Source organism: Aeromonas sp. A04, assembly GCF_047780465.1.
GTDB lineage: Bacteria > Pseudomonadota > Gammaproteobacteria > Enterobacterales > Aeromonadaceae > Aeromonas > Aeromonas bestiarum.
In genome coordinates this window covers 854,157-910,686 of record NZ_JBLNHP010000001.1, presented here as the reverse complement: position 1 = coordinate 910,686, position 56,530 = coordinate 854,157, and the positions used below count along the sequence as shown (strand labels likewise).

Sequence of the window (56,530 nt, the reverse complement as noted above, 5' to 3'; positions counted from 1 at the left end):
TGACTACGACCGTCACGGCATAGTCACCAAGGCGGGGCTGATGAACCCTAACCACTATCTGGCGGTGGCGATCCAGTATCTGTTCACCCATCGTACCGGCTGGCCCAAAGCGGCAGCCGTCGGCAAGACACTGGTCTCTTCCTCCATGATCGACCGGGTCGCCGGCGAGATTGGCCGGACCCTCAAAGAGGTGCCGGTCGGCTTCAAGTGGTTCGTGGATGGTCTCTACAGCGGCGAGTTCGGCTTTGGTGGCGAGGAGAGCGCCGGCGCCTCCTTCCTGCGCAAGGACGGCACCGTCTGGACCACCGACAAGGATGGTTTCATTCTGGCGCTGCTGGCCGCCGAGATCCTGGCCGTTACCGGCAAGGATCCCCAGGCCCACTACGATGTGCTGGAAGCCAAGTTCGGTCGCTCCAGCTATCGCCGCATCGATGCCCCGGCCAACAGCGCCCAGAAAGCTGTGCTCTCCAAGCTGGATCCGGCGCTGGTTGAAGCCTCTACCCTGGCCGGTGAGCCCATCATCGCCAAGCTGACCAAGGCACCGGGTAACGATGCCGCCATCGGCGGCCTCAAGGTGGTGACCGAGAACGGCTGGTTTGCGGCGCGCCCCTCCGGCACAGAGTCCATCTACAAGATCTACATGGAGAGCTTCAAGGGCGAGGCGCACCTGGATCTAATCCAGCAGGAAGCCCAGCAGATCGTCTCCGCTGCGCTGGCCAAGGCGGGTGTTTAAGCCTGCATCGAGCCGCTGAAAGCTGAATAAACAGAGGAGCCGCAATGGCTCCTCTTTTTTATTCCTCTCGGCCGAGGCGGTCTGGCACTCACGCCTGGTCGCACTGGCCAGTGCTCGCCCTGCGGGCCTGCCAGCGCTTGAAGAAGGGCCGCGCCGGCAGCTTCATCAGGAAGAGGGAGAGCAGGATCACTCCTATGCCGAGCCACTGGCGACCATCCAGGGTTTCACCCACCATCAGCACGCCGCAGGAGACTGCCACCATGGGGTTGGTGAGGGCCAGCATGCCCATCACTTCCGGGCCGTGGCGCTTGAGCCCCCACAACCAGGCCCAGTAGGCCAGCGCCGTGTTGAGCAGAATAAGCCAGATCAGCCCTGGCGCACTCGCCGAATGGGGCAGCGGCATGGGGCCGGCCAGCCACCAGGCGAGCGGGATCAGCATCAGGCCACCGAGCAGCAACTGCCAGGCGGTCAGCGCCAGCAGATCGCTCACCGGCCAGCGCTGCATCCAGCGGCTGGATTGGCCGATGAGCAGGGTGGCCAGCAGGGCGCAGGTCACGCCTACGGGATCCAGATTGGCGGAGGGGTTGAGCAGCAGCAAGACCCCGGCCAGCCCCATCAACCCCAGCAGCAGCCACTTCAGGCTGGGCCGCGTGCCATCCTGCAGCCAGGCCAGCAACATGAGCACCAGCGGCAGTGTGGCGCCGAGTGTGCCCGCCACGGCCCCCGGCAGCCGGAAGGCAGCGACGAACAGCAGGGCGAAGAAGGCGGCTATGTTGCAAAACGCCAGCAGGAATTGCTTGCCCCATGGCAGGGGCGGCAGGCGCGGGTGCAGCAACAGCAGTAGCAGCCCGGCGGGCAAGGCGCGCCACACCGCCACCCAGTAGGGGGAGTAGTCGGTCAGATAGAGGCTGACGACGGCATAGGTGCTGCCCCACAACAGGGGAGCCAGCAGGGCGATCAGCAGAGGCATGATTTATCTCTTTGTGAAGTATCTTTAAGTAAAGATAATCTAGTCCTGGATTGGTTTACTATCAAGTATCTCGATGAAAAGATAAGTGACCTGAGATGGACAGTGATCATGTAGACCTGCTGCTGGCCCAGTGGGCCCGGCAGAGACCGGATCTCGACTGCTCGCCCATGGGGGTGCTGGGTCGGGTGGCGCGGATGGCGGCGATCGCCGGACGGGAGGTGAGCGAAGAGCTCAAGGAGTGCGGCCTGCTCGGCAGCGACTTCGATATTCTGGCGACCCTGCGCCGGGCCGGCGAGCCGCTGACGCCGACCGTGCTCTATCAATCCGCCATGCTGAGCTCGGGGGCCATGACGGCCCGGCTCGACAAGCTGGCCGAGCGGGGGCTGGTAGAGCGGCAGGCGGCGCCAAGCGACAGGCGTAGTCTGCTGGTCTGCCTGACGGAGTCGGGCAAGACCTTGATCGACCGGGCGGTCGAGCTGCACGTGGCCAACGAGCGGCGTCTGCTGGCCCCCTTGACTCAGGCAGAGCAGGCCCAGCTGGCGGCCCTGCTCAAGCGCTGGTTGCTGGAAAACGAATAAAAAAACGGGCCCGCGGGCCCGTTTTTTTGGCTGCACGCCTGACTCAGTAACCGCCTCTGGCATCCTTCACCGCCAGCCCCAGTTGCCACACCGCCATGGCGTAGTGGGTGCTGTGGTTGTAGCGGGTGATGGCGTAGAAGTTGGGCAGACCGTACCAGTACTGGTAGCCGGTGCCGACATCCAGGCGCAGCAGGCTCGACTCGCTGTGATTGCCCAGAGGGCTGGTGGGGGTCAGCCCGGCGCGGCGCAGGGAGGCGACGGGGTAGCGGGTCTGGAAGCCGTGCTCATAGCCGGGCAGCTGGCCCTGACCGCGCACCGCCACCGGCTGGCCCTTCTCCCAGCCGTGGGCCTTGAAGTAGTTGGCCACGCTGCCGATGGCATCCACCGGATCCCACAGGTTGGTGTGGCCGTTGCCGTTGAAGTCCACCGCGTAGCGCTGGAAGCTGGACGGCATGAACTGGCCGTAGCCCATGGCGCCGGCGTAGGAGCCCTTGGGTTCGGTAGGATCCATCCCCTCATCCCGGGTCATCACCAGGAAGGATTCCAGCTCGCTGGTGAAGAACTCGGCCCGGCGCGGGTAGTCAAACGCCAGGGTCGCCAGTGCATCCAGGATGCGGGTCTTGCCCATCACCCGACCCCAGCGGGTCTCCACCCCTATGATGCCGACTATGATCTCCGGCGGCACCCCATACACCTGCTGGGCGCGGTTGAGCTCGCTCTCGTATTCGCGCCAGAAGCTGACGCCATTTTGCACGTTGTCCGGGGTGATGAACTTGGCGCGGTAGCGATTCCAGGCGCCGGTCGGGCCCGTGGGCTTGCTCGGCGTGGGGGCCTGGGCATCCATCAGCCGGATGATCCAGTCATAACGCTGTGCCTGGGCCAGCACACCGTGCAGCTCTGCGCCGTCAAACCCGTGCTTTTGCACCATGCGTTGCACGAACTGATCCACGTTGCTGCGATTGGCAAAATCCCCCTTGCTGACCCCCTGGCCGTAGACGGGGCGGCTAGGCGGCGTCTGGTTGATGAAGGCGCTGTTGGGCTGGGGTTTGACCACGGGTTTGGCAGCCGGCGTGCTGCTGCAGCCGTAGAGCAGGGGAAACAGGGAAAGCGTGAGCACGGAGACAAGGCGACGCATAAGGTTCTCATGAGCCTGAAAAAGAGTGCCGCCATGGTAAAACATTGTCATCCATGCGCAAGTGCTCAGTGCATCGCAGGGCCTGTTCATCACTCCCTGTGCCCTTGCTGCCGCAGGGTGTGGTAACCGCTCCAGAGCCGGGTCAGGGTGGTGATGAGGCAGAGCAGGGCAAAGCCGTAGGCGAGCGGTGCAAACGCCGCGGGCCAGAGGCACATCAGCACGAACAGGGCTATGGTCTCGCTCCCCTCGGTGAGCCCGCCCAGATAGTAGAGGGACTTGTGGTGGTAGACGGGGTTTTCGATCCCCCGCTTGCCCGCCATGATGGCGAAGGCCAGAAAGCTCGAACCTGTGCCCATGAAGGCGAACAGCAGGGTAGCGGCGGGCAGCGCATTGGCGGGGGCGGCGAGGGCAAAGCCCAGCACCACGGCGGCGTAGAAAATAAAGTCCAGCGTGATGTCGAGAAAGCCGCCGCAGTCGGTGATCCCGGTTTCCCGTGCCACGGAGCCGTCCAGCCCGTCCAGCAAGCGGTTGAGCAGTATGACGACCAGCGCCAGCGGATAGAGGCCGAACGCCAGCAGCGGCAGCGCCAGCATGCCGATGGCAAAGCCGGTGAGGCTTATCTGGTTGGCGCTGATCCCAGCCCGGCACAGGGGCCTGGCCAGCCGGGTGAGGGGGCTGCGGATCAGGGGAATAAGGTGACGATCAAACAAGGTCGGGGTCCTCGGTTGGCAGACAAAGAGAGGGTGTGAGATCGAGTATGGTACCGGGGGCATCCTCCTCGTCATGGGTCACCAGGATGGCAGGTATGCCTCTGGCCTTGAGCCGCTCGAACACCAGGGTTCTGAACGCGGCGCGCAGCGGTTTGTCGAGGCGCGAGAAGGGCTCGTCCAGCAGCAGGGCTTGCGGCTCGGCCAGCAGGGCCCGCAGCAGGCTGACCCGCGCCTTCTGGCCGCCGGAGAGCGCCCCCGGCAACTTGTCGGCCTGATCCGCCAGCGCCACCTGTGCCAGTGCGGCCAACGCGGCTGCCCGTCTGGCCGCCAATCCCTTGAGGGTGGCGGGCATGCCGAACATCAGGTTCTCGGCCACCGTCAGGTGGGCAAACAGCAGATCATCCTGAAACAGCATGCCGATGCGCCGCGCCTGGGGAGGCAGGGGGGTGAGCAGCCGCTCGTCGAGCCGTATCTCCCCCTCCAGCCGGATGGGGCCCCTGGGGGGCAAGACTCCCGCCAGCGCCGCCAGCAGCGAGCTCTTGCCGCAGCCGCTTGGCCCCATCAGGGTCAGCACCTCGCCGGGGGCCACCTGCAGGGCAGGGAGCGAGAGCAGCAAGTTTTCATCTAGGTAGAGGCGCAGGGGCGTGGTGCTCAGCATCGGCAAGTTCTCATGTTCAGCGGGCGCCCTTGAGCGCCGGGTTGAGCCTGGCCGGCAGCCAGAGCGCCAGCAGATAGATAAAGAGCGGCAGCAGCAGTTGCAGCAGGCCGTAGAGGCCCGCCAGCCGCCGGTTGAGGCCGCTGCCGATGGCCACCGCCTCTGTGGTGATGGTGACCACTCTTCCTGCCCCAAACAGCAGGGTCGGCAGATACTGGGCCAGGCTCACCGCCGCTCCCACCGCGAAGGCGAACAGCAGCGGGCGGGCCAGCAGAGGCCCCTTCACCCGCCACCAGGTGCGCCAGGGGCTGGCCCCCAGCGTCAGCGCGGCTTGCACCAGGCGCGGGTCGAACTGACGATAGGGGCCGTGCAGGCAAAGGTAAACGTAGGGGAAGACAAACAGCAGCTGGCTCCAGAGCACCCAGCCCCAGCCGATGCCATTGCCTGTCCAGCGAAGGCTTAGCCAGTCGAGCCCGAGGCGGACGCCAAACAGCAGGCTGGCCTGGGGCAGCAAGAGCGGCAGACAGATGAGCCAGAGCGGCCAGGGGCGGCGGCCCTGTTGCGCCTCCAGGCTCAGCACCACCAGGATCAGCGCCAGCAGCCCGCTCGCCAGCGCCAGCAGGGCGCTGTCAATGAGCAGCGGCATCAGGCCCGGCAGCAGATCTTGCCAATGCTGGCTGCTCCATTGGCTCGGCCACAGGTCGGGGAAGGACCAGCGCCGGGTCAGCGACCAGAGCAGCAGCGCCCCCAGCACCACCAGATTGACCGCGATCAGGGCAAATACGCTGCCGCTGGCCAGGCCGGCGGCCAGCAGACCAGGCTCGGTCCGGCGGCCATCGAGCCAGACGTGCTTGCCGATGCTCGTGTGGCCCCACTCCAGCAGCCGGAGGCAGGCGAGCAGCAGCAGGCTGAGGGCGAGCAGCAAGAGGGCCCCGCTGGCGGTGGTGCTACGCCAGACGAGATCCGGATCCTGATACCAGAGCCACAACCTGACCGCCAGCGGGGCGGGGGCATCGGGCCCCAGCAGCTGGGCCAGATCCACCACGGCCACCCCGTAGGCGGCCACCGCATAGAGGGGCAGGCGCAGGGCGGGCCACAGCGCCGGCAGCAGCAGGCGCCACCAGATCTGCGTCGCACTGAACCCCAGGCTGGCGCCGAGCCACTGCTGGCGCGCCAGCTTGGCGGGCTCCAGTGCGGCCAGCGCCATCAGCAGCAGAAAGGGGGTTTCCTTCAGGATCAGGGCGAAGATCAGCCCAAGGCCCAGCGGATCCTTGATGGTCTGCCAGTCGGGGGGAAACTCGAAACCTGTGAGCACTGGCGAGACGAGGCGCAGCAGCCAGCCGGAGGGGGCGAGCAGAAAGGCCAAGCCGATGGCGAAGGCGACGTGGGGCAGCGCCAGCAGGGGAGATAGCAGGCGCTGCAGCAGCGAGAAGGCCCGGCTCTTTGCCCCCTGCGTGCCGCTGTGCGCCAGCAGCAGGGCGGTCAGCAGCAGGCTGCCCAGGGTCGAGGCGGCGCCAATCCAGAGGCTCAGGGTTGCCGAGTGCCAGAGCCCGGGCTGGGCCAGCAGCCGTTGAAGGTGCGGGGGGGCCACCCCTTCGGCCAGCAGCAATCCCAGCCCCGCCAGCAAGGGGGCGGCCAGCAGGGCGGCGCAGCCAGCGCCAAACAAGGGGCGCCAGTTGGACTCTAGGTGACCGGCCGGGCTCATCAGTGACCGTAACGCTCGGCCCAGGCCGCTTCGAGCCTGAGCTGCCAGCTGGGGTGGGGCTCAGGCTTAGCCTTGAAGCGCAGCGCAGGCGCCTGTTTGGCCGAGACCGGCAGGGCGCTGGCTTGCAGCACGCTGGGATCGCCCCAGAAGGCGGGCTCGGCCTTGCGGGCCTGGGCCACCGGGCTCAGCAGGAAGTTGGCCACCACCTTGGCGCCGGCCCGGGCCGTGGCGTTGAAGGGGATGGCGAGAAAGTGGCTGTTGGTCAGCGCCCCCTTCTCCATTGCGACCGCCACCACATTGGGTGGCAGGGTGCCGTTTTGCACCGCGCTCTGGGCCTCCTGGGGGTTGAAGCTGATGGCCATGGCGAGCTCGCCATCATCGAGCAGCTGGCGGGTCTCGGCGGCGCTGGCGGGGAACAGCTTGCCTTTGCGCCAGAGTGCCGGATGCAGCTCATCGAGCCAGGCCCAGAGCGGTGCCGTGAGTCGGTCAAAGTCGGCGTCGGTCGCCTCCCGATAGAGGGGGGCGGGATCGGCCGTCAACTCCAGCAGGATCTGCTTGAGGAAGCTGGAACCATGAAACTGGGGCGGCTTGGGATAGGTGAAGCGACCGGGATGTTCCTTGACCCAGGCGAGCAGGGTTGCCGCCGAGGTGGGCGGGGTGGCCACCTCGTCCCCATTGACCATGAGGTTGAGCTGGCCTATGCCCCAGGGGGCTTCCAGCCCTTCGACCGGCACAGTGAAGTCCTCACTCACCGGCAGCGTCTTGTCTACCTGCGCCATATTGGGCAGATCACCGGTAAAGGGGGCACCCAGCAGCCCCTGCTCCTTGAGCGCCTTGAAGTTCTCGCCGTTGACCCAGAGCAGATCGATGGGGCCGCCCGTGTCCTTGCCCGCCTGCTTGTTGGCAAGCAGCTGGCTGACGCTCTGAGCTATGTCATCCACCTTCACCTGCACCAGCTTGACCTGATACTGGCGCTCAAGCTCCTGGCCGGCCCACACCAGATAGGCGTTGATCTCAGGGCTGCCGCCCCAGGCGTTGAAGTAGACTGTCTGCCCCTTCGCCTGGGCCAGGGTTTGCTGCCAGTGGGCATCCTTGGCTTCGTTGGCACTGGCATGGGCAAAGAGGGCGCCGCCTGCCAGCAGGGGCAGGGCGCACAACAGGGATTTGAGCAAGGGCAGTGTCGTGATCATGTGAGTTACCTTGGGCAAAGGATCAGGCGCCGCGGCGCCAGCTATGATAACGGGCCAGCAGGGCCAGCACCCGGGTGGGCTGATGGGCCCGCTTCCACTCACCGGCCAGGTACTTGTTCCCCTCCATCAGGGTGGGATAAGCGTGTATGGTGGCGAGGATCTTGCCAAGCCCCAGCCGGTGGCGCATGGCGAGCACAAATTCGGCGATCCGCTCGCCGGCGTGAGTGCCCACTATGGTGGCACCCAGGATCTGGTCCTTGCCGGGCACGGTCAGCACCTCGATAAAGCCGTGGCGCTCCCCGTCGGCGATGGCGCGATCCAGCTCGGCCAGTTCGAAGCGGGTCGCCTCGAAGGGGATACCCTCGGCTTCGGCCTCCTTGCGGTTGAGGCCGACCCGGGCGATTTCCGGCGTGGTGTAGGTGGCCGCCGGGATCACCCTGTAGTCCGCCTTGAACCGCTTGAACTGACCGAACAGGGCATTGACGGCGGCATACCAGGCCTGATGGGCGGCAACATGGGTGAACTGGTAAGGGCCGGCTACGTCCCCCACCGCCAAAATGCTGGGGTAGTTGGTGGCCAGAAAACCATCGACGGCCACAGTGCCGCGGGGCGCCAGTTCCACCCCCAGTGCCTCCAGCCCGAAGCCGCTCACATTGGCGACGCGGCCCAGCGCCAGCAGCAGTTGATCCCCCTCAATCACTCGCACGTCATCGCCCCGGCGCAGTTGCAGCCGAATGGGCAAGGCGCTTTGCGCTTCCCCTGATTGCGGCTGCGGGTCTGATGCCTGCTCCTCCTCTGGCCGATAGTCGACCCGTTCGGCGCGCCAGCCGGTGAGCACTGTGACACAGTCACGGGTCAGTTGGGATTGCAGCGCGTCGGCCACCTCCCGCTCTTCTCGTGGCAGCAGCTGATCGGCCAGTTCCACCAGCGTGACCGGCACGCCGAGCAGGGCAAGGCTCTGGGCCAGCTCGCAGCCGATGGGGCCGCCGCCAAGCACCAGCAGGCGGCGCGGCGGGGTGCGCAGCTGCCAGACGGTGTCCGAGGTGAGATAAGGCACGTCGGCCACTCCTGGCAGATCCGGCACCCAGGGTCTGGCGCCGGTGGCGAGCACTATATGGCGGCTGGCAAGGCGCCGGCCGTTCACCTCCAGCTCCCAGGGGGAGACCAGTGTTGCCTCCCCGGCGATGCACTCCACCCCCAGCGCCCGATAGCGTTCCATCGAGTCGTGCGGTTCGACTTCCTTTACCACCCTGGCGACCCGTTCCATCACGGCGGCAAAGTCGGCGCGGGCCTGGCTCGGACTGAAGCCCAGCTCGCTTGCCCTGCGTTGCTCGGCGGCAAAGCGGGCGCTTCGGATCAGCGCCTTGGAGGGGACGCAGCCGCTGTTGAGGCAATCACCCCCCATCTTGTGTTTCTCGATCAGCGCCACCTTGGCCTTCACCGCCGCGGCGATATAGCTGGTGACCAGACCGCCGGCGCCGGCCCCGATCACCAGCAGGTTGTAGTCATAACGGGCAGGCTTTCGATAGGGGGCATGGAGGCGGCGCAGGGCAAGCTGTTGCATGGCGCGCCTGATCAAGAAAGGCATCAGCCCCAGCAGGGTCAGCGCCACCATCAGGCCGGGGGAGAGGATATTGCCCGTGCTGGTGAGGGTCGCAAGTTCGCTGCCCGCCAGCACATAGACGAAGGTGCCGGGCAGCATGCCGAGCTGGCTCACCCAGTAGTAGGTACTGACTCTGATGGGGGTGAGCCCCATCAGCAGGTTGACCAGAAAGAAGGGGAAGAGGGGGATGAGGCGCAGACTCAGCAGGTAGAAGGCGCCGTCCTTCTCCATCCCGGCCTGGAAGGTGGCCAGCTTGTCGCCAAAGCGGGCCCTGACCCAGTCGCGCAGCAGGAAGCGGGCGCTGAGAAAGGCCAGGGTGGCGCCCAGGGTGCTGGCAAAGGAGACCAGCAGCAGCCCCCAGCCGATCCCGAATATTGCGCTGCCGCCCAGGGTCAGCAGGCTGGCGCCGGGCAGGGAGAGGGCCGTGCTCAGCACATAGAGGACCACGAACATCAGGGCGGCGCTGACGAAATGGCTATCGACCAGGGCGGCCAGCTCGGCCTGGCGGGCCTGCAACTGGGCCAGGTTCAGGTAGCGGCCGAGATCGAATGCGAAGAAGGCGCCGATGAGGCACCCCATCACCAGCAGGAGCAGCAGGCGGGCCCGTGTCATCAGGCGTCCTTGCCGGGTTGCTGATCGGGGGCCGCGGCGGGGCGCTCGGGTTGCACCGGCAGCTGGCAGAAGCCCTGGGGGGCTATGTCGAGGGCCGCATTGAACTTGGCCGACATGTTCTGGAAGGCGATGAGGCCGGTCAGCTCCACCATGGCATCGTCGTCGAACCAGGGCTTGAGGCGCGCAGCCTGTGCGTCGCTCACCCCATCCAGGCCTGTCATGGCTTCTGTGTAGTCGAGCACCGCCTTTTCCCGCTCATCGAACAGGGGGCTGCTGCGCCAGTGGGCCAGCGCCTCCACCTTGGCGCTGGAGCCGGCCCGCTTGATGAGGGTCATGGCGTTGATGTCGACGCAGAAGCGGCACCAGTTGAGCTGGGAGACCCGCACCGTCACCAGGGAGCGCAGCACGGGATCGATGGGCGAGCGCTTGCGGTTGATGACGCCGTAGAGAGTGGCCACGGCGGCAAACAGCCATGGCGAGCGGCCCCAGCATTTGCCCGGGATCAGCACCTGGCCGTAGTTGCGTTTCTGCAGCCAGAAAAAGGGGCGGATGAACCAGGCATATTCCCGATCTGGCTTGACCTCGACGCGCATTGATTACCTTCTATTGCTTCAAATTGGGTTTGTAGGCCTGACCGAGCCGCTCGTTGAGGCGAGTCAGAAACTCCTCGATCCGTGCCCGGTTGGTGCCCAGATCACTGCGCCCCTGACGGGAGGCCGATCGCATGTCGATGCGGGTCTCTTTAGGGCCGGCAAAGACCCGCAGCGCCACGTCATCCTGAAAACCGAACCAGCCGGTGGTGGCCACCGCATCTAGGCCATCCTGGCTTGGTCGCACCTGCCAGCCCAGCTCCTCCATCAGCTCGTTCGCCTCGGTGATCACCTCGATCGGGGAGGCGCTGGTATAGAGAGGACCGGGTTTGCTCTCGAATGCTTTCAAGGGGGCCGCATTGATGGGCAGATCCTGCGCCGTTCTCAGCTCGGCGGCCCAGCGCAGGGGCGGCGGGTTATAGGGATCCGTGCTGATGTCGTTGAGCGGCGGCATGCGCAGTGCCTGCACCAGAAACAGCAGGGGCAGCAGCAGCGGGGTTATCCCCCACAGGCCAGGGACCTTGCGCCGGCTCCAGGGCAGGCGGACCAGCAACAGGAGCGATATCAGCGCACCGAGCAGACAGAGGGCGAACCCCAGCCACCAGGGCCAGAGGTGAAGGCGGCTGCCGAGGGCGCCAGCGAGGGGCAGCAACCAGGCCAGCAGGGGCCACCACAAATAACTGGGCATAACGGGGATCCACTGGTTATGATGGACTAGTGCCCAGAAGGATAAACTTAATTGACTGATAACGTTAGTAAATTTATCTCAATCCTGCTGCTTTTCCCAAGCGCTTCGCTGTGGGCAGATACAGCAATGCTGGCGGCGGGTGACATGTGGCGCGCCGAGATCGTCTATGAGGCCGTGCCCGGGGTGACGCGGGTCGAACCCGGCTATGTCATTCCCTTGCCCGAGGAAACCACGCCTGCACAGGGGGCGGCGCGCCGCCAGGCGGTGCGCATCGATTACGATCCGGCCCTGGTGGGTTATGGGGATCTGCTCAATGTCTTCTGGCAGCTGGTGGATGGGCACGATGGTGGCGGGCAATATTGCAATCGCGGTCAGGAATTTGTCCCGGCCCTGCTGCCCAGGGATGACTATCAGTGGCGTCTGGCCCAGGTGAGCCTGACGCGCTGGCAGGCGCTGCATGGCCGCGCGAGCCGGGTGTCGCTCTGGCCGGATAGCCGCTTCACGCCGGCACCCGAGATGGAGGACTGGGCGCAGCGCCATCCCTGGCGCTTCGGCTTCTATGCCCGCCGTTGCGGCGGCTGGCCGGTGACATTGACACCCGAGCCCTGAGCCATCAGTTGCGGTAGAGCACCTTGATGAGGTGAAAGCCGAACTTGGTGCGTATCGGGCCGAGCACTGTCAGCAGTTCGCCCTTGAACACGGCATCGTCAAACGGCTTGACCATGTCGCCCTTCGAAAACTCCCCCAGATCCCCCGAACGTTTGGACGAGGCACAGGTGGAAAAACGCTTGGCCATCTGACCAAAGTCGGCCCCCTTGGCAAGTTTCTCCTTGATCTCCAGACACTGCTTCTCTGTCTTGACCAGGATGTGCTGGGCACAGGCTTTCTTCATGATGTTGGCGCTCCTCTGCGGCGGGCAAATCGGGGCGCAAGATTACTCCAATTCCCGCCGCGCGTCAGCCGTCATGCAGGGATTAACTGCGGGCGCGGGCGCCGAGGCGGGCCCTTGGACGCGATTGCCACAGGATCTCCAGCCCCAGCAGGGCATGCAGGCTCCAGATGGCCAAGGGGTTGAGCCAGTCGCCCCCCAGTTGCAGGGTGGCCAGGGCGCAGCCCGCCAGCAAGAGGGTGATGCCCGGCAGACGCCAGTGCGCCGGCAGGGGCGCCAGCATGGCCATGCCCAGCAGTATGGCGAGCCCGAACGGCAGATTGAGGGCGGTAAAGGCCAGCGCCTGCTGGCCGTTCATGCCGGTCAGCAGGGCAAGCAGGGCACTGCAACAGGCGAGAAAGGTGATGAACTCGAGTCGGTCGGCAATGTAGTCAGCCATCTGTTCGCTGCGTGCATGCATGATGTGTCTCCTTCGGTTGAGAGCGTCGGGGGCGACGGGCCCCTGGACTCATGACGCCGGTGCGGGCGATGCGTTTTCTTTGGTAGATGAACCCAGTGTGGGCGAGACGAGCGGCGGGGGGCAGCGGGATAAATCGATTGAGGCGAACGAGGCTTTGATTATTCAGATTCAACCAGTTGATTTTTATCATCTAAATAAGCTTTTGATCGAACAGGGAGGCAGGGGCTCAGGGGGCAGGTAGCGGGCCGGCCGTCGTCATCTTGACCAGTTGCCGACAGTTGATGTCGCGTGGGCGAGGGGGCGTTGGCGCAAGGGGGAGGCGAGACGAACCGCCGTTTGTGATGCCTGTCATGGCCTGATGGCTGAGGAATGGCCCTTTTTTACCCACAATGGCATAAGTCTGTGGGGCAGGCGGGAGAAAAGTGAGCAAGCCGAGCGGCAAAGGCTTCAATAATAGGGCGAATTTCGATGTCGCTCCGCTCTGATGTTGCACCGGGGATATGCTAGGATGAGGCGCGCTTGCCATCGAGTGAGCCTCATATTCATTCTAAATATTGCATTATTTTAATCATGTTCTTCGGGGAAATTGACGTTTGACAGGATGCAATCCGCCCCTGCCTGCAGGGATCTCATCGCCCGGACGGGTTTTCCGTCGTGGGCTCCGCGCGCTGGGCCTGAGCCTCTGTCTGCTGCTGTTCGTCACGCCGGCCATGGCGGCCAAACTCACCTATCAGATCAAGGGTCTGAGAGGGGAGACCAAGGATAACGTCGAAGCCTATCTCAATGCGCTGCCTGTCTATCAGGAGCGCCAATACCGGCCGGCCCGCGCCAAGATCACCGAGAGCGTGCAAAAAGCCCTGCAGGTCTATGGCTACTACCAGCCCAAGATCACCCTGAGCCGCGACAAAAAAGCCCCCGCCAGGGTGGTGGTCGAGGTGGACGCGGGCAAGCCCGTCATCATCTCCCGCCTCGACATACTGCTGGAAGGGGACGCGGGCAGCGACGAGATCTACAGCGAGCTGCTGGACAAGCTGCCCCTGAAGGAGGGGGATCCCCTCAACCACGGCAAATACGAATCCATCAAGGCGGATCTCGGCAGCCTGGGGCTGGCCCGCGGCTATTTCGACGCCAAGATCAGCAAGAGTCAGGTCAAGGTGTTCCCGGATCAGGGCACGGCCGAGATCTACATACTGTTTCGCTCCGGCCCCCGCTATCACTTCGGCGAGATCCACTACGACGCCACGCCGGAGGCGCTGCGCCTCATTCGGCCGCTCATCAACATCAAGAGCGGCGACCCCTATCTGGCGATCCGGCTGGCCGAGATGTCGCAGGATGTCTCCTCCACCAAGCTGTTCAAGCAGGTGGATATCAAGCCCATGATCAGCCAGGCCGAGGGCAACCGGGTGCCGGTGCAGGTGACCCTCTCCAACCGGGTCGACCACGAGATCGAGACGGGTATCGGCTTTGCCACCGACGTGGGCCCGCGCATGAGCGCCACCTGGGAGAAGCCCTGGGTCAACCGCTACGGCCATCGCCTCAACGCCACCGCCAAGGTTTCGCAACCCGAGGCCGAGCTGAGCTTTGACTACCAGATCCCGGTGGGCAACCCGCTGCGGGATTACTACTCGCTGCAGGCGGGTTATCAATACAAGGACAGCAACGATACCCGCTCCGACCTGACTACCGTCAGCGTGCACCGCTGGAAGCGGCGGCCGGAGAGCTGGGACAGAGACGTCTTCATCCGGCTCGAGAACGAGATCTATACCCAGGGCGCCGACGAGGGGAACAGCTTGCTGTTGATCCCCGGTGTCTCCTGGTCGCGGCTGCGGGTGCGCGGCGGTCTGGTGCCCGACTGGGGCGATCGCCAGCAGCTGACCCTGGAGTTTTCCGACCCTTACTGGGGCTCCGACATCAGCTTCGTGCGGGTGTGGGGGCGCAGCAAGTGGCTGCGCACCCTGGGTGAGGATCACCGCTTCCTGCTGCGGGCCGAACAGGGCGCCATCATAGGGGACAGCTTCTCGCTGGTGCCGCCTTCCCTGCGCTTCTTCACAGGTGGTGACCAGACGGTGCGTGGCTATGGCTACGAGACCATATCGCCGCGCGGCAGTGACGGCAAGCTGCTGGGGGGCCGTTACGTGAGCGTCGCCAGCGCCGAATACAACTACCGCTTCAGCGACAAGTGGCTAGGCGCCCTGTTCGTGGATGGCGGGACGGCCACGGTCGACTACAGCGAGGCCTGGAAGATAGGCACCGGGATCGGCGTGCGCTGGGTCACCCCCATAGGTCAGGTCAGGCTCGATCTGGCGGTGGGCATTTCCGAGGAAGACAAGCCGCTGCGACTCCACTTCGCGCTGGGGCCTGAATTATGATCCGGTTTGAACCCACTCATTCTCTCTGTTTTCTTTCCTGGCCGCTGCGGCTGCATGTTTCGCGGGGGTCTGCGCTGTGATCTGGGTAAAACGCATTTTTCTCTGGCTGATGGGGCTCGTCTTCCTGCTGCTCATCGGCGTCAGCCTGCTGGGCTTCACCCATCAGGGCAACAAGTGGCTGTGGCTGCAGGCCAGGGCGGCGCTGCCCTCCCTCAAGGGGGAGCTGGTGGCGGGCCAACTCGGTTATGGCTGGACCCTGGAAGGGGTCGGCTGGCAGGACGAGCTGGTGGATGTCACAGTCGATCGCGCCGTGCTGGACTGGGATCTGGGCAAGTTGTTGCAGGGCAAGCTCTGGATCAAATCCCTGACGGTCACCCACCCCGTGGTCAAGGTCGCCGAGTCAGAGCCTGTGCCGGAAGAGCCGTCAGAGCCCTTCGTCTGGCATCCGCTGCCCCTCAGGATCCAGGTCGACAGCCTCAAGGTGGCGGATCTCGATCTGGCGGTGCCCGGTGTGGGTGTGACTCTCAAGTCCCTCGACATAGGCGCCACCCTCAGTCGCAAGGGGCTCATAGTGCGCGGGCCCGTGCTGGACGGTCTGAACGTCACTCTGGCCGAGACACCGGCTGCCGATGCCGCCAAACCTGCTGCCGGCAAGGCAACCTCTCAAGACAAGGCTGCGGCCAAGTCGCCTGTCACCGCCAAGGCGAAGCCGGCGGATGAGAGCAAGGCGCAGAAGGCAACCAAGGCGGCACCCATCGAGCTGCCCGCCATCCGGCTGCCTTTCCCCATCCAGCTGGAAGGATTGCAGGCCACGGCGTTTCGCTATCAGCAAGGGGAGCTGATCGAAGGGCTCGACACCCTGCGGCTGTCGGCCAGTGCCAAAGAGGAGCGCATCGAGGTGCGTGAGCTCTCCCTGCGCCATGCCATGGCGGATCTGGCGCTCAAGGGCCATGTCCGGCTGATCGAGGACTATCCGCTCGAGTTGACCCTGGATGCCAAGGCCCGCAAGGGGCTGCTGGATGGCGAACTCAAAGGGCAGCAGGCGACCCTGACCCTGGGTGGCTCGGTAGGCAAGCTGGCGCTGGCATTGCAAGCCAAGGGGCCTGTGGCCGCCAACCTCAAGGGATCATTGGCCGCCCTCAACCCTGACTTGCCGTTTGACTTGGGGCTGGAGTGGAAGCGCCTCGGTTGGCCGCTGCACAAACCGACTCAAGATGAGCCCAGCTATCAGCTGGACAAGGGCAGCCTGACCGCCAAGGGCAAGCTCTCCGGCTATCAGTTTGCCTTGAATACCGCCGGCAAGGGCACGGACGTGCCCCCCTTCAAGCTGGCGCTGACGGGCAAGGGGGATCTGGCACAACTGCACCAGATAAACCTGCTGCTCAACGCCCTGAAAGGGGAGCTCAAGCTCGATGGCAAGCTGGCCTGGGACCAGGGGGTTCGCTGGCAGGGCACCACGGAGTTCAAGGGGATCAATCCGGCCGAGCTGGTGCCCGAGCTCAAGGGGTCCCTGGCGGGCAAGATTGCCAGCCGTTTCGAACTCGATGACGCCGGCCATTGGCAGCTGCAACTGCCCGAGCTTAAGGTGGACGGCAAGCTCAACCAGTATCCGCTGGCCATCAAGGGCAGCGCGAGCGGCAACGACAAGATGGAGTGGACCATCCCCGCGCTGGCGCTGCAAAGCGGCCCCAACCAGTTGCAGGCCAAGGGCAGCCTGAGCCAGCAGACCTGGAAGCTGGACGCGGATATCGATGCCCCCAACCTGGCCGGGCTCTACCCCGGCCTGAAGGGGGACATCAAGGGGCAGGTGCGCCTCACCGGCAATCAGCAGGCACCGCGGGTCACCACAGATCTGGCCGCCAGCCGGCTCTACTATGCGGGCACGGATCTGAAAGGGATTGCCATCAAGGGCAATGTCCTGGTCGGCGACAAGCCGGCCGGCGAGCTGGCGCTGACGGTGGCGAGCCTGGCGCAGGGTGCCAACGCGCTCAGCCAGCTGGCCCTGAACCTGAGCGGCGACCTCAATCAGCATGTCTTGTCGCTGACCATGAAGGGCGATCCCGTGGCCGCCAACCTCAAGCTGAGCGGTGGCCTGCGCGGGGATCGCTGGCGCGGCGCCCTCGGGGAACTCAAGTTGAAGACGCCGCTGCGCCGTTGGGAGCTGACCGCCCCCTGGGCGCTGGACCTCGATCTGCCGCGCCAGCGGCTGACCATGGGGGATCTCTGCCTGGGATCTCAGGGGGCCAGCCTCTGCGTCAAGGGCAGCCAGGTGTCGGCCCAGCAGGGCAGCCTCGAATTTGCCCTGAGCGGCTTCGATCTCAAGCGCTTGCGCCCCTGGCTGCCGGACAACTTCCGCTGGCTGGCGGTGCTCTCCGCCGATGGCCGGGCCAGCTGGCGAGGCAACCAGCCGACCCTGCACGCCACAGTGCGTACCACGCCGGGCACCCTGGTCGCCGATGAGCTCAAGACCGACTACCAGCGCCTCGAGCTCGGGGTCGATTTCGAGCGTCAGCAGGCGGCGATCCGGCTCGACTTCGTCTCCAAGCAGATAGGCACTATCGATACCGATATGCTGATCAAGGATCCGTCCGGCCGTGGCCAGCTGTCGGGTCAGCTCAAATTTGACGATCTCAAGCTGACCACCTTCGCCCCGCTCATCCCCGAGGTGCGCTCTCTGCAGGGGATCATCTCCGCCGATGCCCGCTTCGATGGCACCCTGGCCGCCCCCCTGCTGTTTGGTCAGCTCAACCTGCTGGATGGGGAGGTGCAGACCCATTCCGACATGGTGACCCTCTCCAAGCTGGTGACCCGGCTCAAGATCGAGGGCAACCGGGCCGAGCTCGACGGCACCATGCTGGTGGGCAAGGGCCCGCTGGCGCTGGGGGGCTGGCTGAGCTGGGCCAGGATGCCGGTCAGCGGCAGCCTCACCATTCAGGGCAAGGAGCTGGAAGCCCAGTATCCTGGCATGGGACGGGTGCGGGTCTCCCCCGACATCGCCATCTCGCTGGGAGAGGAGACCCTGATCACGGGTCAGGTCGACATTCCCTGGGCGCGGATCCTGGTCAAGAGCCTGCCCGAGAGTGCGGTGGCCGTCTCCGACGACGTGACCGTGGTCTATGACGATCTGCCGCCGCTGCCGAAGACGGCGCCGCTGCCGATGGCGATCAAGCTGGCGATCCGGCTCGGTGACGACGTGCGGCTGGAGGCCATGGGCCTCAAGACCAAGGTGGGGGGGGGCATCAACATCCGCCAGGAGCCGTCCCGGCCGCTGGCGGGCAACGGCCAGCTGGTGCTCAATGATGGCCGCTTCAAGGCCTATGGCCAGAACCTCATCATCAAGGATGGCCGCATCCTCTTCTCCGGCCCCCTCGATCAGCCCTTCCTCAACATAGAGGCGTATCGGGATCCCGATACCATAGAGGACAAGGTGACGGTGGGGGTGCGGGTGACCGGGCCGGCCAGCAAGCCCAAAATCACCGTCTACTCGGAGCCGCAGATGGCCCAGTCAGAGCAGCTCTCCTATCTGCTGCGCGGCAAGGGGCTGCAGACCAGTGGCGAGGATGGCGGTTTCAACGGTCTGCTGGTGGCCGGTGCCGTCAGCCAGGCCAACGGCGTTGTCTCCAGTCTGGGGGAATCTCTCGGCATGAGCGATGTGGCGCTCGATACCGCCGGCAGCGGTGACAACACCCAGGTAACCCTGTCGGCCTATCTGCTGCCCGGCTTGCAGTTCCAGTACGGGGTTGGTGTGTTCAGCCCCATCGCCGAGTTCAAGCTGCGCTACGAGCTGATGCCCAGACTCTACCTGCAGGCCATGAGCGGGGTGGCCCAGGCGGTGGACATCTTCTATCGTTTCACCCTGTAAGGCAGGTTGATGCAAAACGGGAGGCTCAGGCCTCCCGTTTTTTTATGTGAGTTGTTGAATGCGGCTCGGCCGGTCGCGCCTGGCCAGAAATGCGAAAACCCGGCGCAGGCCGGGTTTTCTGAAGGGTGGTGGAGGGAGAAGGATTCGAACCTTCGAAGGCAGAGCCGTCAGATTTACAGTCTGATCCCTTTGGCCGCTCGGGAACCCCTCCACGGGGTATTGCCAATTTTTATCCACGACTCGCGCCGTGATTGCACTTGAAATGGTGGAGGGAGAAGGATTCGAACCTTCGAAGGCAGAGCCGTCAGATTTACAGTCTGATCCCTTTGGCCGCTCGGGAACCCCTCCACGGGGTATTGCCAATTTTTATCCACGACTCGCGCCGTGATTGCACTTGAAATGGTGGAGGGAGAAGGATTCGAACCTTCGAAGGCAGAGCCGTCAGATTTACAGTCTGATCCCTTTGGCCGCTCGGGAACCCCTCCACAAGTGCGAGGCGCATACTAACAGATCTTCCGCTGTTGTGAACCCCTTGGCGGGATTTTTCCTGCTCACAGGATCCGATTTGCGGCCGATAAGCGATGAAACCACCATTTCCAAGAGTTATCTCATGCTACCCAGCGCGATACGTGATCAGCTGTTGGTTGACGAGGCCCAACTGGGGCAACGTCTCAACCGGGATCTCCAGCACGGCGACAGGGCCGACTTTCGTCTGCACCTGGCCCTGCTGACCGACGCTGTGGAAGAGCAGCCCTGGTTCGATCCGGCGGCCGTGTCCAGACCGGATCCCCAGGATTGGCGCAGCCGCTTTGCGCTGCCGGCGGTGGCCCCCCTGCAAGGGGGTGAGGACGACGGGGAGGGTGTGCGGCTCAACGAGCGGCTGCAGCAGGGGGGCTCCATGGTGGATGTCAGGCTCTGGCTGGCGCTGCGCTCGCCGCCCTTGCTGGGCCCGCAGCCGGCGCTGGAGCCCGCCGTGTATGACAACCTCTCGCCCCTGGGTCGCGAGCGCTGGCAACGCAAGCTGGCGGATCAACCGAGGCGCGACGATCCGCTGCTCATGCTGCCCATACTGGATGCGCTGCAACAGGGGGTGGATGCCCGCCTGCACTGGTTAAGCTGAGACGGGGCAAGGAGGGGGGGAGTACCGGCTCGCGGCAACGTCAGGATGCAAAAAGGCGGGAAGATCCCGCCTTGGTATTTGATTCGTGTGATGTGCGGCAGATTATGCGTCGGCTTCATCCGCTTGGGGGACGACGTCCTTGGCACTGGCGGCCGCACGACGGGCCATGGGCTTCTCGATGTGGCGGTTGAGCTGACGTTCCAGCTTTTGCCCCAGTTCGGTGATGGCGGCGTACATATCCTCGTGTTCTGCCTGGGCAAACAGTTTGCCGTTGGGGATGCCAGCACTGGCTTCAACGATAAACATCAGACGCTCTTTGGAGACAATCACATGGGGTGTGATAAGAGGCACCTGAAGACGTTCGAGCTTTTCAAAGCGGGATTCAATGCGCTCGCGGATAGCCGGGGTGATGTCGATGATTTTGCTGGTAATTTCGATTTTCATATTGGCCCCCTTCGGGTCGTCTTGCTTGTGTCTTCACCTTCAGATTACTCATGGCGGAATATTGAAATGTGATCTGTGTCACGAAATGAATCCTTTACTATCACGCGACTTATAAATTGTGATCTTTTCCCGTTCTGCGCCAAAAAGCGCTTGAGCTCCATGAAACTGGCAGGCAGTATGGGGAAACTTGGATCGTTTCTGTCCCCTCTTGGCAGCGCCGCATGTCGACCTCATGTCCGGTTTTCACCGCATAGTCTCGCCTCTTTTGCACTCCTCACGTATCGCCCTATGCCCTTAGTGCGAGAGGGGGTTGTGGGCTCTATCAAGTTGTCAGGGTAGTGAACGTGGTTGTCGTGGTGTTGGAGTAGTAGATGAAACAGCAGGCCACTCAGATGATGTGGTTTTATGATCGGCAACATGAGCAGTGGAGCCTGTCCGATCATGCCTCTTACCAGCTATGGCAAGGGGAGGGGCCACACCCCTGGGCCGGTCAGCTGGCCGTGGACGATGAACCCGGCTTCTCTGATTTTCTCTCCAGACTTTATCATTCACGCCAGCCAGCCCAGTTCATCGGTCACCTGATGGACGAGAATGGCGAGGTGCGCCATGTGCTCTGGAGCGGCCAGTACGTCTCTGCCCAGCAGGTATGCTGTGGCTGGCTGGCCCCGCTCGATACCACCCGCAGCACGCCGCTGCCCGCCGAGCTGTCCCAGCAACTGCCCCTGTTGCAAGATCCCCTGCTGGCCCAGCTGGCCCAGGCGCTCTCCGCCAGAACCGGGCTCGACTTTTTCGATACCCTGATCAACCAGCTCGCCCATATTCTGGTCGCGGATGCGGTCTGGCTGGCGGAGCGCACCAGCAGCGATCGCCTCAAGGTATTGGCCTGTCACGGGATCGACCTCAAGGAGTACGAACTCGCCGGCATGCCCTGCCAGCAGGTCTATCGGCGTGGTGAGGCCTGCGTGGTCACCATCGAGGCCGATTGCCAGCTCAATCCGCAGTTGAAAGCGGGGCAGCGTTATTACGCCCAGCCGCTGTTCGACCGACACGGTCAGATCCTGGGTCATCTGGCGCTGCTCTTCTCCAGCGAGATAGAGATCCCCAACCTGGGCTCAGTGCTGACCATTTTCTCCGTGCGTATGGTGGCCGAGCTGGAGCGATTGCAGAGCGATGCCCAGCTGCGGCTCTCAGCGGTGGCCTTCGAAACCCATGAAGGCATCATCATCACGGATCCCGACTTCAAGATATTGCGGGTCAACCATGCTTTCAGCCAGATCACCGGCTTTGACAGCCAGCGGGTGATAGGTCTGCATCTTGGCAATGATCTCTGGTCAGGGCTGGGGGGGCTGGGCTATGAGCTCAACACCCTGAGCCGCTGGCAGGGAGAGACCCTGCGCCTGCACGTCGATGGTCACATCTATCCCCAGTGGGAAATCGTCACGCCCGTGCAGGATGACAAGGGGGTGATCAGCCACTTCGTCATCTGTTTCGAAGACATCTCCGAGCGCAAGGAGGCCGAGCGCCGCATCCAGGATCTCGCCTACTACGACGAGCTGACCGGCCTGCCCAATCGCCGCCAGCTGCACGAAACCCTGGCGCAGGCATTCAGCGAGGCGAGCCGCGACAACCTGATCGGGGCCCTGCTGTTCATCGATCTGGATCACTTCAAGACCATCAACGACTCCCTGGGTCACGCCACCGGCGACTGGCTGCTCAAGGAGGTGGCCACGCGTCTCAAACGGCTGGTGCGCCAGGGGGATTGCCTGGCGAGGCTGGGTGGCGACGAATTCGTGCTGCTGCTGCCTTCCCTGTCGGCCAGTCCGCCCCAGGCGGAGATGCAGGCCGACCTCATCGCCGAGCGGCTCATCAGCGAGATCGCCGCCCCCTACACCCATGGCGGGCAGGTGCTGCACATAGGCGCTAGCGTCGGCATTACCCTCTTCCCCGGCCGTGAGCAGGGGGTGGACGATCTGCTCAAGCAGGCGGATACCGCCATGTATCAGGCCAAATCGGCGGGCCGCAAGACTAGGCGCTTCTTCGATGCCTCCATGCAGCAGCAGGCGGATCGTCGGCTGCTCATTCACAACGAGCTGCGCAATGCCTTGAGCCAGCAGGAGCTGACCCTCTACTACCAGCCGCAGCACATGGTGGAAGGGGGGGACATCATCGGCGTCGAGGCGCTGATCCGCTGGCAACCGCCGGGGCGGGCACTGGTCTCGCCCGCCGAGTTCATTCCCATCGCCGAGGAGACGGATCTCATCGTCGACATCGGCAACTGGGTGCTGCACGAGGCGTGCGCCCAATATGTGCTGTGGGAAGAGAACGGCATCCACATCCCCCAGCTGTCGGTCAATGTCAGTGCCAAGCAGTTCCATGCCACCGACTTTGTCGAGCGCATTCACGATGTGCTGGCCGCCACCGGTATGGATCCCGCCTGCCTGAATCTGGAGATCACCGAGTCCGTGGTGCTCGGCCATGCGGAAGACACCATCAGCAAGATGAGCGAGCTCAAGGTGCTCGGCATCAGTTTCGCCATCGATGATTTCGGCGCCGGCTACTCCTCCCTGAGCTACCTCAAGCGGCTGCCGGCCGATGAGCTCAAGATAGATCGCTCCTTCATCCAGGACATTCCCAAGGATGGCGACAACATGGCCATCGTCGAGGCCGTCATCGCCATGGCGCGTCACATGGGATTCAACGTGACGGCAGAGGGGGTGGAGTCACGCCAGCAGCTGGAGTTTCTGCAGGCACAGGGCTGCCATTTCTATCAGGGCTACCTGGCCTCCAAGCCGCTGCCCGTCCCCTATCTGGAGCGTTATGTCAAACGTCTTGCCCGCCCTGATGGCGCCGTTTCAGGGGCGAAAAATAGTGTGGTGAGCGAGCTGTAGCCCTGGGCGTTAACGGGTAGAATGAGGGGATACAAGACCACCGCCAGCGGGCGGTGGCATTGCCTCTCAAGGGAGAAGTCTTTCGTGAAAGCCGTGCAGGGAATCATTTTATCGGCGCTGTGCGTGCCAGGGCTGCTGGCGCAAGTCGCGGCGCAAACCACGGAGCAGTCTCTCTATCGACAGGCCTATGATGCGGTTCGTGCCGACGATCAGGCCCGTTTCCAGCAAATTCGTGCCCGTTTGACCCATTATCCGCTGCTGCCCTATCTGGATTACTACCAGCTGGCCTTCCGGCCCGGGGCGGCAGAGTATGACGACGTGACCCGTTTCATCCGACAGCACGGTGACACGCCGCAATCCAACCGGCTGGAACGCAGCTACCTCACCTATCTGGCCCAGAGCCAGCAGTGGTCCCAGTTCCTGCGCTTCTACCCGGCCAAGCCGAGTTCCACCGATCTGCTCTGCATGCACTATCAGGCGCGCTACTACACGGGGCAGCAGACGCAGGCCTTGCAGGAGGCGGGCAAGCTCTGGCTCAGTGGCCAGTCTCGTCCCGATGCCTGCACCCCCTTGTTCCAGCTCTGGCAGCAGGCCGGTTTGCGCACCCAGGAGAAAATCTGGACCCGCATGACCTTGGCGTTTGAAGCTGAGAACCCGAATCTGATCCGCCATCTCGGCGTCCAGCTTGGCAGCGGCATGCAGCCTTATGGCGATCAGATGATCGCCCTGTTCGAGCAGCCCGCCAAGGCGATGAACCCGGCCTATTTTTCCACCGCGGCCCCCTCAAAGCGACTGTTGCTGCTGGGCCTGGCCCGTTATGCCAATCAGCAGCCCGAATCCGTGCTGAGACAATTGCCCGCGATGCGTACGCGCTTCGGGCTGACCCCCACAGAGCTCAAACCGGTGGAGCGAGCCGTGGCGCGCCGTCTGCTGCTGGATCGTGCCACTGCCCAGCGCGGCTGGGTGGATGCCACAGTCGTGCGGCTGGTCGATCCGGATCTGCTGGAGCTGCGGGCCCGGCTCGCCATCTGGGAGCAGGACTGGCGCGGGCTCTCCGGCTGGGTCAAGCGCATGCCCATCGCCCTGCAGAAGGAGGATCGCTGGCGTTACTGGCTGGCCCGCTCGCTGGAGGTGCAGGGTCAGAAGAAACCGGCGCGGGATCTCTATCTGGAAACCGCCAATTTGCGCGGCTTCTACGGCTTCATGGCGGCGCAACGCAGCGGCGTACCCTATCGAATGAAGAACCAGAGTGCGGTGAAGCGGGTGCCGGACTGGCGCACCGCCAGCGCCCGTTGGCCCTTCCTGCTGCGGGTGCGTGAACTGCTCGACATGAACGAGATCACGGCGGCGCGTTCTGAGTGGATCCACAACATGGATCGCAACCCCGTGGCCCAGCGCATCGAGTTTGGCCACATCGCCCTCAATCAGGGCTGGCATGAGCTGGCGATCCTGGCCAGCATCCGGGCCGAGGCCTGGGATGCGCTCGACCTGCGCTTCCCGTTGCCGCTCAAGCGCACCTTCTCCCAGATGGCGCAGGAGCGGACCATGAACACCAGCCTGCTCTACGCCATCTCCCGCCAGGAGAGCGCCCTCTATCCGCTGGCGCAATCGCCGGTCGGGGCGCGCGGTCTGATGCAACTGATGCCGGCCACCGCCAGGGAGACCGCCAGCAAGCTGGGGGTGCCCTATCGCAACGAGCAGCAGTTGTTCGATCCCGCCATGAACATCCGCCTCGGCAGCGCCTATCTCAAGCGGCTGCTGGATGTGTATGACGGCAACCGCATCCTGGCTGCGGCGGCCTACAACGCCGGGCCTGGCCGGGTCAAACGCTGGCGCGACCAGAGTGCGGACAAGCCGATGGATGTCTGGGTCGAGAGCATCCCCTACAAGGAGACGCGCAACTATGTGCAGAACGTGTTGTCGTTCGATCTCATCTATCAGCACAAGCTGCAGCAGCCGCTGCGTTTCATGTCCGATCGCGAGCTGAGTCACGCTTATTGAGACGGCAGCCGCCCCGGCGGCTGCCAGATTCCCTTTCCTTCCCCAAAATGGTTATTATCCCATAAGGTTTTGTTACAAAAGGAAACCTGTCAGGTGATCGGGCGCCACGTCTTGGTCTGACAGGTTCGATATAATCGCTCGATCAACACAGACAGGCTTCCCCAACAAAGGAATTGATAGTGGCAACGATTAAAGACGTTTCTCGGTTGGCTAATGTGTCCATTTCAACTGTGTCGCGGGTGATCAACAACACGGCTCAGGTGGCACCAGAAAAGCGTGAGGCCGTATTGGCGGCCATGAAGGAACTGAATTTTCGTCCCAACAGTTTTGCCCAGGCACTGGTCAGCAAGCGTTCCAACTGCATCGGCGTGCTGGTGGGGGACCTGTGTGGTGGCCCCTTCTTCGCCCAGATGATGCGCGGCATCGAGACCATGGTCGACAAGGCGGACAAGTTCACCATCGTCATGTCCGGCAACCACGATGCGGTGCGCGAGCGTCACGCCATCCAGGCGCTGCTGCAGCGTCAGTGCGATGCGCTGATCCTGCACAGCAAGGCGCTGCCCGACGAGGAGCTGAGCGAGCTGGTGGCCGGCAATACCCCCATCGTCTTCATCAACCGCCAGGTGCCGGGCGCCGAGGATCGTTGTGTCTGGCTGGACAACCAGGCCGGCATCACCACCGCCTGCCAGCATCTGCTGGATGCGGGTCACCGCAAGATCGCCTTCGTGACCTCGGATGATGAAGAGTTCGTCGACGGCCAGCAGCGGATGGCGGGTTACCGTCATGCCTTGCAACGGGCGGGCATCGAGCTGGATCCCGCCTTGATTGGTCGTGCCTTCGCCGATGAGAATGGCGGTTATGTGGCCATGGGTGAGCTGCTGGAGCGGGGCGTCGAATTTACCGCCGTGCTCGGTTTCAACGATGCCATGGTGGCGGGGGCCATCTCCTGCCTGCTGGAGCGCGGCTACAAGATACCGCAGCAGATCTCTGTGGTGGGTTTCGATGACATACCCTACGCCCGCTACATCTACCCCAAGCTCACCACTGTGCGCTATCCCATCGAGGAGATGGGGGGACGGGCGGCCGAGCTGGCCCTGCGCCTGCTGGATCACAAGCCGGTCGACGGGCTGGCGCTCAAGTTCGAAGCCGAGCTGGTCAGACGGGAATCCGTCGCCTGACGAGACAGAATTGGCCCTGAATGGGCCAATTCTTCGTCGATGCGCAGCCAAAAAATTGAAAGCGTTTTCAGAAATCCTTTTCAACTGTGATCCGCTTCAAAGCTTTTTGGCCTGCCTGCCACTAGCATAGGCCCCACGAATTAGGAGCCTGCGCTCCCGATTTTCCCGCTGTGGGAGGTAACTGGTCAATCCAGCTATTTCCTTCGTTACTTTCGACGGTCATCATGGATGGCCGTTTTTTTTTGCCAGGATTTTGCCAATGACAACAGAATGTAAACAGCAGACGGGGATAGTGGGGGCGGGTTGGCTGGGGCTGCCGCTGGCGAGGGCATTGCAGGCGCAAGGCAAGGCCGTGGTGGTGACGGTCAGCTCGGCTGAGAAGGCCGCGCGCCTGACGGCCGAAGGGGTAGCGGCCTGGCCGCTGCAGTTGTCGGCCCAGCTGGACGCCTTGTCGCTGCACTGCCGCGAGCTGGTGATCTGTGTGCCACCGAGCAAGACGGAGGATTACCCGGCGGCCATCGCCCGCCTGTGCCAGCTGGCAAAGGCTGCGGGTGTGCAGCGGGTACTGTTCGTGAGCGCCACCTCGGTATGGGCGCCTGGGCAGGGGGAGGATGAGCAGCCGGCTCCTGCCCACGCCCGCGGGATGCGGATGCTGGCCGCCGAGCAGGCGGTGCTGGATGCAGGTTTTAAGTGTGCCATGGTGCTGCGTCCCGCCGGCCTGTACGGCCCGGAACGCCATCCAGGGCGTTTCCTGGCGGGCAAGACCCTGGAGGGTGGTGGCCAGGCGGTGAACCTGGTGCATCTGGATGACGTGGTGGCCGCCTGCCAGCTGATGCTGGCACAAGGCAAGGATGGCGATGCCTACAACCTGAGTGCGCCGGTCCATCCGCGCCGCGAGCAGTTTTATCCCTTTGCGGCCCGCCAGCTCGGCTTGCCGGTACCCGTCTTCATCGAGCCTGCCGGGATCTTTGCCCCGGTCGAGGGTCAGCGCATCTGTGAGCAACTCGGTTTTGCCTATCGCTGGCCCGATCCGGCCCACTGGTTTGCCGAGCTGGCCGCACAGGGCAGCTGAGCATACCGCCCGGTTCTATGGGGTGGCATGGCGGTGGGGCACAGGCGGCTCCAATGGCTTGGCACGGCGGGCAATTGAGGTTTGCCAAGGCGGGGCTCGCCCCCTATCATGCCGCCATCCATGATAGAGAGAGCGGTAATGATGGTAGATACAAGACGTCACCCCGATGGGGAGCTGTTGCTGAGAACCCTGGCAATGCCAGCCGATACCAACCCCAATGGCGACATCTTCGGGGGCTGGATCATGTCCCAGATGGATATAGGTGGGGGCATAATGGCCAAGGAGCTGGCAAAAGGACGTATTTGTACCGTTTCCGTCGAGGGCATGACCTTTCACAGCCCGGTCAAGGTAGGCGATGTGGTGTGCTGCTACGGGCGTTGCCTGAAGATTGGCCGCAGCTCCATGCGTCTTAAACTGGAGGTCTGGGTCAAGCCGGTGCTGCGTGCAAACGAAGCCCAGCGTTACTGCGTGACCGAGGGGATTTTCACCTACGTCGCTATCGACGATCAGGGCAAATCCCGCCCGGTTCCAGTCTGATCCGGCTCAGATCAGCCGGGCGTTGATGATGGATATTTCCTGCTCAAAGCCGGTTTTTTGCCGTATCATGCGTTCCAGCATCTCTTCCGAGCCGACACACTGCTCAGTGTCGAACAGGCAGAGATCGCACTGGGGATCCCGTCTGATCTGATAGACGGTGGAAAGCTCCACTTGATGACAATTTCCTTGTTGATCATAAAATGTCACGCGGTACTGGTGCTGTCTCGCCATCGTTGAATTCCTTCTGGATGCGCCGGGCCGGACACGAGTCATGAGCCTAGTCGGCTGCGATGACATTTGTGATGGTCATGACACAATGCAGAGGCAGGTGGTTGTTAGCCAATGAAAAATAGTTATCGCATTCTGGGAACGTCGCTGCTGACGTTGGGGTTGGTCGGCTGTTTCGAGGTGCCGGATCAGGATCATCTGGTGACGGCGCAGGGCATCATTCCCGGCGTCAATTGCCAGAAGCCGCCGCTGGTAGCGCTGGCGTCCACCGCCTTGCCCCGCGAGTTTGGCATCACAGTCTGGAACCTCTACAAGGGTCAGCGTAAAAACTGGCGAGAGGGGCTGGACGAGTATGCGAAATCCCAGGATCTGGTGCTGCTGCAGGAGTCGGCGACCCGTCCGGACATGCTGGCGTGGCTCAAGGCCGGTGAGTTCCAGTGGCAACAGTTGCAGGCGTTCACCCAGGGTGGCGTCTCGTTTGGCGTCATGACGGTCGCCAAAACGCCACAGGCCTTCGTCTGCGGCGTTCGTTCGCCAGAGCCTCTGCTACGCATTCCCAAGTCCGGTCTGGTCAGCCTGTACCCCTTGCAGGGCGATCCTGACGGTGTGCTGGTGGTGAACCTGCATGCGGTCAACTTCGAACTGGGCATGGCTACCTTCCGCGAGCAGCTCAATGATCTGACCGCCCTCATCCATCGCCATCAGGGGCCTGTCATTCTGGCGGGGGATTTCAACACCTGGAGCGACAAGCGCGAATTCTGGCTGAACAAGCTGGTGGGCGAGCTAGGGCTGCAGGAAGCCATTCCGGTGCCGGATCTGCGCCGTACCGCATTTGGCCGTCCGCTGGATCACCTCTACTACCGCAATCTGGACCTGGTGGAAGTGAGCAGCCCGGCGACCGACGCATCGGATCACAATCCCATCATGGCGCGCTTCGCGGCCCAGGCCATCACTCCCTGATGGCCCGCGGCTGCACCAGCAGTCGGCATCGATAAAAAAACACCCCGCACTTGGCGGGGTGTTTTTTTATGAAGTGACGGCGGCTCAGCTGTTGTTCTTCACGAACAGGGTCAGTTCCTGACCCGGCTTGAGGTAGTCGCTCTTGCCGAGCTGATTCCAGCGCATCACATCCATCACGGCGACCTGAAAGCGGGCGGCGATGGAGGAGAGGGAGTCACCCCGACGAACCTGATAGACCATGGACTTGTTGCTGCTCTTGCCCTGCTTGGGCCAGACCACCAGTTTCATGCCGGGTTTCAGGGCCGACTTGGCGTTAAGACCGTTCCACTTGGCCAGCTGATCATGGGTCACCCCGTGTGCCTGGCTGATGCTCCAGAGATTGTCACCGGAACGCACCTTGTACTGGATCTTGCTGCCGCTGCGACTGGCAATCTGCTGCGACTTGCTCTGGGCTGCCTGACTGCTGACCTGTTTGCTGCCACCGGTCGGGATCATCAGGGTCTGGCCACGGCGCAGGTTGTTGCCACGCAGATTGTTGGCCAGCTTGAGCTGTTGCACGCTCACCCCGTGATTTTGGGCGATGCGGGAGAGGGTATCGCCACTGGTGACCTGATAGGAGCGGGTGCGGATGCGCTCGCTCTGGGGCAGATCGGCCAGGGCCAGTTCCAGGGTATCGGCATATTCGACCGGTACCAGCAGGCGATAGGGGCCCTGAGGCGAGGTCGACCAGCGGCTCAGGGCCGGATTGACCTCTTTCAACTGGGCCGGGCGCAGACCCGCCAGCTGGGCAGCCACGTTCAAATCGATCTGACCCCCGGTGTTGACCACCCGCAGCTGCGGTTTGTTGGCCAGTACCGGCAGGGTGACATTGTATTTGTCCGCGTTGCGGATCATGTCAGCCATGGCCAGGATCTTGGGCACATACATCCGGGTCTCACGGGGCAGATCGAGGGACCAGTAGTCGGTTGGACGACCGGCCTTCTGATTACGGACTATGGCATTGCGCACGCGCCCTTCACCGGCATTGTAGGCGGCCAGCGTTTGCAGCCAGTCACCATCAAAGAAGCGGTTCAGGTACTCCAGATAATCCAGCGCGGCATTGGTGGAAGCCAATACATCGCGGCGGCCGTCATACCAGCTGTCGTGGCGCAGGCCGAAGTTCTTGCCGGTCGCAGGGACGAATTGCCACAGACCGACTGCATTGCTGCGGGAGCGGGCGTGGGGATCGAACATGCTCTCGATCATGGGGATGGTAATAAGCTCCATTGGCAGCTCACGCCGTTCGATTTCCTCTACCATCAGATACAGGTAGGGCTCAGCCCGGCTGGCAATGGTCGCCAGATGCTTATCATTGCGTAGTAACCAATCGCGCTGCTGGCGGACACGGTCGTTCTCCTGCGGATCAAACTGCATATCATCGCTGATACGCACCCACAGGTTCTCGGTGTCATCCAGTTCGTCTATCTGTTCGTCACCAAACAGGAAGCGCGCAGAATGTTTTTTATACGCTTTTTTGTTGACTTGGGGGGACTTGATCGGCTCGATTGCCGTTAGCGCCCGGTCATCCTGATGGCTCAGGTTTTGGCAGCCGCTGAGAAACAGCGCCGCCAATAAGGCCGTTCGTACCTTCATCTCGCTCAGGTCATCTCTTGAAAAACAGCTGGCATCATAAGGGGCAATGGCCCCCTGATCAAGGTTTGTTCAAAAAACGTCCTTCCAGCTGCGTAGCACGGCGAAGGTATCCTCTGGATTTTCCAAGCATTTTAAGGCGTGTTTCTCAGCAGAAAATTTCACGGAATCCTGTTCGCAGCGCAGAAAAACGTTGAACTCACGCTCATCACCCAGCCGGGAGGGGAGACTCGGCAGGCCCTGCTGGCGCAGTTTGCTGATCAGCCCGATCCGCTGCTGGATCGCTCTGTTGTCGGGCTCGACCGCGTAGGCGAAACGCAGGTTGGAGAGGGTGTACTCATGGGCACAATAGATGAGGGTGTCGTCGGGCAGGGCGGCGAGCCGTTGCAGCGAGTCATGCATCTGGGCCGGGGTCCCTTCGAACAGGCGACCACAACCGGCGGAGAAGAGGGTATCACCACAGAACAGCATGCCATGGCCGTGGTAGGCGATGTGGCCACGGGTATGGCCTGGCACGTGGATGACATCCAGGCTCAGGCCATGCCAGTTGATCTGATCCCCGTCATCGAGCCACTGACCGTGGTGATCAGGCATGGGATCATGTTTGGGGCCATAGAGTCTTGCATGGGGGAAGTGAGTGAGCAGGGCGGTGACGCCGCCCACATGATCCTGGTGGTGGTGAGTCAGCAGGATGGCGTCGAGTTGCAGCTCCAGCACCGCCAGCCGCTCCAGCACGGGGGCCGCATCGCCAGGGTCGACCACCAGACAGTGATTTTCGTGTCGGATCAACCAGATGTAGTTGTCGTTAAAGGCTGGAACTGTGATCACTGGATACATGAGTCTGCTTCTCTTTATGGAGGGTATCTTATATAACTGGATGGCGTTCGAACCCCAAGTTGAGCCCTATTATGCAGTTGGCACGTACCGAACAACAAATCGAGATCCCGACCAGCTGGTCGGCGTTACCCATGGGGGACTGGGTGGCGGCCGAGATCCAGGAGCGGCTCGACAGCTGGTGCCCACATCTGTTTGGTTATCATCTGCTTAAAGTCGGCGCCCTGAGCGCCGAGCTCTCCTGTGGCTGCTCTTCCATCCGCCACCAGATAGGGGTGGCGACCAGTGGTCGGCTGCTGGATATCCAGGGCGATCCACTGGCCTTGCCGGTACGAACCGGCAGCGTGGATGCCTGTCTGCTCGCCCATTGTCTCGATTTCTCGCCCGATCCCCATCAGGTGCTGCGTGAAGCCGAACGTGTGTTGACCGACGATGGCTGGCTCATCGTCAGCGGCTATAACCCGCTCAGTCTGGTCGGTATCGGTCATTGTCTGCCTTTCCTGCGTCAACATCTGCCCTGGTCGGCTCGCATGTTCACCCCGGCGCGGGTCACCGACTGGTTGCAACTGCTCGGTTGCGAGGTGATGTTTGATGAGCGCTTCGGCTATTCGTTCATGAGCAAGCAGAGCCGGATCGGCTGGTGGCGGGAGAGTGTGGGGCGGGATTACTTCAGACCCTTTGCATCTGTCTATGTGATAGCGGCGCGCAAGCGGCGTTTTCCACTCATCCCGGTGCGCCGTCGCTGGCGTTTGCCTGAGTCGATAGCGGCACCGGGCATGGCGCGTCAGGGCTGGTAACCCATATCCTAGACGAACAACTCGCGACCGCTCTGGTCAAAGACGCTCGTCACCCTTTGACAGGTGGGATCAGGGTTGATAGCCGGTGTCTTCGGCGAGCTGCTTGCCACTGGCGGCATCGCGCGCCAGCTCATCGCAGCGTTCATTCTCGGGGTGACCCGAGTGCCCCTTGACCCAGAGCCACTCGATCTGATGGCGGGCCACTTCCGCATCCAGTTCCTTCCAGAGATCGACGTTCTTGACCGGCTGGCGGTTTGAGGTCATCCATCCTTTCTTCTTCCAGCCGATGATCCACTGGGTGATCCCCTGGCGCACATACTGGCTGTCGGTGGTGAGCCGTACCTGACAGGCCGCATTGAGGGTGCGCAGCCCCATGATGGCGGCCATCAGCTCCATCCGGTTATTGGTGGTCAGCCGAAAACCACCGGAAATCTCCTTGCGGTGATCGCCATAGACCAGGACGGCGCCATAGCCACCCGGGCCAGGATTGCCTAGGCAGGAACCATCCGTGTATAAATCAATGTGTTTTAACATGAGCAATCGATCTTTTTTAGCATGAGTCTTGGGGTAAACTAGCGGGTAAGGCCGAAGTTTGACATAGATTGGATCATGAACACACCCCAACTGAATCGCCAGATCATTCTGGATACTGAAACCACAGGTATGAACACAGCCGGTGGCCCCATCTATCTGGGACACCGCATCATAGAGATCGGCTGTGTGGAGGTGATCAACCGCAAGCTGACCGGCAATCACTACCACGTCTATATCAAGCCGGATCGGCTGGTGGATCCCGAGGCCATCCAGGTGCACGGCATCACGGATGCCTTCCTGGTCGACAAGCCCCCGTTCAGCCAGATCGCCAACGACTTCATCGAGTTCATCCGTGGCGCCGAGCTTATCGCCCACAACGCGCCTTTTGACGTGAGCTTCATGGACTACGAGTTCGGCAAGCTCGGACTCAACTTCAAGACCAAGGATATCTGCAGCATCACAGATACCCTGGCGATGGCGAGGGATCTCTTCCCGGGCAAACGCAACAACCTGGATGTGCTGTGCGATCGCTATGGCATAGACAACTCCCACCGGACCTTGCACGGGGCTTTGCTCGATGCGGAGATCCTGGCCGACGTTTACCTGCTGATGACGGGTGGCCAGACCAAGCTGAACCTGGCCACCGAAAGCCAGGAGAACGAGCGCAATCAGGACACCAGCATCCGTCGACTGGAGAGCAACCGTCCGCCACTCAAGGTCGTGCGTGCCGGCGCCGACATCGAAGCCGTGCACGAGGCGAGGCTGGATCTGGTCCAGAAGAAAGGAGGAGCCTGCTTGTGGCGGCAATGAGCAAGCTATGGAGCGGTCTGCTGCTGCTGACCTCGCTGACGGCCGGGGCCAACGAGGTGTTTGCCCCCTCCGACATTCCCCTGCTCGATAATCGCTTTCGCATCGATTACGGGGTGAAGGAGATCACCTTCATAGTGACGCGCAAGCCGGGCACCCCTTCGGTGATCCTGGTGCGGCCCGATGGCAGCAAGTTGTATGTCGGCAAGGTGACGCCGCCCGAGGTGGGCTGGCTGGCGCTCAAGGATCAGGATCTCATCACCATCCGTGATCCCATGCCGGGTCCCTGGCAGGCCATAGGTGAGGTGGATCCTGAAAACAGGGTGCGCATCCTGTCGAACATCAAACTGGAAACCGATCTGCTGCCGACCCAGCTCTATCAGGGGGAAATCGTCAAGCTCAAGTCCTGGTTGCTGATCGACGATGCCCCGCCCAAGGAGGGTTACTACCTCACGGATCTCGGCATGACGGTGAAGCTGCAGCGCTTCAATGATGCCAAGCAGCAGGGCGAGCCCATTCTGGATGAGGTGCTCGGCCACTATCGCGATGATGGCAAGGGGCTCGACGAGGTGCCGGGTGATGGCATCATGACCGCCAAGGCGGTGCTGGATGTCCCGGCCGGCAAATACAGAGCGCTCTACAGCACCGGCAATCAGGTCTTCTCGCGCGCCCGCTATCAGGATGTGCTGATCTATCCGCTACCGGTCGGTTATACCCTGGCGGCGCCGTCGAAAGAGTACGGTGCCCGGCTCTCCTTCCTGATTGACGGCGATGAGCTGGATCCCGCCTCGGTGATCATCAAGGGCAAGGCAACCAATACCGTAGGGGCCAGCATGGCGTTCAGCGCGGTGGCGACCGAACCCAGGGTGGAGGTCGATCTCTCCGTCATCAAGGAGGTGGGCCAGTATGACGTGACCGCCACCCTGTTCGGGACCACCCGCCTGGGCCGCGAGATCCAGGTCACTCTGCCGGTCAAGTCATTCAACATCTTCCCCGTGCTGGCGGCGCCCCCTTCGGCCGCGTCCGCGGCTTCGGCAGCCGTACCCGACCAGGTGAAATTTGAGGAGAAAGAGAGCAGCGGCTGGCTGCTCTGGTTGCTGGGCGGCGTCGGTATCCTAGTGACTCTGCTCGGCGGGGTTGGGTTCATCCTGTTGCAAAAACGCCGGGCATTGCAAAAGGCGATGGCTGCGCAGAAGGCAGAGAATGAGGGGGCCAAATCCGAGGCCAAGCTGGACTTGAACCTGCCCGAGCAGTAAGAGTCTGCCCTGAATGAAAAAGCCGCCCTGTTGAGGCGGCTTTTTCATGTGTAGCGGTTGGCCAGTCGGGGTGAGGGAGGATCAGTGATCCCCGACGTAGATATCCTTGTGCTGATCGCGGATCTCGAGGAACTTGTCCAGATTGGCCAGCATCAGCTCCACCAGCCGGGGATCGAAGTGCTGTCCCTTCTCCTCTTCAATCAGCGCCAGTACCTTGTCCAATGGCCACGCCTTCTTGTAGCAGCGATCCGAGCCCAGGGCATCGAACACGTCGGCCAGCGCTACCACTCGCCCTTCGAGCGGTATTGAATCGCCCTTGAGGCCGCGGGGATAGCCGCTGCCATTCCATTTCTCATGGTGGTTGCCGGCTATGGTGGCGCCTATCTGGAACAGCGCCAGATCGCTGCCGGAGAGCATGTCCTGCCCCAGCTGGGCGTGGGTCTTCATGATCTCCCACTCTTCCGGGGTCAGCTTGCCCGGCTTGTGGAGGATGGCATCCGGGATCCCCACCTTGCCGATGTCGTGCAGGGGAGAGGCGCGCTTGATGAGCTCGCTCTGTTCTTCGCTCATGCCGAGCAACTGGCAGAACAGCTCTGTGTAGAGGGCGACCCGCTTGACGTGCAGGCCAGACTCCTTGGATCGGGTCTCCACCAGCTCACCGATGCGGTAGATGATCTCGCGCTGGTTGTCGGCGATGACCTCGTTGAGCCGGATATTTTCCAGCGCCACTATGATGTTTTCGGTAAACAGGCTCAGCAGGCCCGTGTCCATCTGGCTGAGATGGCGGGTCGTCTCGATATGAAACAGCAGGTGATGACGGGGATTCTGGCAGTAGAGCACCATCTGGTTGCCGTCATAGACGTTGGTGCGATTGGCCATGGCCTGGCGCAAGATCAGGGGGGCATCGACCAGCCGCACGGACGGATGGCCAGGCAGCAGGGGCTCCAGGATCTGATCCCGCACCTCGTAGGCAAACTGCTTTACATCATAGATCTGGGACTCTTCCAGATTGAGCAGGGCACCGAGCTGCTCCTGAGCTCCTTCGACAAACTGGCGCAGCGCCCGTTTCTCGAAGATCCCCTTGGAGGCCTCGATGACCTTCTCAAGCCCCTGGCGATTGCTCTCCAGAGTACGAATATCGCGGTATGAACGCAGGCTGGCCCGCAGCAGGGTCCTCAGCTTCTGGGAGGTAAGTTCTGTCTTGTCCTTGTAATCGTTGATGTCGTAGTTGGTGACCACATCATCTTCCGGCGCCTGACCCGGTTGTCCGGTCCGCAGCACTATGCGCACCATCTTGTTCTGCAGATCCTCGCGTACGAACTTGACTACATCGAGACCGGCGTGATCGACTTCCATGACGACGTCGAGCAGCAACAAGGCTACATCCGGGGTCTTGGCGAGCAACTCCTTGGCCTGCGCGGCTGAATAAGCATGCAAAAATTCAATGGGTTTGTTATCGAATTCAAACTTGCTCAGGGTGATCTTGGTGATGCGATGCACTTCGGGTTCATCGTCCACAATCATCACCTTCCATCCAGCCTGCTGGTTATCGAGAAGGGGCAGATCGTCATCGTCAATAATCAGGATTTGGTCATCCATCATGCAATCCTGTTTGGGATCCTGTGCTTACATTAACTGCTTCACTAAGGATAGGAAACTTATTGGGAAATAAAATTTGATCTGTGAAATCTCTTTGTTGTCATCGTGATCCAGGCCCATAAAAAACGCCTCCACATGGGAGGCGTTTGACTATTTTCCTGTGGGTCAGGCTGCTCTGTGATAGGCCGATGGCTCGAACAGGGCCTTGTTGGCAACCAGGTCGATGGGGTCAAAATCATCGACGTTGATGGTGCGCAGGCGGCTCTCTTCGGCACGGCGCAGCAAGTCAGCCTCGGTCTGGTTGAGCACTCCCAGTGCCAGACCTGCATCCGCCACCTTGTTCAGCTGCATAAACGGACGCTTGATACCGTCAGCCTTGCATACTTTCTCAAACAGCGGTTCGGCAGAGAGCACGTCATCGAGTGCCTGTTCCAGCAGACCGAAGGGGTTGCCCTCTTCGCGGGTCAGATACTGGCCCATGGCCAGACGGCTGCGAGTCTCGCTCGGCGTCTGCAGCAGACGGGCAACCTGGCTGTCCAGCTTGTCGCTCGGGCGCTTCATGTCACGGCCAAGGGGCAGCACTATGACGCGCAGGGCCAAGCCAATCCAGCGGTTCGGGAAGTTGCGCAGCAGCTCGTCGATCGCCTCTTGCGCCTTGAACATGGCATCCTGCAGCGCCCAGTGCAGCAGCGGCAGATCCGCCTGCTGACGACCCTCATCCTGATAACGCTTGAGGGCACTCGAAGCCAGATAGAGCTGACTCAGCACATCGCCCAGGCGGGCGGAGACCCGCTCCTTGCGCTTGAGCTCGCCGCCCAGGGTGCCCATCGCCATGTCTGACAGGAAGGCCAGGTTGGCAGAGAGGCGGGAGAGTTGCTGGTAGTAGCCCTTGGTCTGATCCTTGAACGGTGCGGGCGCAAGGCGGGCACCGGTCAGGCCCAGCCAGAAGCTGCGCACCAGATTGCTGATGGTAAAACCGACGTGACTGAACATCGCCTTGTCAAAATCCTTCAGCGCCTGATCCTTGTCAGGGTGGCTGGCGGCCAGCATCTCCGGCAACACATAAGGGTGGCAGCGGATGGCGCCCTGACCGTAGATGATCATGCTGCGGGTCAGGATGTTGGCACCCTCTACCGTGACGGCGATGGGCGCACCCTGATAGCCACGGGCCAGATAGTTGTTGGGGCCCATGCAGATGGCCTTGCCGCCGTGGATGTCCATGGCATCTATGATGCACTTCTGGGCACGGTCGGTGAGGTGGTATTTGACGATGGCGGAGATGACCGAGGGTTTTTCCCCCAGATCGATGCCGGTCACCGTCAGGTTGGCGGCGGCGCCCATGATGTAGGCGTTGCCACCGAGACGGGCCAGCGGCTCTTCAATGCCTTCCATCTTGCCGATGGGAAGCTTGAACTGGCGACGGATGCGGCTGTAGGCGCCGGTCGCCAGGGCCAGCATCTTGACGCCGCCCGTGCTGTTGGAAGGCAGCGTGATGCCGCGACCAACCGAGAGGCATTCGACCAGCATGCGCCAGCCCTGACCGGCCATGGCCGGGCCGCCTATGATGAAATCGAGCGGTACGAACACATTGTCGCCACGGGTCGGGCCATTCTGGAACGGCACGTTGAGCGGGAAGTGGCGGCGACCGATCTCGACCCCCTTGATGTGGGTCGGGATCAGGGCACAGGTGATCCCCAGCTCCTCGTCTTCACCCAGCAGGTGATCCGGGTCGCGCAGCTTGAAGGCCAGGCCCAGTACGGTGGCGATGGGTGCGAGCGTGATGTAGCGCTTGTTCCAGGTCAGCCGCATGCCGAGCACCTCTTCCCCTTCCCATTCACCCTTGCAGATGATGCCGAAGTCGGGGATGGAGCCGGCGTCTGAACCCGCTTCCGGGCTGGTCAGTGCGAAGCAGGGGATCTCCTTGCCGATTGCCAGACGGGGCAGGTAGTGGTCTTTCTGCTCATCGGTGCCGTAGTGCTGCAGCAGCTCACCCGGGCCGAGGGAGTTGGGCACGCCCACGGTGGAGGCCAGCACGGCGCTGGCGCCACACAGTTTTTGCAGTACGCAGGACTGGGCATAGGCGGAGAATTCCAGACCACCGTATTTCTTCTTGATGATCATGGCGAAGAACTTGTTGTCCTTCAGGTATTGCCACACCTCAGGGGAGAGATCGGCCCGCTCGTGGGTCACTTCCCAGTCGTTGACCATGCGGCAGACTTCTTCAACCGGACCGTCCATGAAGGCTTGCTCTTCGGCTGACAGCACGCTGACAGGGATGGCGTGCAGCTTCTTCCAGTTCGGGTTGCCGGCAAACAGATCGGCTTCCCACCAGGTGGTGCCCGCTTCGATGGCTTCCTTCTCGGTGCGGGACATCTCCGGCATGATGGACTTGTAGAGCTTGAACAGCGGCTTGGTCAGCTGATTGCGGCGAAAATCCACCAGATTGAGGGGGATGGCAATCACGGCGAACAGTGCCCACACCAGCAGGGGGACATGGCCATAGAATGTGCCGGCGACCAGGGCGGCGGCCGTGGCAAGCGTGGATGTGAACAGAGACGCCCGGCGATAAGCCATGGCGCCGATCACCAGGATCACCCCGAGCAGAGTGAGGGTCGTCGTCATTTTTCGCTCCTTGCATGAGTTGCCGAAGTTGGGTGAAAAGTGGGTTGGCTGATCCAGAGGTCTGACCTGTTGGATATGGCCCCTGTTGTAATTCATACGCACAAACTTATCAAGCTGTTTACAAGCTTGTTACCTTGGCTCTGTGATCGGCATAACGTCCTGCAGGCGGCATCTTGACGGGCGGGGGGGCGACTCCGGGATTGGCTTGTGCGACAATGACATCGCCCATATTTTGGAAGAGACATCATGTACCAAGAACTGATCCGCAATGAATTGACCGAAGCTGCCGGCGTGCTCCAGGCGTTCCTGGCAGATGAGCAGAATCTGAAAAACATTGAAGCTGCCGCTAGGCTGCTCGCCGACTCCTTCAAGCAGGAAGGCAAGGTGCTCTCCTGTGGCAATGGGGGCTCCCACTGTGATGCCATGCATTTTGCCGAAGAGCTGACCGGCCGCTATCGCGAGAACCGTCCTGGTTATGCCGGCATCGCCATCTCGGATCCCAGCCACCTCTCCTGCGTCTCCAACGACTTTGGCTACGACTACGTCTTCTCCCGTTATGTGGAAGCGGTCGGCCGTCGTGGTGACGTGCTGCTCGGCATTTCCACCAGCGGCAACTCAGGCAACATCCTCAAGGCCATCGAAGCCGCCCATGCCAAGGGCATGAAGGTGATAGCGCTGACCGGCAAGGATGGTGGCAAGATGGCGGGTCTGGCCGACGTCGAGATCCGTGTGCCGCATTTTGGCTATGCCGACCGCATTCAGGAAGTGCACATCAAGGTGATCCATATCCTGATCCAGCTGGTCGAAAAAGAGATGGCCAAGTAAGGCAGCATGTCCAGCCGGGATGTGTGGCCTCGCCAGGCCATGTCCCGGTTGTGCCTGCCCCGATAAGCGGCGGGATCGGCAGGGGTGCTTCGCATCAGGCTGGTCCCGCTGATTGAAAAAGATGGCCCAGTAATTAAGGAGTCCGCTGCTTATGTGCGAACTGCTCGGCATGAGTGCCAATGTGCCGACCGACATCTGCTTCAGCTTTACCGGTCTGATGCTGCGCGGCGGCAAGACGGGGCCACACAAGGATGGCTGGGGGATCACCTTCTATGAGGGGAGGGGGTTTCGCACCTTCAAGGATCCCGAGCCCAGTGCCCAGTCGCCGATAGCCAAGCTGGTCCAGGCGTTGCCCATCAAGAGCCGCGCCGTGGTCAGTCATATCCGGCAGGCGAACCGCGGCTGCGTGTCGCTGGAAAATACCCATCCGTTCACCCGTGAACTGTGGGGCCGCTACTGGACCTTCGCCCACAATGGCCAGCTGACCGGTTACAAGCGACTCGCCACCGGGCGGCACCGCCCGGTGGGGGACACCGACAGCGAGCACGCATTTTGCTGGCTGCTCAATCGGCTGGAACAGAAATATCCCAAGCGTCCTGCCAACTTCCCTGCCATGTTTCGCCATCTGGCCACCCTGTGCGACGAGTTGCGCGGACTCGGGGTATTCAACATGCTGCTGTCGGATGGGGAATTTGTGATGACCTATTGCAGCAACAACCTGCACTGGCTTACCCGGCGGGCGCCATTTGGCGAGGCCAGGCTGCTGGATGAAGATGTGGCCATCGATTTTCAGAGTGAGACGACCCCGGATGACGTGGTGACCCTGATCGCGACCCGTCCGCTGACCGGCAATGAAGATTGGGTCAGAATGGCGCCCGGCGAGTTCAGCCTGTTTCGGCTGGGTGAGCGCGTATGCGGCAGTCAGGATCGGTAATCATCTGATTTAAATATAAAAAAATACCAGGGTAGAATCCTACCCTGGTTCTTCGCAGCAGCCATACAGGCAAAAGGGATGAGAGAGGTGTTGCTGAGTCGCATCATTCTCACGGCCTCCATTGTTATTTATATGTTAATTTGTTGGCAACATTTATGTTTCAATCCGGCCTGCCTATCGCCACATTACTAGAACCGGATCACACTTTTCGTTTTGCGGCCGCTCGCCGGTCGACAAGCAGAAGGTGGGTGAGGGGATGACGCTGTCGCGCCGGGCATCTATAGTATGTTCTGTTTGAATACCGCCAAATGAGGACTGAGGGATGGAATGGTTGGATCAGAAGGTGCTGCGACAGCTGGCGGAAGACATAGGCCAGGAGATGATGCCTGTGGTGATCTCGGTGTTTATCGAGGAAGTGGGAGAGCAGCTCGCCCAGCTGCGACCACTCTATGAACGGCGGGACTGGCCTGCGCTGGCGCGGCTTGCCCACAGCATGAAATCCTCCTGCGGCAGCTACGGCGCCCAGCTCAGCTACCAGCAGGTGGTGGCATTGGAGCTGGCCTGCAAGCATGAAGATGCCGATGACGTCGCCCGGCTGCTGACCCAGCTGGAGCAATCCCTGCCCCAGGTGCTCTCTCACCTTGCCAACTACCACTGAGCTTGCTGCACAGCGGGGAACCAGCCGGTTCACCGCTGCGCGTAGCTGCCATCAGCGTTGATTGACCAGTTGCTGGATCACCCGATCCAGCGCCAGCTTGAGTTTCAGTCTGTCGTGGCGATGGGGGAGCTCGGCCTCACCCAGCTCGGCCTGGATCAGGCGGCTGGCCAACTCGGCCGGATACTCCCCTGTGGGCGCTAGAATGGCATCGACACGACCCGTACCGACCCGTGACTCCAGCCAGCGCCATTGGTTGATCAGACTCAGCTGACTGGCGGGGCCATTCTCGGCCACCAGATTGCAGATGAACACCAGCATGGCATCGCTCTCATTGATGGCTTGCGCCACCTCGGCCAGCAGCAGGGGCGGCATGATGGAGGTGAGGAAGCTGCCGGGCCCGAGTATAATCATGTCGGCCTGAGCCAGCGCCTGCACCGCCTCGCGAGTCGCCGGTACTTCCGGGCTCAGGCTCAGGGAGAGCGGTGGCGTATCGAGCTGATCGATGGAGACCTCTCCCAGGATCTGCTTGCCACAGACGGTGTGGGCACACAGGTCGGTGGGAAATTCTGACATGGGTAACAATTGTGACTCTATTTTCAGCATGTCACTGATGAGCTTGATAGCATCAAGAGGCCGCACGCAGAGGTTGTCGAGCGCCAGCAGCATCAGGTTGCCGAGGTTGTGACCCGCCAGCTCACCGCGGCCGGCGAAGCGATATTCAAACAACAGACTGCCGATGCTGGGATCCGTCACCAGCTGATTGAGGCAGTTGCGCAGATCTCCCCAGGCGATACACTCCTGGCTCTTGCGCAGGCGCCCAGTGGATCCGCCATCGTCCGTGGTGGCGACTATGCCGGTCAGCCGCTGGCCGAGAAACGAGAGTGAAGAGAGCACGCGGCCCATGCCGTGGCCGCCACCGATGGCGACGACCCGGTCAAAGTCATTGATGTTTTTCTGCCACATGCAGCTGTCCTGTGGTTGGGCTCAATTGAGGGCCATTCTAGCCGATGAAATCAGATAATTGTTTGATAAAGGTATGATTTTTGCTTACCCCCAGCATCATGAACAACTAGGAGATGGTGTTGAACTTTCTGACGGCTCACTCTCTTGAAGAGACCTCCCTGCTGGCTGCCCGGCAGGTCAGTGAGCGGCTGCTCGCTCAATCGCCCCATTCCCCTTCGCTGTTACTGGTCTATTTTACTCAGGCTCACGATGCCGAGGAACTGCGTCTTCACCTCAAGCAGCAGTTTCCGACGACCCGACTGATAGGGTGCAGCTCCTGCGGCGGCGTCATGACCCAGGTTGGCCACCACGCCCGTCAGGGGATAGGGCTGGCGGTGGCCGCCCTCTACGATGACAAGGGAGCCTATGGGGTGGCGGGACAGGCGGGGGATGAGGTGGATATTCGCCAGCTGTTGCGCGCCGCCATCGCCGATGGGGGGCGTCCCGGCGAGCTGCCTCAGCTCATACTGTTGCACGCCAGCCCGGGTCAGGAGGAGGCGATGCTGGCCAGTATCGAAGCCGAGCTGGGAACGACCGTCCCTGTCGTGGGAGGCTCGGCGGCCGACAACAGTGTCAGCGGCGATTGGCAGTTGTGCTGGGATGAGGGCAGTGCCCGCGAGGGCGTGGTGCTGGCTGTGCTCTATCCCGATTGCCAGCTGGCGTTCCAGTTTCATTCGGGCTATGTCCCGACCGAGCATCGCGGCACCATCACCGCCCTGGCAGGGCGCGAGATCCTCACCATAGATCATGAGCCCGCCGCCGAGGTCTACGCTCGCTGGACCGGACGAACCACTGCCTGGCCTGTGGGGCCCATACTGCGGGATACCACCCTCTCGCCGCTGGCCCGCCAGGTGGGCACCCTGGACGACATGCCCTACTACAAGCTATCTCATCCCGAGGCGGTGACAGAAGGTGGCGGATTGCGCCTCTTCACCGATACCCGGCTCGGCGAGCGGCTGCTGTTGATGTACAGCAGTCAGGAAGGCTTGCTGCAGCGCAGTCTGAATGCGACCCGCATCGAACCCGAGTACGGCATGACCGCCGAGATGCAGCCGTTCGGGGCCCTAGTGATCTTTTGTGCTGGTTGTCGCTTGGCTCTTGGTGATAGCTTATGCCAATTCGTCGATCAATTTCACACCCGGCTGGGGGAGATCCCCTTCATTACCCCGTTCACCTTCGGTGAACAGGGGCGTCTGCCCCACGGTGAGCTGGCACACGGCAACCTGATGGTATCGAGCGTGATCTTCCTCGACAGCTGATATATGGCGCTGGAAACAAGATGATAGGTAATACGGAATTGGAAGCCCTGGGTGACAAGCTGCAGACCACGCTGGTGGAGCTGGTGCGTTGTCGGGAACGCGAGGCCAAGTACCGCCAGGAGTCACAGACCCTGCTGTGCGGGGTCGCGACGCTGGCCGATGCCCAGACCCTGGAGCAGGTGCTGGACAGCCTCATCCAGGCGCTCAAGCCCTTCATCGGTTTCGAACATGCGGATGTGGTGGCCTGGGAAGCTGGCGGCGGCATCACCCACCTCAGCACCCAGGATGACGAGGTGGGGCGCCACTGGCAGCTGACCCCGCTCTTCTCTCGCGCCATCGAGGGGGAGACCCTGGTCATCTATGACCCGACCCAGTTGCCCGAGCTGGCGCCACTGGCCGATGTGGCCGGCTGGGCCAGCGTCATGATGACGGGGTTGCGCGCCCCCGGTTTCTCCGGCGTCCTCATCTGCCGTCACGCCGTGATGGGCACCTTCGATCTCAAGAGCAAGGCGGCGATGCAACGCTGCCGTCCGCTCATCTCCCAGGCGCTGGTCAACATCGCCTATCGGGCCCGCTTGCAGGAGCAGGTCGAGCTCAAGACGCTGGCGCTGCAGACCAGCGAGCAGCGTTTTCGCAGCTTCGCCGGCATGGCCTCCGACTGGTTCTGGGAGACGGACACGGAACACAGGCTCAGCTATGTGTCGGCGCCCGGCTATCAGGGGGATGTGAAAGCGCATCCACCCGGTCAGAGCCTCTACGATTACGTCTATGATCGGCGGGATCCCGAGTGGGGCAAGTACCGTCGCCTCATCGAGCTGCATCTGCCGGTGCGGGCGGTGCGGGCTCAGGTCAGCTTGGCCAGGGGGCCCTGCTGGATGGAGATCAATGCCGAGCCCTGCTTTGACGCCGCCGGTGTCTTCATCGGCTATCGGGGCACGGCGCGGGATGTGGGCAACCAGATCCGCCGCGAGCAGGAGCTGGCCCGGGCACGGGATGAGGCCGAGGCGGCCAACCGTGCCAAGTCGCAGTTCTTGGCCATGATGACCCACGAGATCCGCTCCCCCATGAATGCGGTGCTGGGCATGCTGGATCTGTTGCAACATGCCCAGCTCGAGCCTCAGCAGCAGACCCTGCTCGGGCATGCCACTCACTCGGCCCGTCTGCTGCAGACCATCATCGACGATGTGCTCGATTTCTCGAAAATCGAATCCCATACCCTGGAGTTTCACTGCGAGACCCTGCTCCCCACCCAGCTGTGCCAATCCCTGATCGAACCGCTGCAAGAGCGCGCCAGGAGCAAGGGCATAGCCCTGCGCTGGCGGGTGGATGAGGCGGTTCCGCCCCAGTTGCAGGGGGATCCGGTGCGGCTGTCACAGGTGATCAGCAACCTGCTCGGCAACGCGGTGAAGTTCACCAGCCAGGGCAGCGTCTTGCTGCAACTGGACTGGCACGAGCAACGGCTGCGGGTGTCGGTGACCGATACCGGGATCGGCATCTCGGCCGAGGATCAGGCGCTCCTGTTCGAGCCCTTCTCCCAGGTCGACAGCTCGGCGACCCGCCGTTTCTCCGGGACCGGGCTGGGGCTGGCCATCAGCAAACGGCTGGTGGAGCTGATGGGCGGGGAGATCCGTCTGCAGAGCGCGCCCGGTCAGGGCAGCAGCTTCTGGTTCGAGCTGCCCGGCATGGCGCTGCCGTGCGAGTGCAGCAGCCGGCCCGAGCCGGATCAATTGCCCATTCAGGATCTGGATGTGCTGGTGGTGGAAGACAGCCCGGTCAACCAACTGGTGGTGTCCCTCATGCTGCAAAAACTGGTGAGCCGGGTGCGGCTCGCGGCCAATGGCCTGGAGGCGTTGGCCCAGGTGGCGGAGCAGCAGCCGGATCTCATCCTGATGGACATGCGGATGCCGCAGATGGATGGGCTGGAGGCGACTCGCCGCTTGCGGGAACTGGGCTGCAAGGTGCCCATCGTGGCCTTGACGGCCAATGCCATGGCCGAAGACAGGGCCCGTTGTCTGGCCCAGGGAATGGATGATTTTCTGGCCAAGCCCATCAGCCTGATGCGACTGAGAGAGTGCCTGCAGCGCCATATCAGCCCAGTGTTGCCGGATCGCAGGTAAAAAAAATGGTCAACCTGGGTGGTTGACCAATTCTTCAGCAAATACTGAAGAGAGCACGGGATAAATCGGGTTGTACGATTCTATATGAAAAAGTCGTGCCAACTTTTCAGAACCTGTTTATGCGGCTTGCGGCTGTGTTATTGCTTTTTATCGATCACCGCGGTTTGCAAAATGCGAAATTATTATTTTCATTGTGGGAATATTCGCATTTTGCAATGTTCTCTTTGACTCACTGTGCGATCAGTCGGCGCAGGAATTGACGGGCCGCTTCGCTATTTTGTTTGGCAATCAACATCTGTTTTTCGTAGATGGGCATAGGCAGAATTTCGAGCCAGCGTTGGCAGAGCCAGGCTGCATCGTCAAACTGCTTGTCCGGGTAGAGCTCATCGAGCTCCGGATACTGCTCGAACACTTCCCGCAGCCGGGTGACCAGCGGTTTGTCACTGAAGTCTGAATGGGCGCTCGGCCAGTTGGGCAGCGCTTCGACCTTGGCCCGGCGCAATCCCATCTCGTCCGTTTCCATCTCATGGATGCAGAAACGTTCCATGCCGAGCACAGTGACGCCGAGCAGGCCGTCATTCAGGGTGTAGAAATCGGTCACCTTTACCCGGGTTCCGACCGGCAGTATGCGCCCGGACTTGCCCGTGGTGGTCGCCTCTTCCATCACTATGCCGAAACCCTGGTCATTGATGAATGACTCTTTGAGCATCTGCAGGTGGCGCGGTTCAAACAAACGCAGCGGAAGCTTGCCACCAGGCAGTATGTGGGAAGGCAAGGGGAACAATGCCAAGGGTTGAAGTTTCATGTTCCGTCCTCCATTGAGTAGTTGCTGAATAGGACAATGCAGCGACTGTGCCAGAGGATGAAAAAGGCCCCGGAATGGGGGTGTCAGTCTCCAAATTGAGTCTGAAATTTATTAATAATCAGATATTTATATTTTTATCTTTTTTGCCAAAGTGATCCCGTAGTCAGCTGAATACGGCCGGATCCTGAGTACTCGGCCCTCGCTCTCTTCGCGTCCAGAATTGAAGCGCATCGCATCTTGCAAAGAGCCAAGTGCAAAATGCGCATGGCCGTTGCGGCGGCGTGCAAGCCGCGTCGCCGGCCTGAGTACAAGGTGTGAGCAGGCAGGGGAGTCCGGTTCGAGAAATGAGAAGATAGAAGTGCGCCGCAGTGACGGATGCGGTGAATCGGCGGGTGAATCCCGCTTCCACACAAGCGGGAGTGTGTGGTCGCGCATCTTGCTTGTTGTGGGGTAAAGGGTGGTGGGGCGGGTTTCGCGCGGATGTAGCGCAGATAAGGAAAGCCCCGACGATGCGGGGCTTTGGTTTTTCTCTCAAGCTGATCAAGGCATGTGCATAGAGCGCAACAAAGTGCTCTGTTGAATGCGTTCATCCACCTCTGCCAGCGCGTTAGTTACGCTGCTCCAGGTACATGACGGCCGCTTCGACGCGGCTCTGGGCCTCGAGCTTCTTCAGCAGACTCTTCACGTGTACCTTGACCGTGCCCTCGGAAATATGGAGCACGGAGGCGACCTGTTTGTTGGAGAGGCCCTTGGCAATCTCGCGCAGGATCTGCATCTCGCGACGGGTCAGGCTCTCCAGCTTCTGTTGCAGATGATCCAGCTCGTAGATGTTCTCGAGGTAGGGGCGCAGCGGCTCGCTCAGGATCTGTTTGCCGGTCATCACGTCCGCCAGCTGGGCGAGCAACATCTCTGGCTCGGTATCCTTGAGCAGATAGCCATCGGCGCCGGCCTTGAGCAGGGCGACCACGTCCTGGCGGGCATCCGAAACGGTCAGGATCACCACCCGGGAGGTGACCTCTTCGGTGCGCAGCGCCTTGAGGGTATCCAGACCGGAGAGGCCTTTCATGTTGAGGTCGAGCAGGATCAGATCCGGTTCGGACTCCTTGGCCATGGCGACGGCGTCGGTGCCGTTGGACGCTTCACCGACCACCTCTATGTTCTCTTCCAGGGCCAGCAATTGCACAATCCCTTTGCGCATGAGGGGATGGTCATCCACGACCAGAACACTATATTTCATCTCGTCCATCAGGCATCTCTTGTTAGGCTGGTGGGAAAGGTCAGATGTACGCAGGTGCCTCTGGGCGGCTGCTCGCTGATGGTCAGCAGACCATGCAACTTGCTGGCACGCTCATTCATGATGCTAAGGCCATAGTGGTTGACCGCCGAGCTTGCGATCCCTATTCCAACACCGTCATCTGAAATCTGAACCTGAATGTTACCATTGGCGAGGGTCTCACAGCTAACATCAATCACTTGCGCGTTGGCATGTTTGATGGCGTTGAGCACTGCCTCACGGATCAGCTGCAGGATATGGATATGCTGGCCCGCCTCCAGATCCGTATCGGCCAGACCGTAATGGAGCCCGATCTCGGCCTGGGTCTGTGGCTTGAGCTGTTCCAGCATCACCTTGATGGCTTCCCCCAGATTGGCGTCACCTATGCTGAGGCGGAAGGTGCCGAGCAGCTCGCGCAGCTGGGTGTAGGCGCTGCTGAGCCCCTCGTCGATCTGTTGCATGGCGGCCTCTGTCTTGGCGGATTCCCCCTTGGCGAAGGCGCGTTTGAGCAGGGTGGACTGGATCTTGAGATAGGAGAGCGCCTGGGCCAGCGAGTCGTGCAGCTCGCGGGCGATGACGGCTCTCTCTTCCATCAGCAGCAGCCGCTGATGTTGCAGCAGGGTCTGATCCTTGTGCAGCACCTGGGCCAGCAGCATGGAGAAGTTCTTCATCAGCCGCTCGTCTATGGGATGGCTGCTGATCACGTCAAGCCGGCCGTACTCCTGCTCATCCATCTGCAGATGAAAGCTCACCACTGAGTCGAGATCGCCGGGCCAGCCCTTGCGCCCCGTGATGTAGTCCGGCATGGCGTTGTGTTCGAAGCGGGTCAGCCGTATGTGGTCTATGTGCTGATGGGCCGCGGCCCGCTCCAGCAGCTTGAGCAGGGTGCGCCGGCTCAGCGGCGCCGCATGCAGCTTCTGGGCTGTGCTGTAGAGGAAGGAGAGGGTGTCGTTGGCCTGCTGCAGCTTGGCGGTCTTCTCTTCCACCTTGCTCTCCAGCTCCCGATAGAGCTTGCCCAGCTCGTCGGCCATGGTGACGAAGGCACCCGACAACTCCCCCAGCTCGTTCTCGCAATGGGGGGGCAGGGTGAGATCGAACTCCTGGCGCTGGATCTGGCGGGCGCAATAGACCAGCTGGTTGAGCGGTGCCACCACCTGCTGGCGGGTAAACCGCACGGTAAACCAGGCGATGGTGATGATGGAGAGCAGCCCCAGCCCTTCGGCCAGCGCCAGCATGCGTACCTTGAACTCCACGTGGTACTGCATCTGGTTGACGAAATCGTCGATGGCCGCCACAAACTGCTCAGTGTTGTCTGTGTAGCGTCTGGGGGTGGCATTCTCGATGTGCTCGCGCATCACCTGCCATTGCAGCAACACCTCGCCATAGGTGCGGCGCAGGGAGGCAGGGGTGATCCAGCGCTGGGTCTCCTGCAACTCGGCCGCATGCAGCGTCTGTTCAAACTGATCGAGTCGTCCCAGCACGGGCTGCCCCTGCTCTATCTCGTAGGCCATGCGGTAGGCCTGCATCCGCAGCGAACCCGACAGGTTGATCGCCTTGGCATCGGGCACCGAGTAGAACAGGGTCACCATGGCCACCACGGCGATCAGGCTTGCCATGAACAGAATGAGCACCATGGAGCGCCCGATGGCGCTGCTGACCGAATGCACTTTGAACCACTTTCCCATGCTGATCGTCTTCCTTCGCATCAGACAATAACCCCACAAAGTAGCATGGGAGTGTACTCCAACTTGTGCTAGCATCGAAAAACTAGATGAACTCCGAGCTGTTTTGCCTAAGTCCTTGCGATAGGGGAAAACCGCCGTCAGCCGATGTTCGAGCTGTAAGGGTCAGGAAAGAAATGCCCTGGCCTCCCGTATTTGGAAAGGTGTTTATGTCGCCACTGCAAGATGGTTTTTCCCGTCGTTTTTACTATTTGCGCCTGTCGGTTACCGATGTGTGCAATTTTCGTTGTACCTACTGTTTGCCCGACGGCTATCGCCCTCCGGACGGGAACAAAGAGGGGCGCAAGTCGTTTCTCTCGCTGGACGAGATCCGCCGCATTGTCTCGGGCTTCGCCGCCATGGGCACCCGCAAGGTGCGCCTGACCGGAGGCGAGCCCTCCCTGCGCCGGGACTTCACCGCCATCATAGAGACGGTGGCCAATACCCCTGGCATAGAGAAGGTGGCTATGACCACCAATGGCTACCGCTTGAAAGAGCGCGCCCAGGAGTGGTTCGATGCGGGCCTCACCGCCCTCAACGTCAGCGTCGACAGTCTGGATCCCCGTCAGTTTCACCAGATCACCGGTGAGAACAAGCTGGCGGAGGTGATGGACGGGATCGAAGCGGCGCTGGCCGCCGGTTTCAAATCGGTGAAGATCAATGCGGTTCTGCTCAAGGGGCTCAATGACCATCAACTGGATGCGTTTCTGGCCTGGATCAGGCACAAGCCCATCGAGCTGCGTTTCATCGAGCTGATGCAGACCGGCGAGATGGATACCCTGTTTCAGAACCATCACGCCAGCGGTGACCTCATCAAGCAGCGGCTGCTCGAGAGTGGCTGGGTCCAGCAGTTGCGTGGTGCGGACGATGGTCCGGCCCAGGTCTTCATGCATCCTGAGTCAATGGGGGGCGTGGGGCTCATCATGCCCTACAGCAAGGATTTCTGTGCCGGTTGCAACCGGCTGCGGGTCTCCTCCGTGGGCAAGCTGCACCTGTGTCTGTTCGGTGATAACGGGGTGGAGCTGCGTGACCTGCTGGCGGCAGACAACCAGCAGGATGCACTGCAACAGCGCATTCGTGCCGCCCTCACCGGCAAGGCTGCATCCCACCGCTTGCACGAGGGCAATGCCGGCATGACCCCGCATCTGGCCTCCATCGGCGGCTAACCCTCAGGTGGGCTTGAAAAAATAGCCATCGATTAATAAGCAATCCTCAAATGGGGGTATTTTCACCGGCCCCCCTTCTCTCTCTTGACGCCAAGGGTTTGATCCAGCGCAAGAATCCCCCCTGTTTATCTCCCTAGTGGTATATCCCTGACCTTGTCAGGGCCGCAATATACACCCACTCTTATAATAGGTATTGAAAATGCCTGTCATGGGACTCGCTCGTGCGCTATCAACCACCAGAAAGGAGTCGATATGCCGGATGGGGTCAACCTGTCGCGTCGTGGTCTGTTTCGAGGTCGCCTGACATCGAGCGACCCTCAGGTTCAGTTGCCCTGGTCCGTCTCCTGGCCCGAGTTCGTGGCCGACTGCACCCGCTGTGGCGATTGCCTGGCGGCCTGCCCGGAGCAGATCCTGATCAAGGGTGACGGTGGTTATCCTGCGGTGGATTTCCTGCGTGGCGAGTGCACCTTCTGCGGTGATTGCGTCACGGCCTGCAAGGCGCCGGTATTTCGTCCCATGACGGAGGCGCCCTGGCGATACATAGCCCATATTGAAGCCAGCTGTCTGGCCAGTACCCAGGTCTTCTGCCAGCGTTGCCAGGATAGCTGCGAAACCCGCGCAATCCGCTTTTCTCCCGTGCTGGGCCGGGTACCGACCCCCAGCATAGATGCCGCCTCGTGTACCGGCTGTGGCGCCTGCGTGATGGACTGTCCGGTGGGCAGCATCCGGGTCGGCGCACCCAAATCCGAGGATCCAACATGAGTCAGGATGTGTGTGAAGCAGGAGCCACAATGAACCAAGAGTTCCATGTATCGAGCCTGGTGGTGCTGACCCAGCCCTCCCTGCGTCACCAGCTCGCAGAACAGATAGCATCCCTTGAGGGGGCCGAGGTCCACGCCGTCAGTGAGATCGGCAAGCTGGTGGTGACCCTGGAAGGGCCAAGCCAGCGCCCCATCATGGATGCCATAGATGCGATAAATGCCATGCCGGGCGTGTTGTCCGCCGCCCTGATCTACCATCAGTTCGATGAGCTCGATGTCGAATGCAAGGAATAGAAACGCCGTGAGGGCGGGGCCGCGAGGTTCGCGATGCCCGATAAAAGCAATAAAGCGCCATGAAGCTGAGCCAGCGCGGCTCGTCACTATGGCTGTCATTGATGTGATTAAGCAATGTGAGGATATGTCATGAAGCTGAGTCGACGCGACTTTATGAAGGCCAATGCGGTGGCTGCTGCCGCGGCCGTGGCCGGAGTCAGTGCCCCCACGCTGGCGGCCAACCTGATCACCAGCACCGACAAGACCGCCATCACCTGGGACAAGGCGCCGTGCCGCTTCTGTGGTACCGGCTGTTCCGTGCTGGTGGGTTCCCAGAATGGGCGCGTCGTGGCGACCCAGGGCGATCCCGATGCACCGGTCAACCGTGGCCTGAACTGCATCAAGGGTTACTTCCTGTCCAAGATCATGTATGGCCAGGACCGGCTGACCCAGCCCATGCTGCGCATGACGGATGGCAAGTTCGACAAGAACGGTGACTTTGCCCCCATCAGCTGGGATCAGGCATTCGACATCATGGCCGAGAAGTTCAAGACGACCCTGAAAGAGAAGGGGCCGACCGCCGTCGGCATGTTTGGCTCCGGCCAGTGGACAGTGTGGGAAGGCTACGCCGCCGCCAAGCTGATGAAGGCGGGGCTGCGGACCAACAACCTGGATCCCAATGCCCGTCACTGCATGGCCTCGGCCGTGGTGGGGTTCATGCGCACCTTCGGCATGGACGAGCCCATGGGTTGCTACGACGACATAGAGCAGGCCGATGCCTTCGTGTTGTGGGGCTCGAACATGGCCGAGATGCACCCCATCCTCTGGTCACGCATCTCGGATCGCCGCTTGTCCCATCAAGAGGTGCAGGTGCACGTGCTCTCCACCTTCGAGCACCGCAGCTTCGAACTGGCCGACAACGGCATGGTGTTCACGCCGCAGACCGACTTGGCGATCCTCAACTACATAGCCAACTACATCATCCAGAACGACAAGGTGAACTGGGAGTTCGTCAACAAGCACACCCAGTTCCGCAAGGGGGTCACCGACATCGGCTATGGCCTGCGTCCGACTCACCCGCTGCAACAGCAGGCGAAGAACCCGGACAGTGGCGACTCCACCCCCATGAGCTTCGATGACTTCGCGAAATTCGTGGCGGATTACGATGTCGACTCGGTTGCCAAGCTCTCCGGCGTCTCCAAAGACAAGCTCGAGAAGCTGGCCCAGCTCTATGCCGACCCGAGCAAGAAAGTGGTCTCCTACTGGACCATGGGCTTCAACCAGCACACTCGTGGCGTCTGGGCCAACAACCTCTGCTACAACATCCACCTGTTGACCGGCAAGATCTCCACCCCGGGTTCGGGCCCCTTCTCCCTGACCGGTCAGCCCTCCGCCTGCGGTACCGCGCGTGAAGTGGGCACCTTCGCCCACCGTCTGCCGGCCGACATGGTGGTGACCGAGCCCAAGCACCGTGCCATCGCCGAGAAGATCTGGAAACTGCCGGAAGGCACCATACCGGAGAAGGTGGGTTACCACGCCGTGCTGCAAAACCGCATGCTCAAGGACGGCAAGCTCAACGCCTACTGGGTGATGTGCAACAACAACATGCAGGCCGGCCCCAACATGAACGAGGAGGGGCTGCCCGGTTACCGCAACCCGGCCAACTTCATTGTGGTGTCCGATCCCTATCCTACCGTGACTGCCCAGGCTGCGGATCTCATCCTGCCCACCGCCATGTGGGTGGAGAAAGAGGGGGCCTATGGCAACGCCGAGCGCCGCACCCAGTTCTGGCACCAGCAGGTCAAGCCGCCGGAAGGGGCCAAGTCCGACCTGTGGCAGCTGATGGAGTTTGCCAAGCGCTTCACCGTGGAAGAGGTGTGGCCGGCCGAGCTTATCGCCAAGATGCCGGAAGTGAAGGGCAAGACCCTGTATGAGGTGCTCTACAAGAACGGTCAGGTCGATCAGTTCCCGAAAGAGCAGAGCAAGGGCGTCCTCAACGACGAGGCTGAACACTTCGGTTTCTACGTCCAGAAGGGGCTGTTCGAGGAGTACGCCAGCTTCGGCCGCGGTCATGGTCACGATCTGGCCCCCTTCGATCAGTACCACGAGGCGCGCGGTCTGCGCTGGCCCGTGGTGGATGGCAAGGAGACCCTGTGGCGCTACCGTGAAGGGTTCGACCCCTATGTGAAGGCGGGCGAGGGGGTGCGTTTCTACGGCAAGCCCGATGGCAAGGCGGTGATCTTCGCGCTGCCCTACGAGCCGGCCGCCGAGGCACCGGACAAAGAGTACGACATGTGGCTCTCTACCGGCCGCGTGCTGGAACACTGGCACACAGGCACCATGACCCGTCGCGTGCCCGAGCTCTATCGCGCCTTCCCGGATGCTGTGCTCTTCATGCACCCGGAAGATGCCAAGGCCCGTGGCGTGCGTCGTGGCGAAGAGGTGATCGTCTCCTCCCGTCGTGGCGAGGTGAAGACCCGGGTCGAGACCCGCGGCCGCAACCGTCCGCCCAAAGGCCTGGTGTTCATGCCCTTCTTCGACGCGAGCCAGCTGGTCAACAAGCTGACCCTGGACGCGACGGATCCGCTCTCCAAAGAGACGGATTACAAGAAGTGCGCCGTCAAGGTCGTCAAGGCATAAGGCGGGGGAGCGCGAGATGAGTCGTAGTCGGCGCCAGTTTCTGGCCGACATGGCCAAGGGGGCCTGCGGTGTGGGCCTGCTTGGTGTGGGGCTCGGCGGCATGGCGCGCCAGCAGGTGCAAGCCGTGCCTGCCCAGGCGCTGCGCCCGCCAGCCGCCCTCGACGAGGCCGAGTTCCTCAGCGCCTGCGTGCGCTGCGGGCTCTGCGTCGAGGCCTGCCCCTACGACACTCTCAAGCTTGCCCGGCTGTTTGAACCCGTGACCACCGGCACCCCCTATTTTGATGCGCGGGCCGTGCCGTGCGAGATGTGTGACGACATTCCCTGCGTGGTGGCCTGCCCGAGCGGGGCGCTGGATCAGGGGATGACCGACATCGATCAGGCGCGCATGGGGGTGGCAGTGCTCATCGATCACGAGACCTGCCTCAACTACCTGGGGCTGCGCTGCGATGTCTGCTACCGGGTCTGCCCCTTGATTGACAAGGCGATCACCCTCGAGCTGCAGCACAATCAGCGCACCGGCAAGCACGCCATGTTTCTGCCCACTGTGCACAGCGACAGCTGCACCGGCTGCGGTAAGTGCGAGCATGCCTGCGTGCTGGAGGCGTCTGCCATCAAGGTGGTGCCCCGTCAGCTCGCCAAGGGGGAGCTGGGCCATCACTACCGGCTCGGCTGGGAAGAGAAGCGCAAGGCAGGCAAGTCGCTCATCGGTGAGCGGCTCACCCTGCCGACCCGCAAACCGGAGGGGCTATGAGTCGTTATCCGGGGGCAGAGGCTAGCGCGCGGCTCGGCTGGTGGCGGTCACATCGCTTCCTGCTGCTGCGGCGTCTGACCCAGTGCTGCGTGCTGGGGTTGTTCCTGCTGGGGCCACTGGCGGGCGTCTGGATCCTCAAGGGCAACCTCTCCAGCTCACTCTTGCTGGAGACGGTCCCGCTCACGGATCCCCTCACCCTGCTGCAATCGGTGGCGGCGGGCCATTGGCCCATCACCACCCTCTGGCTGGGGGCGGCCCTGGTGTTGCTGGGGTACTGGCTGGTCGGGGGGCGGGTGTTCTGCTCCTGGGTCTGTCCGGTCAACCTCATCACGGACGCCGCCGCCTGGGCCAGGGCCCGGTTTGGCCTCAAGGGCAATGGTCAGTTCAACCGCAATACGCGCTACTGGCTGCTGGCCATGGTGCTGGTGGCCCCGGCCATCGCGGGCGTGCTGGTGTGGGAGCTGGTCAATCCGGTCTCGCTCGCCCTGCGCGGTCTGCTGTTTGGCATGGGGGCTGGGTGGGCCTTGCTGGCGGTGCTCTTCCTGTTCGACCTCTTTGTGGTGGAGCGGGGCTGGTGTGGTCATCTCTGCCCTGTGGGGGCCTTCTATGCCCTGGTCAACCGGGTCGGGTTCATCAAGATTTCTGCCAGGGGGCGCGAGCGGTGCAGCAACTGCATGGATTGTTATGCGGTCTGCCCCGAGCGCCCCATTCTGCGCGGCCCCGTTCACGGTGCCAAGCGTGGTCACGGGCCCTTGATTGTGGCTCAAGAGTGTACCAACTGCGGCCGTTGCATTGATGTCTGCGCGGAGCAAGTTTTTGAAATCACTGTAGGTTTTGCCGTCAAGGCTGATAAAACGTCGGAGAACAGATAATGAAAAAGCTGATTGGAGCAATGCTGGCCTGCCTGGTGGCGGGGTCCTTGATGGCAGCACAGAATCCCGAAATCACGACGGAGACCGGTGGCATCAAGTCTGAACGGGGCACCACGGATCTCGGGACCGAGGCCGAAGCCGCCCCCATGAAGAACTTTCGCAAGGATGGCGACCTCTACGATCGCCAGTACATGCATCAGCCACCGCTGATCCCCCAC

General features: G+C 62.0%; 49 protein-coding genes, 3 tRNA genes and 1 riboswitch (2 of these 53 only partly in view). Of the genes, 27 read left to right on the top strand and 25 right to left on the bottom strand.

Annotated features, from left to right (window positions below; genetic code table 11):
* On the top strand, positions 1–733 hold the 3' portion of the coding sequence (gene pgm, locus ACM3N8_RS04050) for a phosphoglucomutase (alpha-D-glucose-1,6-bisphosphate-dependent) (RefSeq protein WP_416015479.1). It extends 932 nt beyond the left edge of the window; the window shows 733 of its 1,665 coding nt (coding positions 933–1,665); its start codon lies off the left edge, out of view; its stop codon occupies positions 731–733.
* A gap of 88 nt (positions 734–821) precedes the next feature.
* On the opposite strand, the gene ACM3N8_RS04045 is transcribed toward pgm, so the two are convergent.
* Complete coding sequence (locus ACM3N8_RS04045; RefSeq protein ID WP_065402995.1) at positions 822–1,703, bottom strand: DMT family transporter; 882 nt, start codon at positions 1,701–1,703, stop codon at positions 822–824.
* Positions 1,704–1,798: 95 nt separating this feature from the next.
* Here ACM3N8_RS04045 and ACM3N8_RS04040 point away from each other — a divergent pair, with 95 nt between their 5' ends.
* On the top strand, positions 1,799–2,281 hold the full coding sequence (locus tag ACM3N8_RS04040) for a MarR family winged helix-turn-helix transcriptional regulator (protein ID WP_290017054.1): 483 nt from the start codon (positions 1,799–1,801) through the stop codon (positions 2,279–2,281).
* A gap of 43 nt (positions 2,282–2,324) precedes the next feature.
* Here the strand turns inward: ACM3N8_RS04040 and mltB are convergent, their stop codons facing one another.
* The 8 genes from mltB to ACM3N8_RS04000 form a co-directional block, all read right to left on the bottom strand.
* Entirely contained in the window at positions 2,325–3,416 is a 1,092-nt protein-coding gene (gene mltB, locus ACM3N8_RS04035) for a lytic murein transglycosylase B (RefSeq protein ID WP_043557225.1), read from the bottom strand.
* A gap of 89 nt (positions 3,417–3,505) precedes the next feature.
* Positions 3,506–4,126: a CDP-alcohol phosphatidyltransferase family protein gene (locus ACM3N8_RS04030; protein WP_416015478.1), complete on the bottom strand. Its 621-nt coding sequence runs from the start codon at positions 4,124–4,126 to the stop codon at positions 3,506–3,508.
* The gene (locus ACM3N8_RS04025; RefSeq protein WP_416015477.1) at positions 4,119–4,784 is read right to left on the bottom strand and encodes an ATP-binding cassette domain-containing protein; all 666 of its coding nucleotides are present in this window, start codon (positions 4,782–4,784) and stop codon (positions 4,119–4,121) included. The genes ACM3N8_RS04030 and ACM3N8_RS04025 overlap by 8 nt, the downstream gene beginning before the upstream one ends.
* A 16-nt stretch (positions 4,785–4,800) precedes the next feature.
* Entirely contained in the window at positions 4,801–6,486 is a 1,686-nt protein-coding gene (locus ACM3N8_RS04020) for an ABC transporter permease subunit (protein ID WP_290017050.1), read from the bottom strand.
* Positions 6,486–7,676 carry an ABC transporter substrate-binding protein gene (locus ACM3N8_RS04015; RefSeq protein ID WP_290017049.1) on the bottom strand — a complete coding sequence of 397 codons (1,191 nt, stop codon included), beginning with the start codon at positions 7,674–7,676 and terminating at the stop codon, positions 6,486–6,488. Before ACM3N8_RS04015 ends, ACM3N8_RS04020 begins: the two co-directional genes overlap by 1 nt.
* 22 nt (positions 7,677–7,698) lie before the next feature.
* Positions 7,699–9,891: an FAD-dependent oxidoreductase gene (locus tag ACM3N8_RS04010; RefSeq protein ID WP_290017048.1), complete on the bottom strand. Its 2,193-nt coding sequence runs from the start codon at positions 9,889–9,891 to the stop codon at positions 7,699–7,701.
* On the bottom strand, positions 9,891–10,484 hold the full coding sequence (locus ACM3N8_RS04005; RefSeq protein ID WP_290017047.1) for a carboxymuconolactone decarboxylase family protein: 594 nt from the start codon (positions 10,482–10,484) through the stop codon (positions 9,891–9,893). The genes ACM3N8_RS04010 and ACM3N8_RS04005 overlap by 1 nt, the downstream gene beginning before the upstream one ends.
* 10 nt (positions 10,485–10,494) lie before the next feature.
* Positions 10,495–11,169, bottom strand: coding sequence for a DUF1499 domain-containing protein (locus tag ACM3N8_RS04000; protein WP_290017046.1), 675 nt, complete (start codon positions 11,167–11,169; stop codon positions 10,495–10,497).
* A gap of 51 nt (positions 11,170–11,220) precedes the next feature.
* On the opposite strand from ACM3N8_RS04000, the gene ACM3N8_RS03995 reads away from it, so the two are divergent.
* Positions 11,221–11,778, top strand: coding sequence for a peptide-methionine (S)-S-oxide reductase (locus ACM3N8_RS03995; protein ID WP_290017045.1), 558 nt, complete (start codon positions 11,221–11,223; stop codon positions 11,776–11,778).
* 4 nt (positions 11,779–11,782) lie between these two features.
* On the opposite strand, the gene ACM3N8_RS03990 is transcribed toward ACM3N8_RS03995, so the two are convergent.
* Both ACM3N8_RS03990 and ACM3N8_RS03985 read right to left on the bottom strand, forming a co-directional pair.
* The gene (locus ACM3N8_RS03990; protein WP_043138524.1) at positions 11,783–12,061 is read right to left on the bottom strand and encodes a peptidylprolyl isomerase; all 279 of its coding nucleotides are present in this window, start codon (positions 12,059–12,061) and stop codon (positions 11,783–11,785) included.
* Positions 12,062–12,143: 82 nt separating this feature from the next.
* On the bottom strand, positions 12,144–12,518 hold the full coding sequence (locus ACM3N8_RS03985; RefSeq protein WP_042872451.1) for a hypothetical protein: 375 nt from the start codon (positions 12,516–12,518) through the stop codon (positions 12,144–12,146).
* 593 nt (positions 12,519–13,111) lie between these two features.
* Here ACM3N8_RS03985 and ACM3N8_RS03980 point away from each other — a divergent pair.
* The gene (locus ACM3N8_RS03980; RefSeq protein WP_274452240.1) at positions 13,112–14,887 is read left to right on the top strand and encodes an autotransporter assembly complex protein TamA; all 1,776 of its coding nucleotides are present in this window, start codon (positions 13,112–13,114) and stop codon (positions 14,885–14,887) included.
* Positions 14,888–14,963: 76 nt separating this feature from the next.
* The gene (locus tag ACM3N8_RS03975) at positions 14,964–18,749 is read left to right on the top strand and encodes a translocation/assembly module TamB domain-containing protein (RefSeq protein ID WP_416015476.1); all 3,786 of its coding nucleotides are present in this window, start codon (positions 14,964–14,966) and stop codon (positions 18,747–18,749) included.
* Between the two features lie 126 nt (positions 18,750–18,875).
* On the opposite strand, the gene ACM3N8_RS03970 is transcribed toward ACM3N8_RS03975, so the two are convergent.
* The 3 genes from ACM3N8_RS03970 to ACM3N8_RS03960 form a co-directional block, all read right to left on the bottom strand.
* A tRNA-Tyr gene (locus ACM3N8_RS03970) sits at positions 18,876–18,960 on the bottom strand.
* Between the two features lie 52 nt (positions 18,961–19,012).
* Positions 19,013–19,097 (bottom strand) — tRNA-Tyr (locus ACM3N8_RS03965).
* 52 nt (positions 19,098–19,149) lie between these two features.
* A tRNA-Tyr gene (locus ACM3N8_RS03960) sits at positions 19,150–19,234 on the bottom strand.
* Between the two features lie 125 nt (positions 19,235–19,359).
* Here ACM3N8_RS03960 and ACM3N8_RS03955 point away from each other — a divergent pair.
* A complete protein-coding gene (locus ACM3N8_RS03955; RefSeq protein ID WP_098985185.1) occupies positions 19,360–19,869 on the top strand; it encodes a VC2046/SO_2500 family protein in 510 nt (169 codons plus the stop codon).
* Positions 19,870–19,971: 102 nt separating this feature from the next.
* On the opposite strand, the gene hpf is transcribed toward ACM3N8_RS03955, so the two are convergent.
* Positions 19,972–20,313 carry a ribosome hibernation-promoting factor, HPF/YfiA family gene (gene hpf, locus ACM3N8_RS03950; protein WP_043138515.1) on the bottom strand — a complete coding sequence of 114 codons (342 nt, stop codon included), beginning with the start codon at positions 20,311–20,313 and terminating at the stop codon, positions 19,972–19,974.
* Between the two features lie 371 nt (positions 20,314–20,684).
* Between hpf and ACM3N8_RS03945 the strand changes: the two genes are divergently transcribed.
* From ACM3N8_RS03945 to yciA, 5 genes are all read left to right on the top strand, one after another.
* Positions 20,685–23,201, top strand: coding sequence for a putative bifunctional diguanylate cyclase/phosphodiesterase (locus tag ACM3N8_RS03945; protein WP_043138511.1), 2,517 nt, complete (start codon positions 20,685–20,687; stop codon positions 23,199–23,201).
* Between the two features lie 84 nt (positions 23,202–23,285).
* On the top strand, positions 23,286–25,202 hold the full coding sequence (locus ACM3N8_RS03940) for a transglycosylase SLT domain-containing protein (protein ID WP_416015475.1): 1,917 nt from the start codon (positions 23,286–23,288) through the stop codon (positions 25,200–25,202).
* Positions 25,203–25,381: 179 nt separating this feature from the next.
* Positions 25,382–26,380: a LacI family DNA-binding transcriptional regulator gene (locus ACM3N8_RS03935; protein WP_043557209.1), complete on the top strand. Its 999-nt coding sequence runs from the start codon at positions 25,382–25,384 to the stop codon at positions 26,378–26,380.
* A gap of 259 nt (positions 26,381–26,639) precedes the next feature.
* Entirely contained in the window at positions 26,640–27,452 is an 813-nt protein-coding gene (locus tag ACM3N8_RS03930; protein ID WP_290017035.1) for an SDR family oxidoreductase, read from the top strand.
* Positions 27,453–27,590: 138 nt separating this feature from the next.
* On the top strand, positions 27,591–27,989 hold the full coding sequence (yciA, locus tag ACM3N8_RS03925) for an acyl-CoA thioester hydrolase YciA (RefSeq protein ID WP_080741131.1): 399 nt from the start codon (positions 27,591–27,593) through the stop codon (positions 27,987–27,989).
* Between the two features lie 6 nt (positions 27,990–27,995).
* Here the strand turns inward: yciA and ACM3N8_RS03920 are convergent, their stop codons facing one another.
* The gene (locus ACM3N8_RS03920) at positions 27,996–28,220 is read right to left on the bottom strand and encodes a hypothetical protein (protein ID WP_042872430.1); all 225 of its coding nucleotides are present in this window, start codon (positions 28,218–28,220) and stop codon (positions 27,996–27,998) included.
* Between the two features lie 111 nt (positions 28,221–28,331).
* Here ACM3N8_RS03920 and ACM3N8_RS03915 point away from each other — a divergent pair, with 111 nt between their 5' ends.
* Positions 28,332–29,177 (top strand): endonuclease/exonuclease/phosphatase family protein, encoded by an 846-nt coding sequence (locus ACM3N8_RS03915; RefSeq protein ID WP_042872428.1) that lies wholly within the window; start codon positions 28,332–28,334, stop codon positions 29,175–29,177.
* Between the two features lie 84 nt (positions 29,178–29,261).
* Here ACM3N8_RS03915 and ACM3N8_RS03910 read toward each other — a convergent pair whose 3' ends face one another.
* On the bottom strand, positions 29,262–30,809 hold the full coding sequence (locus ACM3N8_RS03910; protein WP_098984479.1) for a LysM peptidoglycan-binding domain-containing protein: 1,548 nt from the start codon (positions 30,807–30,809) through the stop codon (positions 29,262–29,264).
* A 69-nt stretch (positions 30,810–30,878) separates the two neighbouring features.
* Positions 30,879–31,643 (bottom strand): hydroxyacylglutathione hydrolase, encoded by a 765-nt coding sequence (gloB, locus tag ACM3N8_RS03905; protein ID WP_241324614.1) that lies wholly within the window; start codon positions 31,641–31,643, stop codon positions 30,879–30,881.
* 71 nt (positions 31,644–31,714) lie between these two features.
* Here gloB and ACM3N8_RS03900 point away from each other — a divergent pair, with 71 nt between their 5' ends.
* Positions 31,715–32,437, top strand: a complete 723-nt coding sequence (locus ACM3N8_RS03900) for a class I SAM-dependent methyltransferase (RefSeq protein WP_043138495.1) — start codon at positions 31,715–31,717, stop codon at positions 32,435–32,437.
* A 69-nt stretch (positions 32,438–32,506) separates the two neighbouring features.
* On the opposite strand, the gene rnhA is transcribed toward ACM3N8_RS03900, so the two are convergent.
* Complete coding sequence (gene rnhA / locus ACM3N8_RS03895) at positions 32,507–32,971, bottom strand: ribonuclease HI (RefSeq protein WP_042872419.1); 465 nt, start codon at positions 32,969–32,971, stop codon at positions 32,507–32,509.
* A 75-nt stretch (positions 32,972–33,046) separates the two neighbouring features.
* Between rnhA and dnaQ the strand changes: the two genes are divergently transcribed.
* Together dnaQ and ACM3N8_RS03885 are read left to right on the top strand one after the other, a co-directional pair.
* Positions 33,047–33,781: a DNA polymerase III subunit epsilon gene (dnaQ, locus tag ACM3N8_RS03890; RefSeq protein WP_042034628.1), complete on the top strand. Its 735-nt coding sequence runs from the start codon at positions 33,047–33,049 to the stop codon at positions 33,779–33,781.
* On the top strand, positions 33,778–35,034 hold the full coding sequence (locus ACM3N8_RS03885; protein ID WP_098984477.1) for a TIGR03503 family protein: 1,257 nt from the start codon (positions 33,778–33,780) through the stop codon (positions 35,032–35,034). Before dnaQ ends, ACM3N8_RS03885 begins: the two co-directional genes overlap by 4 nt.
* Positions 35,035–35,115: 81 nt before the next feature.
* On the opposite strand, the gene ACM3N8_RS03880 is transcribed toward ACM3N8_RS03885, so the two are convergent.
* Both ACM3N8_RS03880 and fadE read right to left on the bottom strand, forming a co-directional pair.
* Positions 35,116–36,633, bottom strand: a complete 1,518-nt coding sequence (locus ACM3N8_RS03880) for an HD domain-containing phosphohydrolase (protein WP_378080386.1) — start codon at positions 36,631–36,633, stop codon at positions 35,116–35,118.
* A gap of 165 nt (positions 36,634–36,798) precedes the next feature.
* Positions 36,799–39,255 (bottom strand): acyl-CoA dehydrogenase FadE, encoded by a 2,457-nt coding sequence (gene fadE, locus ACM3N8_RS03875; RefSeq protein ID WP_290017032.1) that lies wholly within the window; start codon positions 39,253–39,255, stop codon positions 36,799–36,801.
* A gap of 246 nt (positions 39,256–39,501) precedes the next feature.
* Between fadE and lpcA the strand changes: the two genes are divergently transcribed.
* The 3 genes from lpcA (at position 39,502) to ACM3N8_RS03860 (ending at position 41,672) form a co-directional block, all read left to right on the top strand.
* Positions 39,502–40,080, top strand: a complete 579-nt coding sequence (lpcA, locus tag ACM3N8_RS03870; RefSeq protein ID WP_042872411.1) for a D-sedoheptulose 7-phosphate isomerase — start codon at positions 39,502–39,504, stop codon at positions 40,078–40,080.
* Positions 40,081–40,231: 151 nt separating this feature from the next.
* On the top strand, positions 40,232–41,014 hold the full coding sequence (locus ACM3N8_RS03865) for a class II glutamine amidotransferase (RefSeq protein ID WP_042872409.1): 783 nt from the start codon (positions 40,232–40,234) through the stop codon (positions 41,012–41,014).
* Positions 41,015–41,336: 322 nt separating this feature from the next.
* Positions 41,337–41,672 carry an Hpt domain-containing protein gene (locus ACM3N8_RS03860; RefSeq protein ID WP_043138484.1) on the top strand — a complete coding sequence of 112 codons (336 nt, stop codon included), beginning with the start codon at positions 41,337–41,339 and terminating at the stop codon, positions 41,670–41,672.
* Between the two features lie 51 nt (positions 41,673–41,723).
* Here ACM3N8_RS03860 and ACM3N8_RS03855 read toward each other — a convergent pair whose 3' ends face one another.
* The gene (locus ACM3N8_RS03855; RefSeq protein WP_043138482.1) at positions 41,724–42,635 is read right to left on the bottom strand and encodes a gluconeogenesis factor YvcK family protein; all 912 of its coding nucleotides are present in this window, start codon (positions 42,633–42,635) and stop codon (positions 41,724–41,726) included.
* A gap of 113 nt (positions 42,636–42,748) precedes the next feature.
* Here ACM3N8_RS03855 and ACM3N8_RS03850 point away from each other — a divergent pair, with 113 nt between their 5' ends.
* Both ACM3N8_RS03850 and ACM3N8_RS03845 read left to right on the top strand, forming a co-directional pair.
* Positions 42,749–43,933, top strand: coding sequence for an FIST signal transduction protein (locus ACM3N8_RS03850; protein WP_290017030.1), 1,185 nt, complete (start codon positions 42,749–42,751; stop codon positions 43,931–43,933).
* 20 nt (positions 43,934–43,953) lie between these two features.
* Positions 43,954–46,050 carry a hybrid sensor histidine kinase/response regulator gene (locus tag ACM3N8_RS03845; protein WP_290017029.1) on the top strand — a complete coding sequence of 699 codons (2,097 nt, stop codon included), beginning with the start codon at positions 43,954–43,956 and terminating at the stop codon, positions 46,048–46,050.
* Between the two features lie 229 nt (positions 46,051–46,279).
* Here the strand turns inward: ACM3N8_RS03845 and ACM3N8_RS03840 are convergent, their stop codons facing one another.
* The 3 genes from ACM3N8_RS03840 to narQ all read right to left on the bottom strand — a co-directional run bounded on the left by ACM3N8_RS03840 (position 46,280) and on the right by narQ (position 49,813).
* Positions 46,280–46,855, bottom strand: a complete 576-nt coding sequence (locus tag ACM3N8_RS03840; RefSeq protein WP_042872396.1) for an LON peptidase substrate-binding domain-containing protein — start codon at positions 46,853–46,855, stop codon at positions 46,280–46,282.
* A 607-nt stretch (positions 46,856–47,462) separates the two neighbouring features.
* On the bottom strand, positions 47,463–48,101 hold the full coding sequence (gene narL, locus ACM3N8_RS03835; RefSeq protein ID WP_011705476.1) for a two-component system response regulator NarL: 639 nt from the start codon (positions 48,099–48,101) through the stop codon (positions 47,463–47,465).
* Positions 48,101–49,813, bottom strand: coding sequence for a nitrate/nitrite two-component system sensor histidine kinase NarQ (gene narQ / locus ACM3N8_RS03830; RefSeq protein WP_043138475.1), 1,713 nt, complete (start codon positions 49,811–49,813; stop codon positions 48,101–48,103). The genes narL and narQ overlap by 1 nt, the downstream gene beginning before the upstream one ends.
* A 79-nt stretch (positions 49,814–49,892) precedes the next feature.
* Positions 49,893–50,032: riboswitch (molybdenum cofactor riboswitch) on the top strand.
* Between narQ and moaA the strand changes: the two genes are divergently transcribed.
* From moaA to ACM3N8_RS03795, 7 genes are all read left to right on the top strand, one after another.
* Positions 50,020–51,015: a GTP 3',8-cyclase MoaA gene (gene moaA, locus ACM3N8_RS03825; RefSeq protein WP_042872387.1), complete on the top strand. Its 996-nt coding sequence runs from the start codon at positions 50,020–50,022 to the stop codon at positions 51,013–51,015. Its footprint overlaps the riboswitch before it by 13 nt.
* A gap of 252 nt (positions 51,016–51,267) precedes the next feature.
* Positions 51,268–51,777, top strand: coding sequence for a ferredoxin-type protein NapF (gene napF, locus ACM3N8_RS03820; protein ID WP_043557196.1), 510 nt, complete (start codon positions 51,268–51,270; stop codon positions 51,775–51,777).
* A gap of 29 nt (positions 51,778–51,806) precedes the next feature.
* Positions 51,807–52,070, top strand: coding sequence for a chaperone NapD (locus tag ACM3N8_RS03815; RefSeq protein ID WP_043138469.1), 264 nt, complete (start codon positions 51,807–51,809; stop codon positions 52,068–52,070).
* Between the two features lie 129 nt (positions 52,071–52,199).
* Positions 52,200–54,689, top strand: a complete 2,490-nt coding sequence (napA, locus tag ACM3N8_RS03810; protein WP_290017026.1) for a nitrate reductase catalytic subunit NapA — start codon at positions 52,200–52,202, stop codon at positions 54,687–54,689.
* 16 nt (positions 54,690–54,705) lie between these two features.
* The gene (gene napG / locus ACM3N8_RS03805) at positions 54,706–55,440 is read left to right on the top strand and encodes a ferredoxin-type protein NapG (protein ID WP_416015474.1); all 735 of its coding nucleotides are present in this window, start codon (positions 54,706–54,708) and stop codon (positions 55,438–55,440) included.
* Positions 55,437–56,312: a quinol dehydrogenase ferredoxin subunit NapH gene (gene napH, locus ACM3N8_RS03800; protein ID WP_348687255.1), complete on the top strand. Its 876-nt coding sequence runs from the start codon at positions 55,437–55,439 to the stop codon at positions 56,310–56,312. The genes napG and napH overlap by 4 nt, the downstream gene beginning before the upstream one ends.
* Positions 56,312–56,530, top strand: the beginning of a protein-coding gene (locus ACM3N8_RS03795) for a nitrate reductase cytochrome c-type subunit (RefSeq protein ID WP_043138461.1). 240 nt of this gene lie beyond the right edge of the window; the window shows 219 of its 459 coding nt (coding positions 1–219); its start codon is at positions 56,312–56,314; its stop codon lies beyond the right edge, outside the window. Before napH ends, ACM3N8_RS03795 begins: the two co-directional genes overlap by 1 nt.

Bases quoted from the DNA above. Each gene is read 5' to 3' on its own strand.
- ACM3N8_RS04045 (WP_065402995.1), bottom strand. From the start codon at position 1,703: ATGCCTCTGCTGATCGCCCTGCTGGCTCCCCTGTTGTGGGGCAGCACC.
- ACM3N8_RS04040 (WP_290017054.1), top strand. From the start codon at position 1,799: ATGGACAGTGATCATGTAGACCTGCTGCTGGCCCAGTGGGCCCGGCAG.
- mltB (WP_043557225.1), bottom strand. From the start codon at position 3,416: ATGCGTCGCCTTGTCTCCGTGCTCACGCTTTCCCTGTTTCCCCTGCTC.
- ACM3N8_RS04025 (WP_416015477.1), bottom strand. From the start codon at position 4,784: ATGCTGAGCACCACGCCCCTGCGCCTCTACCTAGATGAAAACTTGCTG.
- ACM3N8_RS04020 (WP_290017050.1), bottom strand. From the start codon at position 6,486: ATGAGCCCGGCCGGTCACCTAGAGTCCAACTGGCGCCCCTTGTTTGGC.
- ACM3N8_RS04015 (WP_290017049.1), bottom strand. From the start codon at position 7,676: ATGATCACGACACTGCCCTTGCTCAAATCCCTGTTGTGCGCCCTGCCC.
- ACM3N8_RS04010 (WP_290017048.1), bottom strand. From the start codon at position 9,891: ATGACACGGGCCCGCCTGCTGCTCCTGCTGGTGATGGGGTGCCTCATC.
- ACM3N8_RS04005 (WP_290017047.1), bottom strand. From the start codon at position 10,484: ATGCGCGTCGAGGTCAAGCCAGATCGGGAATATGCCTGGTTCATCCGC.
- ACM3N8_RS04000 (WP_290017046.1), bottom strand. From the start codon at position 11,169: ATGCCCAGTTATTTGTGGTGGCCCCTGCTGGCCTGGTTGCTGCCCCTC.
- ACM3N8_RS03990 (WP_043138524.1), bottom strand. From the start codon at position 12,061: ATGAAGAAAGCCTGTGCCCAGCACATCCTGGTCAAGACAGAGAAGCAG.
- ACM3N8_RS03985 (WP_042872451.1), bottom strand. From the start codon at position 12,518: ATGCATGCACGCAGCGAACAGATGGCTGACTACATTGCCGACCGACTC.
- ACM3N8_RS03955 (WP_098985185.1), top strand. From the start codon at position 19,360: ATGCTACCCAGCGCGATACGTGATCAGCTGTTGGTTGACGAGGCCCAA.
- hpf (WP_043138515.1), bottom strand. From the start codon at position 20,313: ATGAAAATCGAAATTACCAGCAAAATCATCGACATCACCCCGGCTATC.
- ACM3N8_RS03945 (WP_043138511.1), top strand. From the start codon at position 20,685: ATGAAACAGCAGGCCACTCAGATGATGTGGTTTTATGATCGGCAACAT.
- ACM3N8_RS03930 (WP_290017035.1), top strand. From the start codon at position 26,640: ATGACAACAGAATGTAAACAGCAGACGGGGATAGTGGGGGCGGGTTGG.
- yciA (WP_080741131.1), top strand. From the start codon at position 27,591: ATGATGGTAGATACAAGACGTCACCCCGATGGGGAGCTGTTGCTGAGA.
- ACM3N8_RS03920 (WP_042872430.1), bottom strand. From the start codon at position 28,220: ATGGCGAGACAGCACCAGTACCGCGTGACATTTTATGATCAACAAGGA.
- ACM3N8_RS03915 (WP_042872428.1), top strand. From the start codon at position 28,332: ATGAAAAATAGTTATCGCATTCTGGGAACGTCGCTGCTGACGTTGGGG.
- ACM3N8_RS03910 (WP_098984479.1), bottom strand. From the start codon at position 30,809: ATGAAGGTACGAACGGCCTTATTGGCGGCGCTGTTTCTCAGCGGCTGC.
- gloB (WP_241324614.1), bottom strand. From the start codon at position 31,643: ATGTATCCAGTGATCACAGTTCCAGCCTTTAACGACAACTACATCTGG.
- ACM3N8_RS03900 (WP_043138495.1), top strand. From the start codon at position 31,715: ATGCAGTTGGCACGTACCGAACAACAAATCGAGATCCCGACCAGCTGG.
- rnhA (WP_042872419.1), bottom strand. From the start codon at position 32,971: ATGTTAAAACACATTGATTTATACACGGATGGTTCCTGCCTAGGCAAT.
- dnaQ (WP_042034628.1), top strand. From the start codon at position 33,047: ATGAACACACCCCAACTGAATCGCCAGATCATTCTGGATACTGAAACC.
- ACM3N8_RS03885 (WP_098984477.1), top strand. From the start codon at position 33,778: ATGAGCAAGCTATGGAGCGGTCTGCTGCTGCTGACCTCGCTGACGGCC.
- ACM3N8_RS03880 (WP_378080386.1), bottom strand. From the start codon at position 36,633: ATGGATGACCAAATCCTGATTATTGACGATGACGATCTGCCCCTTCTC.
- fadE (WP_290017032.1), bottom strand. From the start codon at position 39,255: ATGACGACGACCCTCACTCTGCTCGGGGTGATCCTGGTGATCGGCGCC.
- lpcA (WP_042872411.1), top strand. From the start codon at position 39,502: ATGTACCAAGAACTGATCCGCAATGAATTGACCGAAGCTGCCGGCGTG.
- ACM3N8_RS03865 (WP_042872409.1), top strand. From the start codon at position 40,232: ATGTGCGAACTGCTCGGCATGAGTGCCAATGTGCCGACCGACATCTGC.
- ACM3N8_RS03860 (WP_043138484.1), top strand. From the start codon at position 41,337: ATGGAATGGTTGGATCAGAAGGTGCTGCGACAGCTGGCGGAAGACATA.
- ACM3N8_RS03855 (WP_043138482.1), bottom strand. From the start codon at position 42,635: ATGTGGCAGAAAAACATCAATGACTTTGACCGGGTCGTCGCCATCGGT.
- ACM3N8_RS03850 (WP_290017030.1), top strand. From the start codon at position 42,749: ATGGTGTTGAACTTTCTGACGGCTCACTCTCTTGAAGAGACCTCCCTG.
- ACM3N8_RS03845 (WP_290017029.1), top strand. From the start codon at position 43,954: ATGATAGGTAATACGGAATTGGAAGCCCTGGGTGACAAGCTGCAGACC.
- ACM3N8_RS03840 (WP_042872396.1), bottom strand. From the start codon at position 46,855: ATGAAACTTCAACCCTTGGCATTGTTCCCCTTGCCTTCCCACATACTG.
- narL (WP_011705476.1), bottom strand. From the start codon at position 48,101: ATGGACGAGATGAAATATAGTGTTCTGGTCGTGGATGACCATCCCCTC.
- narQ (WP_043138475.1), bottom strand. From the start codon at position 49,813: ATGGGAAAGTGGTTCAAAGTGCATTCGGTCAGCAGCGCCATCGGGCGC.
- moaA (WP_042872387.1), top strand. From the start codon at position 50,020: ATGTCGCCACTGCAAGATGGTTTTTCCCGTCGTTTTTACTATTTGCGC.
- napF (WP_043557196.1), top strand. From the start codon at position 51,268: ATGCCGGATGGGGTCAACCTGTCGCGTCGTGGTCTGTTTCGAGGTCGC.
- ACM3N8_RS03815 (WP_043138469.1), top strand. From the start codon at position 51,807: ATGAACCAAGAGTTCCATGTATCGAGCCTGGTGGTGCTGACCCAGCCC.
- napA (WP_290017026.1), top strand. From the start codon at position 52,200: ATGAAGCTGAGTCGACGCGACTTTATGAAGGCCAATGCGGTGGCTGCT.
- napG (WP_416015474.1), top strand. From the start codon at position 54,706: ATGAGTCGTAGTCGGCGCCAGTTTCTGGCCGACATGGCCAAGGGGGCC.
- napH (WP_348687255.1), top strand. From the start codon at position 55,437: ATGAGTCGTTATCCGGGGGCAGAGGCTAGCGCGCGGCTCGGCTGGTGG.